At 69.3% G+C, this 57671-nt stretch carries 44 protein-coding genes and 2 pseudogenes (1 of these 46 running past the window's edge); 24 read left to right on the forward strand and 22 right to left on the reverse strand.

The window, feature by feature from the left end:
- On the forward strand, positions 1 to 762 hold a 762-nt coding region (locus tag ACWEPX_RS15415), incomplete at its 5' end, for an acetate/propionate family kinase (RefSeq protein WP_451897809.1).
- Positions 763 to 776: 14 nt separating this feature from the next.
- Here the strand turns inward: ACWEPX_RS15415 and ACWEPX_RS15420 are convergent.
- Entirely contained in the window at positions 777 to 1973 is a 1197-nt protein-coding gene (locus tag ACWEPX_RS15420) for a globin domain-containing protein (protein WP_451897810.1), read from the reverse strand.
- A 120-nt stretch (positions 1974 to 2093) separates the two neighbouring features.
- Complete coding sequence (locus ACWEPX_RS15425; RefSeq protein ID WP_451897811.1) at positions 2094 to 2585, reverse strand: Gmad2 immunoglobulin-like domain-containing protein; 492 nt, start codon at positions 2583 to 2585, stop codon at positions 2094 to 2096.
- Positions 2586 to 3508: 923 nt separating this feature from the next.
- Here ACWEPX_RS15425 and ACWEPX_RS15430 point away from each other — a divergent pair.
- Positions 3509 to 5575 (forward strand): M4 family metallopeptidase, encoded by a 2067-nt coding sequence (locus tag ACWEPX_RS15430; protein WP_451897812.1) that lies wholly within the window; start codon positions 3509 to 3511, stop codon positions 5573 to 5575.
- 201 nt (positions 5576 to 5776) lie between these two features.
- Here the strand turns inward: ACWEPX_RS15430 and ACWEPX_RS15435 are convergent, their stop codons facing one another.
- Together ACWEPX_RS15435 and ACWEPX_RS15440 are read right to left on the reverse strand one after the other, a co-directional pair.
- Positions 5777 to 6433 (reverse strand): response regulator, encoded by a 657-nt coding sequence (locus ACWEPX_RS15435; RefSeq protein WP_451897813.1) that lies wholly within the window; start codon positions 6431 to 6433, stop codon positions 5777 to 5779.
- Positions 6430 to 7557: a sensor histidine kinase gene (locus tag ACWEPX_RS15440; RefSeq protein ID WP_451897814.1), complete on the reverse strand. Its 1128-nt coding sequence runs from the start codon at positions 7555 to 7557 to the stop codon at positions 6430 to 6432. The genes ACWEPX_RS15435 and ACWEPX_RS15440 overlap by 4 nt, the downstream gene beginning before the upstream one ends.
- Before the next feature lie 116 nt (positions 7558 to 7673).
- Between ACWEPX_RS15440 and ACWEPX_RS15445 the strand changes: the two genes are divergently transcribed.
- The 6 genes from ACWEPX_RS15445 to ACWEPX_RS15470 all read left to right on the forward strand — a co-directional run bounded on the left by ACWEPX_RS15445 (position 7674) and on the right by ACWEPX_RS15470 (position 15369).
- Positions 7674 to 8420, forward strand: coding sequence for an ABC transporter ATP-binding protein (locus tag ACWEPX_RS15445; RefSeq protein WP_451897815.1), 747 nt, complete (start codon positions 7674 to 7676; stop codon positions 8418 to 8420).
- Between the two features lie 5 nt (positions 8421 to 8425).
- Complete coding sequence (locus ACWEPX_RS15450; RefSeq protein ID WP_451898049.1) at positions 8426 to 10756, forward strand: FtsX-like permease family protein; 2331 nt, start codon at positions 8426 to 8428, stop codon at positions 10754 to 10756.
- A gap of 90 nt (positions 10757 to 10846) precedes the next feature.
- Complete coding sequence (locus ACWEPX_RS15455; RefSeq protein ID WP_451898050.1) at positions 10847 to 11527, forward strand: response regulator; 681 nt, start codon at positions 10847 to 10849, stop codon at positions 11525 to 11527.
- Complete coding sequence (locus tag ACWEPX_RS15460; protein WP_451897816.1) at positions 11524 to 12936, forward strand: ATP-binding protein; 1413 nt, start codon at positions 11524 to 11526, stop codon at positions 12934 to 12936. The genes ACWEPX_RS15455 and ACWEPX_RS15460 overlap by 4 nt, the downstream gene beginning before the upstream one ends.
- A complete protein-coding gene (locus ACWEPX_RS15465) occupies positions 12933 to 13409 on the forward strand; it encodes a hypothetical protein (RefSeq protein WP_451897817.1) in 477 nt (158 codons plus the stop codon). The genes ACWEPX_RS15460 and ACWEPX_RS15465 overlap by 4 nt, the downstream gene beginning before the upstream one ends.
- A gap of 76 nt (positions 13410 to 13485) precedes the next feature.
- Positions 13486 to 15369 (forward strand): acyltransferase family protein, encoded by a 1884-nt coding sequence (locus ACWEPX_RS15470; protein ID WP_451897818.1) that lies wholly within the window; start codon positions 13486 to 13488, stop codon positions 15367 to 15369.
- A 1003-nt stretch (positions 15370 to 16372) separates the two neighbouring features.
- On the opposite strand, the gene ACWEPX_RS15475 is transcribed toward ACWEPX_RS15470, so the two are convergent.
- Complete coding sequence (locus ACWEPX_RS15475) at positions 16373 to 18019, reverse strand: hypothetical protein (RefSeq protein WP_451897819.1); 1647 nt, start codon at positions 18017 to 18019, stop codon at positions 16373 to 16375.
- Positions 18020 to 18642: 623 nt separating this feature from the next.
- Between ACWEPX_RS15475 and ACWEPX_RS15480 the strand changes: the two genes are divergently transcribed.
- The 6 genes from ACWEPX_RS15480 to ACWEPX_RS15505 all read left to right on the forward strand — a co-directional run bounded on the left by ACWEPX_RS15480 (position 18643) and on the right by ACWEPX_RS15505 (position 30142).
- Positions 18643 to 19629 (forward strand): hypothetical protein, encoded by a 987-nt coding sequence (locus tag ACWEPX_RS15480; RefSeq protein WP_451897820.1) that lies wholly within the window; start codon positions 18643 to 18645, stop codon positions 19627 to 19629.
- 818 nt (positions 19630 to 20447) lie between these two features.
- Positions 20448 to 20801, forward strand: a complete 354-nt coding sequence (locus tag ACWEPX_RS15485) for an MOSC domain-containing protein (RefSeq protein WP_451897821.1) — start codon at positions 20448 to 20450, stop codon at positions 20799 to 20801.
- A 25-nt stretch (positions 20802 to 20826) separates the two neighbouring features.
- Complete coding sequence (locus tag ACWEPX_RS15490) at positions 20827 to 21054, forward strand: hypothetical protein (protein WP_451897822.1); 228 nt, start codon at positions 20827 to 20829, stop codon at positions 21052 to 21054.
- Positions 21055 to 21613: 559 nt separating this feature from the next.
- Positions 21614 to 23863, forward strand: coding sequence for an ATP-binding protein (locus tag ACWEPX_RS15495; RefSeq protein WP_451897823.1), 2250 nt, complete (start codon positions 21614 to 21616; stop codon positions 23861 to 23863).
- 302 nt (positions 23864 to 24165) lie between these two features.
- On the forward strand, positions 24166 to 25068 hold the full coding sequence (locus ACWEPX_RS15500; protein ID WP_451897824.1) for a hypothetical protein: 903 nt from the start codon (positions 24166 to 24168) through the stop codon (positions 25066 to 25068).
- Positions 25061 to 30142: a hypothetical protein gene (locus ACWEPX_RS15505; protein ID WP_451897825.1), complete on the forward strand. Its 5082-nt coding sequence runs from the start codon at positions 25061 to 25063 to the stop codon at positions 30140 to 30142. Before ACWEPX_RS15500 ends, ACWEPX_RS15505 begins: the two co-directional genes overlap by 8 nt.
- Positions 30143 to 30358: 216 nt before the next feature.
- Here the strand turns inward: ACWEPX_RS15505 and ACWEPX_RS15510 are convergent, their stop codons facing one another.
- The 3 genes and pseudogenes from ACWEPX_RS15510 to ACWEPX_RS15520 form a co-directional block, all read right to left on the reverse strand.
- Positions 30359 to 30790 carry an urease accessory protein UreD gene (locus ACWEPX_RS15510; RefSeq protein ID WP_451897826.1) on the reverse strand — a complete coding sequence of 144 codons (432 nt, stop codon included), beginning with the start codon at positions 30788 to 30790 and terminating at the stop codon, positions 30359 to 30361.
- Positions 30787 to 31210, reverse strand: a pseudogene (locus ACWEPX_RS15515) (GTP-binding protein); the annotation flags it as partial. The pseudogene ACWEPX_RS15515 and the gene ACWEPX_RS15510, both read right to left, overlap by 4 nt.
- 39 nt (positions 31211 to 31249) lie before the next feature.
- Positions 31250 to 32152: a LysR family transcriptional regulator gene (locus ACWEPX_RS15520; RefSeq protein ID WP_451897827.1), complete on the reverse strand. Its 903-nt coding sequence runs from the start codon at positions 32150 to 32152 to the stop codon at positions 31250 to 31252.
- 81 nt (positions 32153 to 32233) lie between these two features.
- Between ACWEPX_RS15520 and ACWEPX_RS15525 the strand changes: the two genes are divergently transcribed.
- The 8 genes and pseudogenes from ACWEPX_RS15525 to ACWEPX_RS15560 form a co-directional block, all read left to right on the forward strand.
- Positions 32234 to 32950 (forward strand): SDR family oxidoreductase, encoded by a 717-nt coding sequence (locus ACWEPX_RS15525; RefSeq protein WP_451897828.1) that lies wholly within the window; start codon positions 32234 to 32236, stop codon positions 32948 to 32950.
- Between the two features lie 1238 nt (positions 32951 to 34188).
- Positions 34189 to 34578, forward strand: a complete 390-nt coding sequence (locus ACWEPX_RS15530; protein WP_451897829.1) for a hypothetical protein — start codon at positions 34189 to 34191, stop codon at positions 34576 to 34578.
- Between the two features lie 225 nt (positions 34579 to 34803).
- Positions 34804 to 35619: an SAM-dependent methyltransferase gene (locus ACWEPX_RS15535; protein ID WP_451897830.1), complete on the forward strand. Its 816-nt coding sequence runs from the start codon at positions 34804 to 34806 to the stop codon at positions 35617 to 35619.
- Between the two features lie 327 nt (positions 35620 to 35946).
- Positions 35947 to 37299 carry an MFS transporter gene (locus ACWEPX_RS15540; protein ID WP_451897831.1) on the forward strand — a complete coding sequence of 451 codons (1353 nt, stop codon included), beginning with the start codon at positions 35947 to 35949 and terminating at the stop codon, positions 37297 to 37299.
- A 292-nt stretch (positions 37300 to 37591) separates the two neighbouring features.
- Positions 37592 to 38599: a DUF6745 domain-containing protein gene (locus ACWEPX_RS15545; RefSeq protein ID WP_451897832.1), complete on the forward strand. Its 1008-nt coding sequence runs from the start codon at positions 37592 to 37594 to the stop codon at positions 38597 to 38599.
- A gap of 10 nt (positions 38600 to 38609) precedes the next feature.
- Positions 38610 to 39029, forward strand: a complete 420-nt coding sequence (locus ACWEPX_RS15550) for a hypothetical protein (RefSeq protein WP_451897833.1) — start codon at positions 38610 to 38612, stop codon at positions 39027 to 39029.
- A 479-nt stretch (positions 39030 to 39508) separates the two neighbouring features.
- Complete coding sequence (locus ACWEPX_RS15555) at positions 39509 to 40723, forward strand: MFS transporter (protein ID WP_451897834.1); 1215 nt, start codon at positions 39509 to 39511, stop codon at positions 40721 to 40723.
- 43 nt (positions 40724 to 40766) lie between these two features.
- Positions 40767 to 40949, forward strand: a pseudogene (locus ACWEPX_RS15560) (helix-turn-helix transcriptional regulator); the annotation flags it as partial.
- A 392-nt stretch (positions 40950 to 41341) separates the two neighbouring features.
- Here the strand turns inward: ACWEPX_RS15560 and ACWEPX_RS15565 are convergent.
- Together ACWEPX_RS15565 and ACWEPX_RS15570 are read right to left on the reverse strand one after the other, a co-directional pair.
- Complete coding sequence (locus ACWEPX_RS15565; RefSeq protein WP_451897835.1) at positions 41342 to 44599, reverse strand: NACHT domain-containing protein; 3258 nt, start codon at positions 44597 to 44599, stop codon at positions 41342 to 41344.
- Positions 44600 to 44921: 322 nt separating this feature from the next.
- Positions 44922 to 45467, reverse strand: coding sequence for a PH domain-containing protein (locus tag ACWEPX_RS15570; protein ID WP_451897836.1), 546 nt, complete (start codon positions 45465 to 45467; stop codon positions 44922 to 44924).
- A gap of 197 nt (positions 45468 to 45664) precedes the next feature.
- On the opposite strand from ACWEPX_RS15570, the gene ACWEPX_RS15575 reads away from it, so the two are divergent.
- A complete protein-coding gene (locus ACWEPX_RS15575; RefSeq protein WP_451897837.1) occupies positions 45665 to 45889 on the forward strand; it encodes an RNA-binding S4 domain-containing protein in 225 nt (74 codons plus the stop codon).
- Between the two features lie 316 nt (positions 45890 to 46205).
- Complete coding sequence (locus ACWEPX_RS15580) at positions 46206 to 46448, forward strand: DUF2283 domain-containing protein (protein WP_451897838.1); 243 nt, start codon at positions 46206 to 46208, stop codon at positions 46446 to 46448.
- 42 nt (positions 46449 to 46490) lie between these two features.
- On the opposite strand, the gene ACWEPX_RS15585 is transcribed toward ACWEPX_RS15580, so the two are convergent.
- The 12 genes from ACWEPX_RS15585 to ACWEPX_RS15640 form a co-directional block, all read right to left on the reverse strand.
- Positions 46491 to 46838 (reverse strand): hypothetical protein, encoded by a 348-nt coding sequence (locus ACWEPX_RS15585; RefSeq protein ID WP_451897839.1) that lies wholly within the window; start codon positions 46836 to 46838, stop codon positions 46491 to 46493.
- A gap of 122 nt (positions 46839 to 46960) precedes the next feature.
- Positions 46961 to 47425 (reverse strand): flavin reductase family protein, encoded by a 465-nt coding sequence (locus ACWEPX_RS15590; protein ID WP_451897840.1) that lies wholly within the window; start codon positions 47423 to 47425, stop codon positions 46961 to 46963.
- Positions 47426 to 47674: 249 nt separating this feature from the next.
- A complete protein-coding gene (locus ACWEPX_RS15595) occupies positions 47675 to 48670 on the reverse strand; it encodes a hypothetical protein (protein WP_451897841.1) in 996 nt (331 codons plus the stop codon).
- Positions 48671 to 48672: 2 nt separating this feature from the next.
- Entirely contained in the window at positions 48673 to 49635 is a 963-nt protein-coding gene (locus ACWEPX_RS15600; protein WP_451897842.1) for a 3-oxoacyl-ACP synthase III family protein, read from the reverse strand.
- Positions 49632 to 50678, reverse strand: a complete 1047-nt coding sequence (locus ACWEPX_RS15605; protein ID WP_451897843.1) for an LLM class flavin-dependent oxidoreductase — start codon at positions 50676 to 50678, stop codon at positions 49632 to 49634. Before ACWEPX_RS15605 ends, ACWEPX_RS15600 begins: the two co-directional genes overlap by 4 nt.
- Before the next feature lie 42 nt (positions 50679 to 50720).
- The gene (locus ACWEPX_RS15610; protein ID WP_451897844.1) at positions 50721 to 51941 is read right to left on the reverse strand and encodes an MFS transporter; all 1221 of its coding nucleotides are present in this window, start codon (positions 51939 to 51941) and stop codon (positions 50721 to 50723) included.
- 17 nt (positions 51942 to 51958) lie between these two features.
- Positions 51959 to 53497 carry an amino acid adenylation domain-containing protein gene (locus tag ACWEPX_RS15615; protein ID WP_451897845.1) on the reverse strand — a complete coding sequence of 513 codons (1539 nt, stop codon included), beginning with the start codon at positions 53495 to 53497 and terminating at the stop codon, positions 51959 to 51961.
- Positions 53494 to 54588, reverse strand: a complete 1095-nt coding sequence (locus ACWEPX_RS15620; protein WP_451897846.1) for an HAD-IIIC family phosphatase — start codon at positions 54586 to 54588, stop codon at positions 53494 to 53496. The genes ACWEPX_RS15615 and ACWEPX_RS15620 overlap by 4 nt, the downstream gene beginning before the upstream one ends.
- A gap of 15 nt (positions 54589 to 54603) precedes the next feature.
- The gene (locus tag ACWEPX_RS15625; RefSeq protein WP_451897847.1) at positions 54604 to 55566 is read right to left on the reverse strand and encodes a 3-oxoacyl-[acyl-carrier-protein] synthase III C-terminal domain-containing protein; all 963 of its coding nucleotides are present in this window, start codon (positions 55564 to 55566) and stop codon (positions 54604 to 54606) included.
- Positions 55563 to 56672, reverse strand: a complete 1110-nt coding sequence (locus tag ACWEPX_RS15630) for an acyl-CoA dehydrogenase family protein (protein ID WP_451897848.1) — start codon at positions 56670 to 56672, stop codon at positions 55563 to 55565. Before ACWEPX_RS15630 ends, ACWEPX_RS15625 begins: the two co-directional genes overlap by 4 nt.
- Complete coding sequence (locus tag ACWEPX_RS15635) at positions 56669 to 56929, reverse strand: acyl carrier protein (protein WP_451897849.1); 261 nt, start codon at positions 56927 to 56929, stop codon at positions 56669 to 56671. The genes ACWEPX_RS15630 and ACWEPX_RS15635 overlap by 4 nt, the downstream gene beginning before the upstream one ends.
- A protein-coding gene (locus ACWEPX_RS15640) for a 3-hydroxyacyl-CoA dehydrogenase family protein (protein ID WP_451897850.1) crosses the window boundary here: on the reverse strand, positions 56926 to 57671 show its 3' portion. It continues 115 nt past the right edge of the window; the window shows 746 of its 861 coding nt (coding positions 116-861); its start codon lies off the right edge, out of view; its stop codon occupies positions 56926 to 56928. The genes ACWEPX_RS15635 and ACWEPX_RS15640 overlap by 4 nt, the downstream gene beginning before the upstream one ends.

A 57671-nucleotide genomic window follows, 5' to 3' on the forward strand; every position in this document is an offset into this window, starting at 1 on the left:
TTCGACACGGCGTTCCACGCCACGATGCCGCCCTCGGCAGCGACCTACGCCCTGCCCGCCGCGTGGCGCCGTCGATGGGGCCTGCGCCGATACGGGTTCCACGGCCTCTCCCACGCCTACGCCTCGCGGCGGGCGACCGGGCTCGCGGGACTGGCCGTGGAGCGGGCCCGGGTGGTCGTCTGCCACCTGGGCGCCGGGGCCTCCGTCGCGGCGGTCGCAGGCGGGAGCTCGGTGGACACCACCATGGGGTTCACCCCCTTGGCGGGTCTGGTCATGGCCACCCGTAGCGGCGACGTCGATCCCGGCCTGCTGCTGTGGCTGCTGCACGGCGACCGGCTCACCCTCGACGACCTGGCCGACGGGCTGGAGCACGCCTCCGGGCTCGCGGGCCTCAGCGGCCACGGCGGCGACATGCGCGACGCGCGCCGCGCTGCCGACGCGGGCGACCCGAACGCCGCGCTGGCCCTGGCCGTGTACGTGCACCGCCTCCGCCAGGCCATCGCCGCCATGGCCGCGTCCCTCGGCGGCCTCGACCTCCTGGTGTTCACCGGCGGAGTGGGCGAACACGACGCCGCGCTGCGGGCGGAGACCGCCGCCGGGCTCGGCTTCCTGGGAATCACCCTCGACGACGAGCGCAATCGCGGCACCTCGGAGGACGCCCGCATCAGCGCACCGGACGCGACCGTGACGACCTGGGTCATCACGGCCCGCGAGGACATCGAGATCGCCGCCCAGACCCGAGCCGCGCTGCGAGCGCGCTGATCCCGCCGGGGCCGTCAGCCGGTGTGCTGGTCGAGCATCCCCGGCCCGAACACCTCGTAGCGGACGCGCTCGGCGGGGAGCCCGCGGCGCAGCAGGGACGATCGGACATCCCGCATGAACGGCACCGGCCCGCACAGGTAGGCGGTGGTGTCCGGGGTCAGCGGAAGGACGCCGGGGTCCATCCGGCCGGGGCGCGAGTCGTTGTGCTGGCCGGACTCGTACCAGGTCAGGCAGTCGGAGTGGGTCAGGCCCGCGAGGGCGTGCGCGCAGTCGGCGCGCAGGGCGTGGTGGGCGGGGGAGCGGTCGGCGTGGGCGGCGACGACCGGCCGCGTGGGCTGGGTGCGGGCGAGGTGATCGAGCATGGCCGCCATGGGGGTGATGCCGATTCCCGCGCTGATCAGGAGCACCGGGGACAGCCCGGGGACGAGCGTGGTCTCCCCGGCGGGCGGTCCGACCAGCAGGGAGTCGTCCTCGGCCAGGTGGTCGTGCAGATGGGTGGACACCATGCCGTCCGGTGTCGCGGCGGTGCCGCGCACCCGGCGCACCGTGATCCGCAGCGATCCGCGGCCGGGCCCCTGGGACAGCGAGTACTGGCGGGGCTGGCGGCGGCCGTCGGGCAGGTCCACCGCCACGGAGACATACTGCCCCGGGACGAATTCGGGGATCGCGTCGTCCCCGTCGGGGATCAGGGTGAACGACACGGTGTCGACCGCCTCGTCGAGGCGCTTGGCCACCCGCCAGCGCCGCCACAGGGCGGTCGGCTCCACTCCGGCCCGCTGGTAGAGGCGGGCCTCGGCGGCGATGAGCCTGCAGGCGAGCAGCCAGTAGACCTCGTCCCACGCCGCGGCGACGGCGGGGGTGACGGCGTCGCCGAGGACCGCGGCGACCGAGGCCAGCAGGTGGCGTCCCACGACCGGGTACTGGTCGGCCCGGATGCCCAGGGACACGTGCTTGTGCGCGATCCGCTCGGCGACCATGTCGAAGCCCCCGCCTGGCGCGTCGCCCAGCAGGTGCTCGGCGAAGGCGACCACCGCGGACGCCAGTGCAACCCGCTGCCTGCCGTCGGCCTGGTTTCCCTGGTTGAACAGGTGGAGAAGGTCAGGGTGGGCGGCGAACATCGACGGGTAGAAGTGGGCGGTGATGTCGACGGCGTGGGCGCGGACGACGGGCAACGTGGCGCGGACAACGGCCGCGGAGGCTGCGGACAGCACGGGATCTCCTTGAAGTGGGACGCTGTCCTCACTCTGCGGCCGCGCCTGAGCGGGAGATAGGGAAGCAACGACCGCAAGATCAAGGACCTTGGTCCCGGGCGATCCCGCGGGCGGTCGTAATCAGTCTCGCGGCACGCGGATGACGTCGCCGGGGTGGATGATGTTGGGGTTGGTGACGGTGCCGGGGTTCGCGGCGACGAGGCGGTGGTGGAGGGCGCCGTTCCCGTAGTGCTGGGCGGCGATGCCCCACAGCGTCTCGCCCTGCTGGACGACGTGCTCGGAGTACACCCGGTAGCCGGGGACGATCTTGGGTCCGTAGACGACGGGGGCGATGACCTTGTCGAGCTCGGCGCCGTCGTTGGGGGAGGTGTGGAAGACCTCCACGAACAGCCGGTCGAGGGTGAAGGCCGCGCCCGCGACGTCGACGGTGATCTGGAACTGGCCGTGGCCGCCGATGCCGTCGCCCGCCATGAAGTGCCCGGTCACCTCGTCGTGGCCTTCGTGGACGCGGTACTCGAAGTTCGCCTCGAAGGCGCCCCCCGCGACCCCGGCCACCATGATGGTGGTGCCCACCAGGTCGTACATCCTGGGCTGCTGCACATCGATACTCATGACCTGCCCCCTTTCGACACACCAGCCTGACCGTCGCCGCGCGCAACTCGCCAGGGCAGGAAGACCCGCGAAACGCGGGCAGGTCGTCAGTCCGCGATGGTCGCTGATCCGTAACCGCCGTCGTCCCGCCGGTAGCAGGCGTCCGTGTCCGTCGGTGTCCTCGACGTAGAACAGCGCGGGTCTAGACACATCCGCCTGCCAGCCGTTACCCGCGCGGCGGAGCAGACAGTCCTCGCCGGACCCGTGGGTGAGCAGATGGAACTCGTACTCCAGTGTCTCCATGTCGGCGACACCGCGCCGGGAGCGGGGTTGTAGAGCCAGCGCGTCGCCGGCTGGGTACGTGCCGCCTGGACGATCTCGATGACGCCACCCCGGTCAGTGGTGGTGACCCTCGAGACCAGAACCGTTGGTCGCACGTCAGGTCGACCAGCAACGCCGCACGGGCACCTGGTCCGATCGAACGCTCAGCACGTCGTCGCACAGCACCCGCTCGCCCCCGCCCGGAGCCAGGTCCCTGTCGCCGCGACAGAACTTCCGATCGCACGTGGCCAGAGTGTGCTTCCCATACCGGATGTGCCCACGCGGTGCGGAAGCACCTACATCGTGGGACGGTTGGATGCGGTCTGTCCAGGTTTGACGAGTCCTGTACGAGTGATCACTCATCGTGGATCGGCCTTCTGGACTACAACCACACTCAGTGATAGTCCCGGCTGATGTTTGCCGCTTTCTTGCGGTCCTCGTTTCGTCCGTTGTCTGTCGTTCGAGGTGCTGGGACCGTCGTCCAACGCACCGGGTTCCCTGTGCCCGGTCATGTCTGGAGCGAGGGCGGCCACATGCGAAGGCTGAGTTCGGTCTGCGCCGCTTTGGCGGTGATGGCGACGTCGGTGGTGGGGGTGAAGGCCGCGGGAGCCGCCGAGGAGGTCGTGGACGGCGCGGTGGCGTACGTGCGGCAGGTGGCGGTTGACCGAGGTGACGAGGAGTTCGTCGCGGTCGGTGTGTCCTCCGGGCCGCGCGGGTTGTCGTTCCACGCCTATGAGCGGAAGTATCGCGGCTTACGTGTCGTCGGTGGTGATTTCGTCGTTGTCGCGGATGCGTCCGGGGCTGTGCTGGGGTCGCCGCTGGCGGGTCAGGGCGCCATTTCTGTCGGCACTGTTCCGGTGGTGTCGGCGGAGCGGGCGGCTCGGGTCGCGAGGGCGGAGCTGGCCGGGGTTGACGCGGTCGGCGCGCCGGAACTGGTGGTGTTCTCGCCAGAGGGCGAGCAGACCCTGGCATACGAGGTCGTGGTGCGTGGGCGGTCGGCCAAGGGGACGCCGAGCACGCTGCACGTGATCGTCGACGCCCGCTTCGGTGCGGTGTTGGCGGAGTGGGATGAGGTGCTGGCGGGGATCGGCCACGGCCACTACTACGACGACGTCACGATCGACACGACGCGGACCTCGTCGGGCTATTCGATGTCCGACCGGACACGGTCCGGGATGTTCTGCGGTGTCCAGGGCAACGGCGCGGTGTCCGGCCCGGATGACGTCTGGGGCAACCGAAGCGGAACCGATCTGGAGACCGCGTGCTCGGACGCGTACTACGCGGCCCAACAGGAGTGGAACATGCTGCGGGACTGGCTGGGCCGCGACGGCTTCGACGGCAACGGCCGCGCGTTCCCGATCTTCGTCGGGCTCAACCAGGTCAACGCCTATTGGAACGGGCACACGGTCAACATCGGCCACTCGAAGGACAATCAGCGGCAACTGTCGGTGCTCGACATCGTCGCGCACGAGCACGGCCACGCGGTCTTCCAGTTCACTCCCGGCGGCTTTGACGGCTACGTCGAGACCTACGCGCTCAACGAAGCCAGCGGGGACATCTTCGGCGCCCTGACCGAGCACTACGCCAACCATCCCGACGACCCACCGGATTACGTCTACGCCGAGGAGGCCGACGCGCTGGGCCGTGGACCGGAGCGGGTCATGTACGACCCGTCGGCGGGGCCGAGGGACGAACCGAACTGCTGGTCGACGGCGATCCCCAGCACCGAGGTGCACGACGCGGCCGGGCCTGCCAACCACTGGTTCTACCTAATCGCCGAGGGCTCCCATCCCGGCGGCGGCAAGCCGGACAGCCCGATCTGCGCTGGCGGCCCCGCGTCGGTCACCGGAATGGGAATCCAGAACGCGGGCCGTGTCTGGATGACGGCGCTGATGCAGAAGACCTCGTTCTGGGAGTACGCCGACGCCCGCGTCGCCACGATGAACGCCGTCACCCAACTGTTTCCCGGCGACTGCGCCAAGTTCGACACGGTCAAGGGCGCCTGGGACGCGGTTTCGGTGCCGCGGCAGTCCAGCGAGCCCGGCCGTCCGGACTGCGGCGACCCGGCTGACGACTTCGCCGTCGCGGTGACCCCGACCGCTGGCGGAGTCGACGCCGGAGCCGCCGTGAGCGCGCGGATCTCCACCACCACCGTCACCGGTGATCCCCAGACGATCACCCTCGCGGCGTCCGGCCTGCCCACCGGTGCCACGGCGTCCTTCACCCCGACGTCGGTGACCTCCGGCGAGCCGTCCACGATGGACATCGCGACCACGGCGTCCACCCCGGCCGGAACCTATCGGATCACCATCACCGGAACCGGCACTGCGGGCAGTCGTACCGCCGTGTTCACCCTGACGGTGCGCGGCACGCCTGACGGCTGCACCGGTTTCGAGACGACCAGGACCGGCACCCTCGGCTCCGACGGCAGCGTCTACCAGCCCGACGGCCGCTACTTCCACACCACCGTGCCGGGCGCGCACCGGGCTTGCCTGGACGGCCCCGACAGTGCCAACTTCGACCTCTACCTCCAGAGATGGAGCGGCTCGAGCTGGGCGACCGTCGCGCGGGGCGTCACGTCCGCCGCGGACGAGGAACTGACCTACTCCGGCACCGCGGGCTACTACCGCTACCGGATCCACGCCTACAGCGGCTCCGGCGACTACACCCTCGGCTACGACAGCCCCTGACCCGTCTTGGGGCGCAGAGCGACTCACCCCGGTGGCCCCCACTCGATCAGGAAGGCACCATGACACGCGTGTCACCGTGACGAGCACCATCACGCTTGTGGTCTGGGCAGCGGTGACGGGCGCGATGCCCGCCGCATCAACGGCCACCCAACCGGTGTGGCGGGTGGCACCGCTGACCGTCAATGCGATCGGCGAAGGGAGTCAGGTGGTCACGGTGCCTGTCCGCCACGCCCACGCCGCGATCTCCACCCGGTTGCGGGCGCGGAGTTTGCGCTGGATGTTGGCCAGGTGGGTCTTGACCGTCGCCAGCGTGACGAACAGCTGACCCGCGATCTCCTCGTTGGTGTGGCCGCGGGCGACGAGGCGGGCGACGGCGAGTTCCCGGTCCGTGAGCGGGTCGACGGGGCCGGGGTCCTCGGGTTCGGGCCTGTGCAGGGGGGCGAGGTGGGCGAGGAGCCGGACTGTGATGGCGGGAGAGATGAGGGTCGTGCCGGACGCTGCGGCGCGGACCGCCTCGACCAGCAGGGCGGGGGAGGAGTCCTTCAGGAGGAAGCCGCACGCGCCGTTGCGGAGCGCCTGGTAGACGTACTCGTCGAGGTCGAAGGTCGTGGCGATGACGACGTTGAGCGGGTCGCGGACGTCGGGGCCTGCGAGCAGCCGGGTGGCGGCGAGCCCGTCGAGGCGCGGCATGCGGATGTCGAGGAGGCAGACCTCGGGACGCAGGCGGCGGGCCTGCTCGACCGCCGACTCGCCGTCGGCCGCGGTGGCGACGACGGCCATGTCCGGCTGCGCGCCGAGGATCATCCCGAACGCCGAGCGGACCATCGCCTGGTCGTCGGCGATCAGCACGCGGATCATGCGCCCGATGATGGCAGTGTCGCCACGACCCGCCAGCCGCCGGTCGGCACCGGGCCCGCGTCGAGCACGCCGCCCGCGGCCGCGACGCGCTCGGCGAGGCCGACGAGGCCGAAGCCGGGGCTTGTCCCGGGCTTGCCGGGACCGTCGTCGTGGACGGTGACCGCGACGCCAGCCGCGTCCTGCCGGGCGCTGATCTCCACGGCGGAGGCGTCCTCCGCGTGCCGGAGCACGTTGGTCAGCGACTCCTGGACGACGTGCCGCACGGTCTCCACCACAATGTCCGGCAGGACGCGGGTGGCGAGCCGGTCGTCGAGCGACGTGGTCACCACGGCGGGCCCGGGGAAGCGGTCGGCGGCGGCGCGCACCACCTCGCCGAGGGTGCTGGGCCGGGGCGGCTCCGCGTCGCCGCGCAGGACGGTGATCATGCCGCGCATCGAGGTCAGCGCCTCCGAGCCCGCCGTCTCGATGGCGGCGAGCATCCCGTCGAGATCCTCGGGGGACGGCGGGCTCCCGGCCGCCGTGGTGTATCGGACGGCCTTGGTCTGCGCGACGATCGCCGTCACGTGGTGGGCGACGAAGTCGTGCAGGTCGCGGGCGTACTCCAGGCGTTGCTCCTGGCGGGCCATCGCGAACCCGTCGGCCCTGCGGCGCTCGTGCAGCCGCAGGTACAGGCCGAGCAGCACCAGGAACGGCACCCCCAGCGCGAGAGCGCCCGCGATCAGCGCGACAGGCTCGGTCGGCGCCAGCCGCAGCGGCAGCAGCAGGATCGCCGCGCCCAGCGCCAGCGCCGACCCGACGGCCCGCCGCGGGGTCCGCGCCATCACGACGTGCACCATCAGCCACGACAGCGCGCTCAGCTCCACCAGCCCGAACGTGTTGTCCAGCCGCACCGGCAGCGCGAGGGACGCCAGCGAGAACCCGGCCGACAGGAGGGCTGACGGCAGTACCAGCCGGGGGATGAATAGCGCGGTGACGGCGAGGACCCCGCAGACGGCGACCCCGGCCGCGGTGACCACCGATTCGGCGGAGAACACTTCGACGACCAGCACCGCCGCCGCTGTCGCGCAGAGGACGGCGATAGTCACCCGCTGTGCCCATGACAGCGACACGAACGCGGAAGGCATGACCGGGACACTATAGCAGCCCATGAGCCCTCGCCTCATCCTTTCGGCTGATCAGGCTGGTGCGGCTCGGCCGAGCGGATGATCCGGACGCCGCCGTGCGTGTTCACGATGGTCACGTGGAGCGACAAGTGGTGGCCGAGGCGGTCGCGCTCGGCAAGGTGTACGGGGACGGGGAGAACGCGGTCGTCGCGCTCTCCGGTGTGTCGGCGGTCTTCCGCCGCGGCGAGTTCACCGCGGTGATGGGACCGTCCGGCTCGGGCAAGTCGACGCTCATGCACTGCCTCGCCGGGCTGGACGCGCCCACGTCGGGCACCGCCCGCCTCGGCGGCACGGATCTGGGCGCGCTGTCGGACGACGCGCTGACCGCGCTGCGGCGTGAGCGGATCGGCTTCGTCTTCCAGTCCTTCAACCTGCTGCCGACGTTGACCGCGTGGGAGAACATCACCCTCCCGCTGGCACTGGCGGGCAGGCAGCCGGACAGCGCGTGGACCGAGCAGGTCATCGCCGCCGTCGGGCTGGGCGACCGGCTCGACCACCGGCCCGCCCAGCTGTCCGGCGGCCAGCAGCAGCGGGTCGCCTGCGCCCGCGCCCTCGTCACCCGGCCGGAGATCGTCGTGGCCGACGAGCCCACCGGCAACCTGGACTCCCGCTCCGGCGCCCGCATCCTCGAGTTGCTGCGCCGCTGCGCACGGGAGTGGGAGCAGACCGTGCTGATGGTCACCCACGACCCGATCGCCGCGGGCTACGCCGACCGCGTGCTGTTCCTGGCCGACGGCGCGCTCGTCGACGAGATGCCCGAGCCGACGCCGGAGCGGGTGCTCGACCGCATGCGCCGCTTCGACTCCCCGGCGGTGGGCCGGTGATCCGCATGGCGGTGCGCGCCGTCGTCGCCCAGTGGTCGCGCTTCGTGCTGCCGCTGATCGGGGTGGTGCTCGGCGTGGCGTTCGTGTCCGGCGCGCTGCTCTATGGGGCCTCGGTGCGCGCAGCGCTCGACCGTGCGCAGCCCAGCGGCATCGTCATCGAGGGCGAGGCCATGACCTCCGCCCTCGTGGCCCGGATCGCCGAGGCGCCGGGGGTGCAGTCCGCCCGCCTGCGCTCGACCGGCCGCGCGTTCCTGGTCGGCCCGGACGGCGGCGTGGTGGGACCACCGGAGTGGGCGGTCGGCGCGGACCACGTGGGCGACACCGTGCGCGGTCACGCGCCCGGTGGTCCCGGTGAGGTCGTGATCGACGACCAGACCGCCCGGCGCACCGGCTATGACGTCGGCGACGTCGTCCGCGTCATCGTCGGCGGCGTCGCCCGGGAGGCACGGGTGTCAGGCGTCGTCGCCGCCGCTGACCCCATGGGCGGCACGTTCGTGGCCTTCGACCCGGCGACCGCCCACAGGCTGTTCGGCCACACCGCGATCGAGGTGTCGGGTGCGCCCGACACCGCCGCGCTGGTCCCGCTGCTGCCCGAGGACGCCTACATCGCCTCGAACGCGGCGGCGGGCGACGGCGAGAAGCTGACCGCCATCCTGCTGGGCTTCGCGGCGGTCGCGGTGTTCGTCGCGGTCTTCACCGTCGCCAACACCTTCACCATGCTCGCCGCGGCCCGCGCCCGCGAGCACGCCCTGCTCCGCGCGGTCGGCGCGGCCCGCCGCCAGGTCATGCGCGGCGTGCTGGCCGAGGCCGCCCTGCTCGGCGCGGTCGCCACCGTCCTCGGGCACCCGCTGGGCATCGCCGCGGCATGGGCGCTCGACGGGCTGTTCGGCGTGGGTGACGGGCCGCCGGTGCCGCTGCGGCCGTTCACCCCTGTGCCCGTGGTCGCCGCCGTCGCCGTCGGGCTCGGCGTCACCGTGGCCGCCGCCTACCTGCCCGCGCGCCGGGCCGCGGCCGTCCCGCCGATCGCCGCGCTGCGCACCGGCCTGCCCCCGACCACCGCGTCATCGCGGACACGGACCGCCGCAGGGGCGGCCGCCACTGTCCTCGGGTCGGCGCTGCTGTTCTCCGGTTCCCAGGACCTCGTCTACCTGGGAGCGCCGCTGCTGTTCCTCGGTCTCGTCGCCATGGTCCCGCTGCTGGCCACCGCGCTGACCGCGCTCGTGCGCGGTCCGCTGACCAGGATCGCGGGCGTGCGGGGGACGCTGGCGGCGGAGAACACCCGCCGGAATCCCCGCCGCACGGCGGCCACCGCGAGCGCGCTGATGACCGGCCTGGCCATTTGCGCCGCCGTCACCGTCCCCATCGCCTCGGTGGCGGCCAAGGCGCAGCGGGACGCCGAGACCGGAGACGCCGCCGACGTGCGGATCACGCCTATGGACTTCGCCACCGCGGCCGCCGACCTGCCCGCCCGGGTCGCCGGACTGCCCGGCGCACGCGCCGTCACCCCCATCGTCCCGGCCGTGCTCGACCTCGGCGACGACCGCGTCGGCGTCACGGGCGTCGACCCGACGACCATCGCGCGGCTGGTCCCGATTCGGGTCACCGACGGCACGCTCGACCTCCGGCGCGGCATGGCCGTCTCGACCGAGACGGCGGCCGACACGGGGTGGCGGGTCGGGTCGGTGGCCTCCGGTGATGTGGCAGGGGCCGTCGTGTCCCTGCCGGTGGTGGCCGTCTACGACGCTCCCGACGGCTTCCACCACGACGCCCTCGTCGACGCCGCCGTCCTGCCCGAGGACCGGACGCCGACCACCGTGCTCGTCCAGGCCGAACCGGGCCAGGCCGACGCGCTGAAGCGGGAGATCACCGCCGCGCTCGACAACCCCACGATGCTGGTGCGCACCCGCGCCGAGCACCGGGACGCCGAGGGCGCGCGCTTCGACCCCTTCCTGAACATCCTCTACGCCCTGCTCAGCATCTCCGTGCTGATCGGCGCGCTCGGCGTCGTGAACACCATGACCATGTCCACGATCGAGCGCACCCGGGAGATCGGGCTTCTCCGCGCCATCGGCCTCGGCCGTCGCGATGTGGTCACCGTGCTGCGCCTGGAATCGGTCCTCATCGCCCTGCTCGGCGCCCTCACCGGTCTCGTCGCGGGCGGCGTGGTCGGCGTCGCGGTGGTCCTGACCCAGGGCGGCCTGCCGGTGGTGATCCCATGGGGCAGGCTCGCCGGGTTCGTCGCCGTGACCACGGTGATCGGCTTGCTCGCCGCGCAATGGCCCGCCCGCCGCGCAGCCCGAACCCCCGTCCTCACCGCGGTAGGCGCCAGTGAATGACTTGCGGCGGCAGGTCTCGCGATGTCCAAATTACGTCGCAACCAGACGGTGAATGACCTCGACGTGGAACGCGGTGGACATAATCGGCTTGTGGCGGAGGTTTTGCTGATCGAGGACGACCCGTCGATCTGCCGTGGTCTGGAGTTGGCGCTGGGCAGGCACGGCCACCGGGTGCGGATCGCGCGCACCGGCGAGGAGGGGCTGTGCCGCTCCCGGAGCGTTCCTCCGGACGTCGTGGTGCTGGACCTGATGCTGCCGGGGGTGGACGGGTTCGAGGTGTGTCGGCGGCTGCGGGCCGAAGGCGACGTCCCGGTCATCATGCTCACCGCCCGCGGGGACGATTTCGACATCGTGGGCGGGCTGGAGGCAGGCGCGGACGACTACGTGGTCAAACCGGTGATGCCGAGGGTGCTCGACGCCCGCATCCGGGCGGTCCTGCGCCGCGGCCGGACTGGAGCGGGCGCGGCGAGGGTCGACCGACACGGCACGCTCACCATTGACCGGGCTGCCCTGACGGTGTCGCGCAACGGGGTGCAGGTGTCGTTGACGCCGACCGAGCTCCGCCTGTTGCTCGTGCTGTCCGGTTCGCCAGGACAGGTGTTCAGCCGTGTCCAGCTGCTGGAGGCCGTCTGGGAGCACGACTACCTCGGCGATTCCCGGCTGGTCGATAACTGCGTGCAGCGGCTGCGGGCCAAGATCGAGGACGATTCGGCGCGTCCGGTGTTCGTGCAGACGGTGCGCGGCTTCGGTTATCGCTTCGGGCCGACGTGAGAACGCGGTCTTGGCTGCGGTTCACGGGGCTGCGCCCGCGCATGGTCGCAGGCTTCGTCTTTGTCGCCGTGGTCGGGGCGGCGGCGGCGGCGGGAGCCGGGTTCACCTCCTCCCGCGCCGCTTTGGTGGCCGAGGTGCAGGACGGGGCGGCCGAGGATCTGCGGCGCCGAGTCGCGGAGGTCGCCGTGACCGTGGACTATCCGCCCGACCAGCAGGCTCTCGACCGGATGCGGGTGGCTCTGGGGACCTCGACGATGGTCGTCTACGGCGAGCTGGTGTCAGCCGCGGGCCCGAACCTGGAGACCGTCACCCGGGAGTTGCGCGACGCGGTGGGCGCAGGGCAGGAGATGGTGCTGCAGCGCGTATCCGCCGTCGACGGGCCCCGCCTGGTGCTCGGCACACCTGTGCTCGAAACCCTGATGGACGGCGCCCGACGGGACTCGGGCATCGAGGTCTACGCCGTCCGCGACCTGTCGGCCACCGAGACGCGGATCGCGGACTCCGCGCGTGCCGCGGTGCTGACCACCGTCCTCGCCCTGCCGCTGGCGCTGTTGATCGCGCTAGTGGTGGCCGGGCGGGTGCTGCGCCCGGTCCGCGAACTGCGCGCCGCTGCCGACCGCATGGCGGGCGGCGACCTCGCCGTCCGGCCGCCGGTGCGGGGGTCGGACGAACTGGGGGACCTGGCCCGCGCGTTCGTCCGGATGGCGGAGCGGCTGCAGGGCACCGTCGCCGAGCTGCGCGGCATGGAGGCCGACGCCCGCCGCTTCGTCGCGGACGTCTCCCACGAACTGCGCACGCCGCTGACGACACTGGTCGCGGTCGCAGAGGTCTTGGAGGCCGACGCCGACCTGCTGCCCGCCGACGCCCGCACGTCGGTCCTGCTGGCGGCCGAGGAGATCCGCGGACTGGCCGGGCTGGTGGAGGACTTGGTGGAGATCTCCCGGTTCGACGCTGGCCGCGCGTCGCTGCTCCTGGACGATGTGGACGTGCCGCGCACCGTGCACGCGTGCTTGTCGTCGCGGGGCTGGAGCGGCGAGGTGCAGCTGGTGGCGCCGGAGAGCCTGCGGGCCCGTCTCGACCCGCGCCGCCTGGACGTGATCGTGGCCAACCTCGTGGGCAACGCGCTGCGGCACGGCCGCCCGCCCGTGCGGGTGTCACTCCGTGCTGACGGGGGCGAGGTGGAGCTGGAGGTCGTCGACCACGGCCCGGGCTTGTCCGAGGAGGTGCGGACCCGCGTGTTCGAGCGGTTCTACAAGGCGGACGCGGCGCGCACCCGTTCCGAGGGCAGCGGTCTGGGGCTGTCGATCGCCCTGGCGAACGCCCGCCTGCACGGCGGTGTGATCGAGGCGGGCGACGCGCCGGGCGCGGGCGCGCGGTTCGTGCTGCGGCTGCCGGGAGCGGCGCGGTGATCCGCAGGGCGGTCGCCGCCTCGGTCCTGGTGCTCCTGGCCGGATGCGGCGTGGCGCCGTCGGAGGTGATGGGTGGCGGCCGTGCGCCGACCGGCGTCGCGCCGGGCGTCGTCCTCTACTACCTCGACGCCCGCGGGGACCTCGTGCCCCATCTCGTCCCGACCGGCAGGCTCGGCGACGTCACCGCGGCGCTGGAACTGCTGTTGCGCGGCGGCGGAGCGCCGCAGGACGGCCTGCGGTCGGACCTGCGACCGGTCGAGTCGCTGGGGCCCCAGGTGACGGTCTCGGGAACGGTCACGAGCGTGGCGGTTCCCTTGGCGCGCCACGAGGTGGGGGAGCGCGGGATCGAGCAGATCGTGTGCACCGCCCTCGGCGTGAACCGGCAGAGCGGCGGGCCCGCGGACATGACGGTCGCGCTGACCTTCACCGACGGCAGCGGGACCGGACCCCTCGGCTGCCCGTTGCCTGCCTGACGTGCCAAGTCGGCTGCGACAGAACCGCGACACGGCTCGGACCCGTCCTGTGCATCGTCTGTCGATCGTGGACGGTATGACACAACTGCACCAGGTGCCTCGGACACCTGACACCCTCAGCCCCGGTGCGCGCATCCCGGCTCTGGACGGTCTGCGCGGCCTGGCCGTCGCCGCGGTCCTGCTGTTCCACGCGGGCGGAATCAGCGGCGGTTTCCTCGGCGTCGACCTGTTCTTCGCTCTCTCCGGCTACCTCATCACCGACCTCCTGCTGCGGGAGGCCGCCGCCACCGGATCGGTGTCGCTCACCGCGTTCTGGCAGCGTCGGATCAGGCGCCTGGCCCCGGCGCTCGTCGTCGTGCTCGTCATCGCGACCGTGGTCGTCTGGGCGGCGGGAATGACCGACCTGTGGTCCTCAGCGCTGTCGGACGGACCGTGGGTGCAGCTGAACCTGGTCAACTGGCACCTGATCGGCGAGTCGGCGGGCTACTGGGACCGCTTCGGGGCGGACCGGCTGTTCGGCCATCTCTGGAGCATTGCCGTGGAGGAGCAGTTCTACCTGCTCTGGCCGGTCGCCGTGCTGTTTCTCGCCAGGCGGGCGGTCCGGGTATCGCGCGCGGTCGCCCTTCTCGCCGTTGTCGTCTCCCTTGCCTCTCTGGCTCTGATGATCGTGCTGGTCGGGGACGGGGACACCACCCGCGTCTACACCGGAACCGACACCCGGGCCTTCTCCCTCATGCTCGGCGCGCTCGCGGCCACCGAACCCGCCAGGAACCTGCTGCGCCGGATCACCGGCAGGCTGGCCGGAGCGGTCTGCGCTGTCCTGCTGGCCGGGATCGCGATGTCCTGGCTGCTGGTCGACGGCGAGACGTCCCGAGGGCTGTTCCATGGCGGACTGTTCGCTCATTCGCTGGCCGCCGCGGCACTGGTGGCGCTGTGCGCGCAGGCTCCGGAGAACACCGTCGCGCGCGCGTTGGGCACGCCGTCGCTGCGCTGGTTGGGACTGATCTCCTACAGCCTCTACCTGTGGCACTGGCCGGTGTTTCTCGTCCTCAGCGCCGAGCGGCTCGGCGTGAGCGGCTGGCTGTGGGCCACACTGGTGTGCGCCGTGTCGATCTGTCTGGCCGCGCTGTCCCGCCGGTTCGTCGAAGACCCGATCCGGTTCCGGGCGGGGTGGGCACGAAAGCGGACCGGGGGCGTCGTCTTCGCCGCGGTGATGGCGGCCCTGGCCCTGTTCTGGGTCGTCGTGCCGCGCCCCGCGGCCCAGACCGTCGACCCGGGCGCGCTCGGCTCCCCCGGCACGGTCTCGACCAGCGGTCCACGCATGTCGAAGGTCCTGTTCATGGGTGACTCCATCGCGGCGGGCCAAGCCCTGCCGCTGGCGGCGGCCATGAAGGCCGCGGGAGTGGGCTTCACGTCCATCGCCGCCGACGGTGGCGGAGGGGTGGTCGGACCGCTGGCCGAGACCACCTGGCAGACGCTGCCCGCAACCCTGGAGACCGTCCGCCCGGACGTGGTGATCTACCAGGTCACCACCTACGACTGGGGAACAGAGGCCGAGCAGCGCATCGGCTACCAGCGCCTCGCGGACGCCGCCACGGGCATCGGAGCCACTGTCGTGTTCGTGACCATGCCGCCCATCGTCCCCGACGAGTTCTACTCCCCGCACATGCCCGACCTGGGGCGAACCGCCTCGGTGGCGCAGAAGATCGCCGAAGAGTCCGCCGGTCGGGTCATCGTGCTCGACAGCGCCGAGGTGTGGGGCCCCGGCTTCCAACGCGAGAGGGACGGCAAGGCGGACCGCAGCTCAGACGGCATCCACACCTGCCCACACGGTGCCGCCCGATTCACCACCTGGCTGATGACCCAACTCACCGCCCGCTTCTCCGGAGTCGCCCAAGCCGACCCCGCGACCTGGGCCAACACCGGCTGGGCGGCTGACGATAGGTTCAAGGGCTGCTGACGGGGCCGCGCACGGCCCGGCACCGGCGTCGACCGGGCTGCCGTCGAGGCCCCGAGTGGCTGTCGTCAACGCCCCTTGCGAACCGTATCTCTCGCCTCGGCGGCAGCCCGCTCAACGGATCAGGAAATTGGTGACTCACAGGTGCCACGCGGTCCACGCGCACACCCTCATTGGCGCTCATGCAGCCTGATAGCAACCTGGTACGCGGCCAGGTAGGGCCGTGCGAGATGGCGGGGCACGACAGTCATGCACGGCACCGCGGCGAGGATGTCGATGACTAGGCTTCTACAGCCAGGCGCTCCCGAACGGACGTCATACGCGGGGAGATCGTTGGTGGGCGGCGGCAGTTACCTGCAGCGGCGTCGATTCGACCTGCTGGGCGCGGCCAGCCACTTCACTGCGCGGAGCGGCGAGGTCGCGTACACCCCACCAACGGCGGCCAGGGCGAGGAGGTTGAGCCTGCAGGCGGCCTTGGTTGCCAAGGTGCCCCTCCGGCACGACAGGGAGGGGCGTAGGTGGCGCGGGCAGCAGGATCGTCGTCAGCCGATCAGGGAGCATGCGGCTGCAGAGCATTTACTTACGTCAGCTGTCAGGCAAGCAACGGGTGTCATTGTTGGAGCACACGCCGATGCTACTTCAGTAGCAGACCCGGTGCTTCATCGATCGTACTCACCGATCTCATTGACTGCCTCATAGAAGTCGTCTAGGCCTAACTCGGGTGCGCCAGGAGTAGGAGCCCAAGTATGGGTGACCACTTGGTACCCCGATAGCTCATGCACGGACGGTTGAGCAGGGGCAAAAGCTCTCGGAACCTCACTGCTTAACGACATGTCAACCTTCCCTTTGAAACGCAACTGGCCTCGACCGGTCTTCAACAGGCTGTACATCAAAGTTCCGCGCTCTCGATCACCCCCTTCCATCTTTGCGAACTACGCAAGAACAATGCGCCTAACGATATCAACGATCAGTTCGATTGTACCAGAATGCCTTCAGTCTGTATACCTTATTCATCGCTCTTCACCAGAAGGTGGGAGTACTGCCACGTTCGGATGATGCAGAGGTAGGCAATGTAAAACGCGTTCAAGAATGCGACAGCAACTGTGACGGCCCAGGTCGCATCGGAAATGCCGAGAAATGAGATACCTTCGGGCAATTTCGGCCATATGCGTTGCGGGCCCGCCTTGTGTAACATGAATAGTCCAGTTCCCACGATCGACAGCAGCGCGGTCATTGTCATGCTCAGTCGGGCGGATAGGGTTCCCTCAAGGAGTTTCCTAGACGGCGAGTCGAAGCCCAGCCAGGTTGCCGCCAACGCGGGAAAGGCCAGAAGAAATGCGGGCGCATCAGTGCCTGGGTCTGAATGTCTAGAATTGACGTAGCCGACCAACCAAAGAATTGCCAAGCCAGCAAGTGCTGTCAACGTAGCTCGAAAAACGGAGCCTGGCGGAACCTCATAGAAGTGGAGTCTGATCGACGCGCGTTCGCCCGGTCGGAAAGCTGGCATAAACCTCGCGTAGAAATGCGCATGCGGTTGTCCAAGGCGACGGCGGAAGCGACAGTGTGGCGGCGTTGGCGCTTGTTCGGCTGTCCGCTTGAGCACGTTTTCAAGGCCGACCGCTTCTTGTCGAGCGAGGTACAGGTCATTGGGTGCATGGACATGTAGGTGAAAGCTCTCACAAGTTCCAGCATTTGCGATGTCGAGGTTGAGGGCAACTGGCCTTGCGCCAAAGATCAGCCGGAAGAATCCGCTCAACGACCACGTCCGCGAACTTTCTGTTCGGGTGAACTTCACCCGCGGGGTCATGGTGAGCTGGTACCGAAACTTCTGATGCCTTCCTTGCGTGTTGGAAACGCGAGCTACCACTGCATAGTTGCTGGTCAGCTGTCTGACGAAGAGCACCGCAAGTGTCCGAAGTCCAGGAAGCGTCACGCTCAGTTTCGCAATTTGGTCGGCTGCGCTGTAGTCCATACCGGCGTTGCTTCGTGTGTCAACTCGCCGCACGATCGCCTGTAACGCCATCAGCTCGGCCTGCGCTGCCGCCTTGGGCAGATCTTCGCCTGCGGACAGCTGGTACGCCGTCAACAGAAGTCTTCGCAGAACCCGCGCCACAAGGGATAGGTATTGGCGGTACGAAAGCCAAAGAACGCCGTCCCCGTTCATCTCGTGCACGTGAAAGTCATCAAGGAGGTCACCCTTCTTGTTGACGACCACGGGCAGGAAAACCTCAGCATTATCGTTGGTGATCTTCAGACGCCTCGGTACTTCTATGTCGACGGCAACCGACTTCCTTAGCGTCCGACGGTCGGGCGTGTACTCTTCTACGACTCTTCGACGAAACTGCTCGGGCCGAGCTATCGCGGCTGCAAAGATTCTAGCCTGATCTGCATGGATCTCCCTGGAGTTCTTCGCCTCTTCCTGAAGCTCCAGGATCCGCTTGTCGGGAACCTGGTGAAACGAGAAAGGCGTGATAGGCTTCGCAGCGAACGGTTTCCGATAGAAGAAGTGCGTATGCAAACCCGCGAGGGTGATCCAGAATATACACAATAGTCCCACGCGCTCCCAACCGCTCCAAGCGCGAGACCCCGAACTTGCCATCAGCACGATCGCAAGTGAAAGGCTGAGCAGTGCGGCTAGCGATAGGATTTTCATGAGTCGAGTAATCACTGCTGAGACCCCTCGTTGGCACTTACGCATTCACCAAGGAATCACAAGAACTTACCGACTGTTACCTAAGCTCGCCGAGATTCACTCGGATGGCCCACCGCAACCAGCAAACCATCCTGAGCTCGTCCGCATGAAAGTACCGGCACAATGGCACCTCCTGAGCACCACTCATGGATTGCCGTCGTTGACACGTTCGGGAGGTAAGCAAGTCCGCGTCCTGTGGAGGCGTGCGCATCGAGCGCGCCCGCGCCCCTCAGCGCCATCCGCCGGTCTTGCAAGCGGATCTGGCTGCCAGGGCGGGCCGCGCATCTGGCTCGGCTCAGGTACCTACGGTCGTTCCTGAGTCCGAACAGCTGGGCCATTGGGAGCGGCACGGCCAGGGCAAGGTGGTTCGACCGGAAGACCCTTCGCCGTAGTTCGCTACGCGGGTTGCTCACCGCGTTCCTCGGGAAGCTGGTGGAGAACGCGCAGCCTGTTCAACGAGGCGCCGGTGATCTCGGTAGACAGGCTCTGGTCAGCATGCCCGATGGTGCCACAGCGAGTTCTCCACGGCATAGTCGTCGGGTCGTCTGTGTCGCACGGGAAATCTGGTCCGGCATACTGTCGTCATGGACGCGAGCGGGCGCGAGTCGGCGCTCCGAGAAGACCGGGCGTGGCTGCAGGCGTTGAGCGCCGCGTTGCACGACAAGGAATACGCCGCTCTTCTGCATCACGTCGCGCGGTTTCCGGCGCCTCCTCGACTTCAAGAACAGGGGGTCTCTCCGGAACTGCAGGCGGCTATGTTCGGTTTCGGCAAGGACAACATGCTGGCGTGTATCGTCATGATGGCGATCAACGGGGTCGACGCCCGCGAGTTCGACCATCCCGTGACGGACCTGATGTTCATGCCGACGGCGATCCCCGCCGTGAACGGTTTCTGCGTGAGGACGCCGTCCGGGGTTCCGGCGATCGTGCTCAACCACGGCTTGGTCCTGTACGTCTCCGCGGCCGTGCACATCGCGCTGGGCCTGACCACGTGGACTGACGGCGAGTACTGCGCCCACCACACCCGCCAGGAGAAGGTCAAGGGCATGTTCCGGCTGGCGGAGGGCGTTCTCGCGAAGCAGCTGGTCCCAGTGATCGCCACCAAGGCCTTGCACTGCCTGGAAGACCACGACAACTCGATGTTGCGCAGGCTTGCCGAGCGGCATGGGACTGAGCGGGACCTGGAGACGGATGCACGCGCACTCGTCGCCGAAGGCGTCGACATCTTCGGAGGTGTCTACCAGATCTCATGCCTCATCGCGGAGATGTTCATCGTGCTGCACGAGATCGGGCACATCGCGCTCGGGCACCTCAACCGCAACAACATCGCCTACGCCTTCGAAGAACGGAACGTCCCGGTCTACCGGAGGTCCCCGGAGACGGAGTTCGAGGCGGATCGGTTCGCCTACCGCCAGTTACTGACCCATTCGATTCGGGATTGCTCTATGACGACCGTGGTGGCTTTGGTGCTCCCCGTGGGAGCGCCAAAGGATTGGAACAGTGCCGACCAGCGCTTTCACACCGGCAGCCTGGTGGAGGAGACATCGTTTAAGCTATCCGCACCCGACTAGACAGCTGGATTCCGCATTCATCTCAAGGGCTGCGAATTCAAGGGGTTCAAGGTCGGTTCCGAACTCCAGCATTGCTCGTTGGGTCGACGACCTCCCGGCCTATGGCGCAGGGCGGGCTACGAAGGCACGACCACCAGCAGTAGAGAATGATCGCGAGCAGTTGCACAGTGATCAAGGTGCCACCCCGAGCACGGCAAAGACAGTTGCAGTATTGCCACTCTTGGCTAGCCAGCGTCCAGCGATGCTCGCCTTCCGGACAAGATCGCTGAGCGTCATTGGTCTTCAGCGCATCTTCTCGCCATTCGCCACCCTCTGGCACGTATGACGTGTACACTCCCAAGGCTGGAACGTCGGTGACAGATATTCTCGGTCGCACAGCGAAGAAGCACTCGCAGGTGAACGGAGGAGGCGTGGGTAATCGATTTGACTGGGACCGGGTTGAAGGCTGCCGACTTCGGCAACGCTCTCGGGCGGGTCAATGGAATGATTAACAGTGGGGGAGGCACTCCGATGTCAAATGTCATATTCTACGGCGGTTGATGTGGCTAGTATTCGTTGCGCGTGCGGTGTAGTAATTCGGACTGACGACCTCCGAAATAGTTACTACTACCTCAGGTGTGCAGAATTTGATATCGAACTTACGGCGGAGGAATTGCTAGGCCGTTTTGGCGAGGCGTACAAATGTTTAGAATGTGGAAGACTTTGGGCATTCGATCGACTGGGTGATAAACCTACTGAGTTTGTCCGTGGAAATTGATGTCGCGTGCGGGCGAGGATCTGATCGCCTTTCTTTAAGACCTTGATCCGCGTGTCGAGAGTTGAGCGCCCGTTATGCGAATGGGGCGATCGGATACTTCGGTCACAACGTCACCACCGGACACGCCCCCGCCGGGGTTCCCCTGTCCGGCGCTGACCTCGTACTCCACCAACTCTGGCCGCTCGGCGGTGCCAGCTGCGCGCCCAGCGGTCCGCGGGCACGGTGTCGAGTCGTCTGTCTCGTGCAGGAGGGCCAGTGCGAGGAGGTTGGCGTCGCCCAAGCCGCGCGTCGCGGTGGTGGTGTTCGGCGCGCAGGTGGGATCCTGCTATCAGTAGCTGTGAGCGTAGATGGTCTAAGCGCGGCAGCATCGAGTTCGACGGGAACTCGGTCACGGCACGACCCCCGAAGGGGCTGAAGGGAGTCTTGTCTGGAAAGACGCCATGTCGGTTTCGCTTCGCGCCATTCGGTACATCGAGTTGACCGCGCCAGCAGGCATGCGCGCTGGGCACTTTCGCATCAACACCGGGCAGCCGCCGCTCGTGGGTGCCCCATTGCGTCCTCCGTTCATGGAGGCCCAGAACGATCCGCACTCGATCATCTTTACCAAGCGTGAGGCTGTGGAGGTTGTCGCGATCGAGAACGCCATCGACGCCGCACTGAATGCCTGATCTGGTGAACCGGGCGACACTAGTCGGGACGCTATGACCAACGGGACGGGCGGAACATCTGCACCCATTCTCGTCGAAGAGCCGCACTGGATTTCAGGCGCGAAACGATGTGGTCGCCTAGAGGTTACTTCTTAGTAGTTCAGCGAGCCGCTCCGTTCACATTGGGGATGGGGCTCGGGAGTTGGTCGAGATTGACCAGGTGCTGGCGAACGGGGAGGTGGAGAGCAGGCGGGGAGCGAAATTCCAGCCGGGTGACACTGTCGAGCAAACCGCCCTACGTAACGCCGCCGCACAATGCCCAATGTTCCCATTACCACTACACCTGCGGCACTATCCGAAACCATCGACTGGCCTTTGTCGCCACCGCAGCTCGAGACCATTTTCGTTCAGGCGTCACAACTGGCACTGGCATCTGCCCGACGTACTGCCGCAGACTGATCGGGACGGCGTCGCGCGAAGCGGGCCGGTGCGTCCGGGTGGGCTGGTCGATTGTCACGTGTTCCACGACGTGCGGACGTCGGGATTCCGTCCGCTGGTCGGAGTGGGAGGTGCTTCCAGGGTGGCGGAACTCGAGCCGGACCAACCGGTTCCCGTCAGGCCGAGCGGCGAGGGCGGTCTCTATGTGCACAACACGGTCTGTGGGGCTGTGCAGGGGATGGTGCAGGTCGGTGTCGTGCACGGTGGCGTGCACCTGCACGAGGCACCCGCGTCCGCTGAGCCGGTAGTGCCGCGCCAACTGCCTGCCGCACCAGCGCAGTTCGCCGGGCGGGCGGCGGAACTGACGGAGTTGGACCGGGCCTTGGCTAGCGCCCCCACGGGCAGCCGCGACGCAGTCGCACGAGGGCGCGCCGCCATCGACGTGGCGTCCTCGATCGACGCGGGGGTGGTGGCGGCAGGAGTGGTGGTCTCGGCGATCGGCGGCGCTGGGGGGATCGGCAAGACCTGGCTGGTCCTGGCATGGGCGCACCGGAACTTGGAGCGCTTCCCCGACGGACAGTTGTTCGTGGATCTCCACGGGTTCAGTCCCATGCGGGAGCCCTTGGAGCCCGGGGTGGCGGTGCGGGGGTTCCTCGACGCGCTGGGTGTCGACGCCGGCGCGATCCCTGCCGACCTGGAGGCCCAGGCGGCTCTCTACCGGAGCCTGGTGGCGGACAGGCGGATGCTGGTCGTGTTGGACAACGCGGCCACCGCTGATCAGGTCATTCCCCTATTGCCCGGCGGTTCAACCTGCACGGTGCTGATCACCAGTCGGCGCACGCTCGCATCCTTGATCGATCGGCACGGCGCGCAGCACCTGCCGTTGGGCGTCTTGACCCACGACGAGGCCCGCGCCCTGCTGGCCGCACGCCTGGGCGCCGACCGGGTCACCGCCGAACCCGGCGCCGTCGACGAGCTGTTCGACCTCTGCGGCGGCTACCCGTTGGCCCTGGCGATCACGGCCCGCAACGCCGCGAGCCATCCGGGCACCTCCCTGACGGAGGCGGCCGCCGAGTTGCGCGAGCTAGGACTGGAGATGCTCGACCACGACAGCGACTCGGCTGCCAGCCTGTCGGCGGTGCTGTCCTGGTCCCTACGGCACCTCACCGATGAGCAGCGCACCTTGTTCGGACTGCTGGGTATCGCTCCCGGCTCCGACACCACCCTGCCTGCCGTGGTCGCCCTCACCGCCCTGCCCCCTAGCCGCGCGCGACGGGCACTATCCGCACTGGTGGAAGCGTCCCTCGTCGAACGGCGACCACGCGGTCGATACGCGATGCACGACTTGGTCCGCCACTACGCCGCCACCCGCGCTGCTGCGCCCGATGATGTGCGCGAGGCCGCCGTGGCGCGTGTGGTGGACTTCCACCTGCACACCGCCCACACCGCCGACAGACTGGTGAATCCCCATCGCGAGTGCCTGCACCCCGGCCCGCTTGCGCCTGATGTCCACCCACACCCGCTGCTCGACGTCTCGGCGGCGATGGACTGGCTGGAGGCCGAACACGGCACCCTCCTCGCCACCCAACGCGCCGCCGTCGACCTCGGGCGCCACGACGTCGTGTGGCACCTCGCCTGGGTGCTGGACGTCTTCCACGTCCGGCGGGGGCATCGACATGACGCCCTCGCCTCGTGGCGGGCGGCGCTGGACGCCGCCGCACACCTGCCCGACCCCGCCGCCCGCAGCCGTGCCCATAGGAACCTCGGACGGTCGTATTCCCGGCTGGGCTTGTACGACGATGCCACGGACCACCTCGACCAGGCGCTCGCCCTGGCCGGGCACCACGGCGACCTCATCCAACAGGCGCACACCCATCGTGCGCTCGCCCTCACCTGGGAACGGCGGGGGGACGACCAGCGAGCGCTGGAGCACGCCCAACACGCCCTCGACCTGCACCGCATGCTCAACCAGCCGGCGTGGGAGGCCGAAGCGCTCAACGCCGTGGGCTGGTACGCCGGGCGCTTGGGCGTGCTCGACACCGCCCGTGAGCACTGCCTGGCCGCACTCGCCCTCCACCAGCACCACCGCTACCCCGAAGGGGAGGCGGCCACCCTGGACAGCCTCGGGTTCATCGCCCACCGCGCCGGGGACCACCGGCAGGCCGTCGAGCACTACCGCCAGGCCCTCGCCCTGTACCGCACCCTCGGGCACCGCTATCAGTCCGCGGGGACACTCGACAGCATCGGCCGCTCCCATGCCGCGCTCGGCCAACTGCAGCAGGCCCGTGCGGCCTGGCAGGAAGCTCTGGCGCTGTACCGGGAACAAGGCCGCGAATCGGACACCTCGCGTGTCCAACAGCAACTGCATGCCGTCGCTGGTGTAGCTGGTTGACAGCCCGGCCCGGCGCATTCTCGGTTCGAGCTCATCTCGGCGGGTGTTCGGTGAGTTCGACCCTTTGATTCGGCGCCTTTGCGTGCGATGTGCGGCACGATCCGCCGCATGCGCAGCCGCTGGGAGCGGGACCGCCGTAGGTACTGCTCGCGTGCGGACGCGCCGGGCGGAGACGGCGCGGACCTCGGCGGGGAGTGGATGGCGGGCTGCCCAGCACCAGCGGTTGAGCGGGATTGCGCCTGGTCAGGGCACCTCCCTTTCGCGCTGCGCCTGCAGGATGTTCTGGCCCAGCCGGGTAACAGGTGATCATGACGGCCGATCATGGTGATGTGGCTCGGATCGCGGTGGTGCATGGGATCGGGAAGCAGTACTCGGCGCCGGAGCAGATGGTGGCGGTGTGGTTGCCCGCACTGGCAGGCGGTCTGACGCTGGCAGGGGCCACGGGCTCGCCGCTGCTGCCCGACGACCTTTCGGCTGTGTTCTACGGCGACCTGTTCCGCCCGCCTGCCCGCACGCTCGGGATCGGCGAGACGCCGATGTACGGGTCCGAGGATGTCACCGAAGAGGACGCCGAAATCTTGGCGGCTTGGTGGACGGGCGCCGCCGCGACCGATGCGGGAGTGACCGCGCCGGGAGCACGCACGTTGGCGCGGACGCCCGATTCGGTGCAGGTGGCCCTGCGCGCGCTGTCCGGCTCGCGGTTCTTCGCGGGCTTGTCCACGCGGATGATGGTGGCGGACCTCAAACAGGTCTCCCGGTACTTCTCCGACGCTGAACTGCGCATGCGGATTCGCGACCGGGCCGTGGAGGTGATCGGCGCGGGCACCGAGGTCGTGGTGGCGCACTCCCTCGGGACGGTGGTCGCCTATGAGGCGTTGTGCGCGATGCCCGATCACCGGGTCCGGGCCCTCGTGACGCTCGGCTCCCCGTTGGGCATCCGTAACCTGATCTTCGACCGGCTCCTGCCCGCACCGCTGGACGGTCGCGGTGCGTGGCCCGGGACCGAGCGGTTGACCTGGACGAACATCGCCGACGCTGGCGATGCGGTCGCCCTGGTCAAGGACCTGCGCCCGGCGTTCGGGCCCGGAGTCCGCGGATTCGTCGTGCAGAATGGATCACGTGCGCACGCCGTGGAGCCGTACCTGACCGCGCGGGAGACCGGCATGGCCGTCGCAGCGGGCCTGCGGGAGGGAGCGGGTGACTGACCTCGGCAGCGGTGCGCGCCGCTATCTGATCGCGACTGCGGTGACTCGATATCCGAAAGCACCGGAGCTTGACCGGCCGGAGCTGCTCGAGGCCCGGCGGCGCATCGTCGATCTGTTCACCACCGTGCTCGGCTACCAGCATGTCACCGACATCGGGATGGACCCGTCGCGCGACCAGTTGATCGGCTTGGTCAACTCGTTCTGCCGGTCGGGCGAGCGGCATCCGGACGACCTCGTCGTGGTGTATCTGGCCGCTCACGGGGACGTGCTGGACGACGCCGGATTCGAGCACCAGTTGCTGATGGCCGACAGCGAACCGGACAATCCGGTGTTCGCGCTGCCGTCGGCGGATCTGGCTCGCGCCATGCTGCTGAGGACGCGGGTGCGGCGGGTGATGCTGCTGCTGGACACCTGCTATTCCGGGCGAGGCGGGCAGGACATGATCGCGGCGGCGGTGTCGAAGTTCGCCCAGCGGTGGGGCGCGGTCGACGGCGCCGGGTTCGTGGTGGTGGCTTCGGCCCAGCCGCACGAACAAGCCTACGCCGAGGCGTTCCCCGAACTGCTGCACGAGGCTGTGCAGGCGTTGTCGGTCGCCGGGTATGGGCCGGACGTGCTGGACATCGGCGCGGTCGTGGAGCGGATGAACCGGAACCCGCGACGGCCGCCGGATCAGCGGATCGGCTGGAACAGCGTCGGGCTGTCCGGGTTCGTCCCCGCGTTCCTGCCCAATCCGCGCCACGACGCCCGGCTCAACGGCGCCGACCTGCGCGTCCAGCAACTGGCCGAGTGGGAGGCACGGGCCGAGCAGCGGGAGGTCGAGTACCGGCAGCGGTTCCTGACGAAGGCCATGGCCCACCACGGGGTCGACGGGGAGTGGTGGTTCGCGGGGCGGCACAAGGCGCTCGCCGCGATGACGACCTGGTTGTCGACACCAGGAGCCAACCGCCGCGTGCTGGTCGTGTCCGGTGGTCCGGGCTCCGGCAAGACCGCGGTGCTCGGCCTGGTCGCGACCCTGGCTCATCCGGACCGGCGGCAGATGGTGCCGACCACGACACTTCGGCTCGACCACAGCACGATCCCACCGGTGGGGTCGGTGGACCTGGAGATCCATGCCACCGGGTTGACCGCGGACGAGGTGCGGTCGCGGATCGCGGCCGTGGTCGGGACCACCGCGACGTCGACAGACGAGTTCATCACCGCGCTGGCCGAACGCGGCAGGCCGTGGACGATCCTGGTCGACGCGCTCGACGAAGCCGCCGACCCGAGGCAGCTCATCGCCTTCCTGACGCGACTCGTCCGGGTCGACGACAGCGGTGGTGCGATTCGCCTGCTCCTGGGCATGCGGACGCACCTGGCCACTCTGATCCCCGCCGAGCTGAGCACCGCCATCGACTTGGACGGCGCGTTCGCCGACCCGTCAGCCGTGCGCGCCTACGTCATCAGGGGGCTCCTCGGAGCGAGCCAGGACAGCCCCTATCGCGCAGCGGATCAGGCCCAGGTCGCGGCCATCGCCGACGAGGTCGCCGCGGCGGCGGGGACGTCGTTCCTGATCGCGCACCTCAGCAGCCACACGCTCGCCAACATGGCGGGCGTCCCGAACCCGGACGACGCCCGGTGGCGGTCCAGGCTGCCGCGGATGGTCGGCGACGCCATGAACCAGGACTTGGACCGGCTCGGCGAGCACAGCCAACGGGCGCGCGACCTGTTGCTGCCCCTGGCCTACGCCCAGGGTCAGGGCCTGCCGTGGGAGGACATCTGGGCCGCTGCCGCGTCGGCGATCAGCGGGCGGCGCTACACCGACGAGGATCTGTTCTGGCTGCGCGACGCGGCAGGCTCACACGTCGTCGAAGTCGTCGAGGGTGGTCGGTCCGTCTACCGGCTGTACCACCGGGCTATGGCCGAGCACCTCGCCGACCGACGGGACGACGCGCAGGCGCACCAGGCGTTGGTCCAGGTGCTCACCGCTCGTGCGCCCCGAACCGACACCGGGGCGATCGACTGGGCGCACGCGCATCCGTACTCCCTGCGCAACCTCGCCACGCACGCCGCGGGGGCGGACCAACTCGACCGGCTCGTCGCGGACGGCGACTTCCTGGTGCACGCGGCGCCGGACACCCTGCTCCTCGCGCTGCGCGCGGTGCGGAGCACGGACGCGCAGCTCACCGCCGCCGTCTACCGCGCCTCCGCACACCTGCACCGCGGAGCCGACCCGGGCAGCCGCAGGCAGCTCCTCGCGCTCGACGCCGCCCGGCTCAACGCCCGCCCGCAACTCGCCGCGGTGCGGTCCGGGCTGGTCTGGCAACCGAGGTGGTCGACCAGCAGCCAGATCACGACCGCGCTGCTCGGCAACGTGGCGGGCCGCGCCAGGGTGGATGCGGTGGCCTGCGGCACGCTCGACGGCCAACCGATCGCCATCACCGGTGGGCACGCCCTGGACGTGTGGGACCTGCCGACCGGGCAGAAGATCACGCGGTTGGACAACTCGTCCGGCACGACGTCGATTGCCTGCACGGAGGTCTTGGGGCGCCCTGTCGCCGTCACCACGAGCGCTCGCGGCACGGTCGACGTGTGGGACTTGCGGTCCGGGCGGCACGTGCGCGGTCTCGACGGCCACACCGCCCGCGTGTGGTCGGTCGCGTGCACGCAGATCGCGGGTCGCCCGATCGCGATCACCGGCAGCACCGACCGCACCGTGCGGGTGTGGGACCTGACCAGCGGGCGCTGCCTCGCCGTCCTGAACGGACATAACCGGACGGTGCGATCGGTGGCCTGCGTGTCGACCGGCTACCGGACCCTCCTGGTCAGCGTCGGCTGGGAAGGCCGCGGGCTGCTCTGGGACCTGTCGCTCGCCCATGACAGCCGGGCTGTCGGCGTGCTGACCGGGCACCTGAGCCGGGTCACGGCGGTCGCCTGCACGCTCGTCGACGGCAAACCGGTCGCGGTGACCGGCAGTTGCGATCGCACCGTGCGGGTGTGGGACCTGAGCGAGGACGCGGACAGACGCCGACCCATGTTCACCCTTCGCGGGCATTCCCACCGGGTCTGGGCCGTGGCCTGCACGTCGGTCGGGGAGATCCCGGTGGCGGTGACCGGCGGCACGGATCGCAGCGTGCGGTTGTGGGATGTGCGGACCGGGAGAAGCCTCGGCCTGCTCTCGGGGCACGCCAACCGCGTCACCTCTGTGGCGTGCGCCGAGATCGAGGGCAATCCGGTCGCGGTCACCGCCAACTCCGACTGCACGACCCGTATCTGGGATATCGGGACCGCGGGCCGCAAGCTGGACACGGCGGAGATCTGGGCGGTCGCGCGGGCCGTGGTCGCCGGCAGGCCGGTCGCGGTGACCGGAGGCGTCGACAACGCGGTGCGGTTGTGGGACGTCGCCGATTTGCGGTGCACCGCCGTGCTGTCCGGACACACCGACAAGGTGACCGCAGTGGCGACCGCCGAGGTGTCGGGCAGGCCGATCGCGATCAGCGGCAGCGGAGACCGGACCCTGCGCGTGTGGGACCTGATCAGCCGCGAGTGCACGACCCGGATCGAGAACTCCGCGCGAATCTGGGCGATCGCCACGATCACCTGCGCAGGCAGGGCGGTCGCGGTCAGCGGCGATGACGACGGCGTCGTCAAGGTTCTGGACCTGGTCAGCGGCCGGTCCACGATCCTCGGCAGGCGACCTTCTCCGGTGTGGGCGGTCGCCACCACCGACCTCGATGGCAGGCCCGTGGCCATCACAGCAGGCGACGAGCACCTGATCGTCGTGTGGGACTTGGAGACCGGGGCCGTGGTCCGGGAATTCCCCTGCGGCCAGGGCCGGGTCTGGGCGATGGCGTGCGCGGAGGACGGGCCTCCGGTTGTCCTCAGCGCCCACGACAGCGGTTGGGTGCAGGTGTGGAACCTCCGGACCGGCGCGTGCGAGGCGGAGTTGCGCGGCGACGGGGCGGTCCACGCGGTTGACTGCCTGGTGGTGGACGGACGGCCCGTCGTGGTCGCGGCGGGCGCGGATCGCGTCGTGCGGGTCTGGGATCTGCGCACCACCAGGTGCACCGCGCTGCTGGAAGGGCACAAGGACGTGGTGTGGGCGTTGGGCTGGGCGGAGGTCGACGACCGGCCGGTCGTCATCAGCGCGGGGGATGACCGCGGCCTGCGGGTGTGGGACCTCGGCAGGGGACCGACCGGCGCGCACGCCGACCAGGTGACTGCTCTCGCCTGCATGGTCGTCGACGGCGTCCGGGTCGCGGTCAGCGGCAGTGCCGACCACACCGTCCGGCTCTGGGACCTGGCGACCGGGCACACGCTCGGCGTGCACCGCTCCCGCGACAGTGCGATCACCTCGGTCACGACCAGCGCCATCAACGGTAGACCGGTGCTGGTGGTCGGCACCGCGAACCGGACGGTGACGCTGGTGGAGCCCACTCCTCGGATGACCCCGCTGCGCACCGTCGGCGACGCCATCCACACCGGCGAGCTCACCGCCCTCGCCTGCACGACCCTGGGGGGCAGGCCCGTTGCCGTCCTCGCGGGCCTCGGTATGGCACCCCGGCTGTGGCGGCTGCCGGATGGGCCCTTGCGGGCCTTGTCCCCGGAGAAGCTGTCGGTGACAGCGGCCGCCTGCGCTACCGTCGGCGGCCGGACCGTCTGCGTGCTCGGCACCACCGATGGCGGGCTCCGCCTGTGGGACCTCGCCGCACGCGCACCTGCGGCCAGCGTCGCCTGGCCGGGCCCGGACACGTCGCCGGTGGTCGCCCTCGATTGCCTTGACGCGGACCGCCGACCCATCGCTGTCACCGGTCACGCTTCCGGCGCCGTGCGGGTGTGGGACCTCGGGACTGGTGTGGTGCTTGCGACCCTGACCGGGCACACCAGTCGAGTGAACACCGCTGCCTGCCTGATGCGCGACGGCAGCCCGATCGCCGTGACCGGCGGCGACCACACCGTCCGCTTCTGGAACCTCGCCACGATGAGCGCCGAAGCCGTTTACTCCTTCCACGACTACGTGCGCGCGGTCGCCGCCACGCCTGCTGGGTCCGTCATCGTCGGCTCCGGCCACGAGGTCTCCGTGCTGGAGCCCAGCTGAGCACCCCATCAGGGCACCGATCGGCGTCGGCGGCATGGCCAAGCCGCGCGGCGGGCTTGTCGACGGTGAGGAAGGCCGGGCGCGCGTAATCGAATGGCGTGTTCGATGCGCGGTCACGGTCGTGAGCAGGGCTTTGGCGCAGCAGTGGTGTGCCCGCTAGGACGACGTGGGTGGTGGCGGTTAGTTTGCCGGGGGCCTCGTCGTGTCTGCCCAGGATCAGGGTTTCCCGCCAGGAAGGCGAGCGCCCGCGGCGATGTCGGCGCGTAGTTCGGTGTGATGGTCGGCGCCTGCACAGATGATTGTCGCGTCCGCGAGGTATTCGAGTAGTCCGTCCGGTTCGACGGTGATGTGCACGGTTGAGTGGCTGTGGTGGGCGTTGGGGCCGGGCAGGGCCAGGGTGGCGCGCCGGTGCCGATGAGTCGGAGGTGGGCGCCCGCGCCGACCCGGACGTGGAGGTCGAGTCGATCGCCGCCGAGCGGGCCCGCGGCGGAGGCGACGATGCGCACGGTGGCGCTGCCGTCCCGGCTCCGCACCGCGGTGCGGCGGGGGATGAGCCGGGTGGGTGCTTCCGAGCGCAGGTCCTGGACGGTGGTGCGGCCGTCGGTGCCCCGCTCGGCGGTCACGATCGCGACGGACCGCACCGCTCACAAGCCCAGCGGGACGGCGAGCTGGGCTCGCACCCAGGCGGCGACGTCCAGGGCGTTGGGGGTGCGGGTGAGCGATTGGGTGATCACGGGTCGGTCGCCGCGCATGTGGTGGGCGTCGGAGACCACCACGGTCATGTCGGCGCCGACGTGGTCGGCGAGGTCGACCTTGTTGATCACCAGGAGGTCGGCGGTGGGTGACGCCGGGTCCGCCTTTGCGCGGCACCTTGTCGCCGCCCGCGACGTCGACGACGAAGATCTGCCGGTCGGCCAGCCCGCGGCTGAACACGGCGGTCAGGTTGTCGCCCCCGCTTTCGGCGATCACCAGTTCCAGGTCGGGATGGCGCTCGTCGAGGCGGTCCACGGCGTCGAGGTTGGCGGTGATGTCGTCGCGGATGGCGGTGTGCGGGCAGGCGCCGGTCTGGCAGTCACCCGAGATCGGGTGTCGGTCCGCAGCATGGCGTCATGGTGAGCCGGACTGCCGTCTGACGCGGTCGCGTGGCGGTGAAGGGGCCTGCGGCTCGTCAGGGTGGCGCAGCCCGGTCGCCGCGAGGACGAGTGACGCGAGCGAAGGCGACCGCCTCCCCGGCGGCCACGCGATCACCGTGGTGACGTCCGGGGCGTCGACCACCGGCACCGCGACGTGTTCGGGCCATTGCCAGGCGCGGCTGGACGCGGGGATGACGAGCAGCGTCCGGCCGAGAGCCACGAGCTGCGCGAGCTGCGACTGGGTGCGCACCTCCGGCCCGGGGCCGTCCGGATAGGTCCCGTCGAGACGGGGCCAGCGGGCGATCGGCAGGTCCGGCACGTCGCTGACCTCGGCCAGCGTGACCCGGTCGCGGGCCGCGAGCGGGTGCGTCGCGGGCACGATCGCGACCTGGCCTTCGGTGTGGAGGTCCTCCGTGTCGAAGCCCGCGAGGTCGTCGTAGGGGCGGTGCATGAGGGCCACGTCGGCGCGCCCGTCCCGCAGCAGTCCCGCCTGTTCGCCGACCTCGCACAGGAGGACGTCGACCGGTTGGGCGACCGAGTCGAGCAGCCGTTGCAGCAACTCGTGCGACGCACCGGCCTTCGTCGCGAGCACCAGCGGGCGCTTCGGGTCCGCGGCCCGGCGCGTTCTGCGCGTGACTGCGTCGACCGCGGCCAGGGCGGCTCTGGCTTCGCGGAGCATCACCGCGCCTGCGTCGGTGAGCGCGGCGCTGCGGCGGTCGCGGTCCAGGAGTTGGACCCCGAGCCGCTGTTCCAGCCGGCTGATCGCGCGGGAGAGCGGCGGCTGTGCGATCCCGAGCCGGTCGGCGGCGCGCCCGAAGTGCAGTTCCTCGGCCACGGCAACGAAATAGCGGAGCTCGCGAGTCTCCAGGTCGGCCACACGCGCATGATACCCGGCGGGTATCACAGCCTACTGAATCGATCTTGGACAGTGACGGCGCGGCTCGCCGAGCATGGTCGTATGAACGAGATGAGGACCGCGCTGGTCACCGGCGCGAACAAGGGGATCGGCTTCGCCATCGCCCAGGGGCTCGGCGCGCTCGGCTTCACGGTCGCGGTGGGCGCCCGCGACGAGGCCCGCCGCGAGGAGGCAGTAGGACACCTGCGGAAGGACGGTGTCGACGCATTCGGGGTCGCGCTCGACGTCACCGACGACGACAGCGTCACCGCGGCCGCGGCGGCCGTCGAGCAGACCGCGGGCAGGCTCGACGTGCTCGTCAACAACGCGGGCATCGGTGGCCGGACCGACGACGGCGCGCAGGACCCGACCACGCTCGACCTCGACGTCGTCCGCACGGTCCTCGACACCAACGTGTTCGGGGTCGTCCGGGTGACGAACGCGGTGCTCCCGCTGCTGCGCCGCGCCGACGCGCCACGCATCGTCAACGTGTCTAGCAACATGGGCTCGTTGACCCTGCGGACCGGCCCGGTCATGGCCGCCTACGCTCCGTCCAAGTCGATGCTCAACAGCCTCACGACCCAGTACGCCCGCGTGCTCGCCGACACGAACGTCATCGTGAACGCCTGCTGCCCCGGTTACGTCGCGACCGACTTCACCGGCGGCCACGCCCCCCGCACCCCAGCACAGGGCGCCGCGATCGCGATCCGGCTCGCCACCCTGCCGGACGACGGCCCGCGCGGCGGCTTCTTCGACGACGAAGGCGTCGTGCCCTGGTGACCCGCTGGCTCCGCGCCAAGGCTGGACTCGGCCCTGGGCGGCGCGGTAGTGGGAAGTGTTGGCGGGGCAGCGTCGTGGGTGCCGTGGGCGCGGTTGCGGGGCAGTGGCGCGAGGGGTCGACCAGCGGTCGAGCGTCAGCACGGCTTCCTCGGCGCAGTTGAACACCCAGTCCTGGTCATGGGTTAGGCGGTCTCGTGCAGCCGGGTCAGGGTGGTCAACCACGCCAGCGTGCGGGCTCGGCCCGCCGGTCGCCGCTGGCTGGTGCGGGCCAGTAGGGCGCTTGCCGTGCCGTCGTTTCATGTCACCCCGCCAGGTCAAGCTCGGTGAAGCGGCGGCCTCCGCAGGCACCACGCCACGTGCGATCCGCTCCCCGAGTCAGAGCGGGGCGGCGACGACCGGCGCCGCTACGGGTATGAGGACGTGATCCGCCTGCTGTGGTCCGCAGATAGGCCGACGCGGGTCGTGCTGGACGACATCCGTTCCGCCTTCGGCACCGGTATGGGCTTCTGCCGGTGGGAGACGGTGTCGCGGCATCCTGGCGCGCTCGGAGGACCCTCGCCGCGCGGGAGGCGGGACTGCGGCGGCAATGGATCGCCGTGCAGCGGATGGAGCGAACCTGGAGACGTGAGCGAGCCCAAGCCGACGCTAGATGCGTCAAAGCGACTCCAACAGAGGCAGATTGATGGCGACGATCCGTGTTTCCGCAGGTCAGACCTTGATAACGGCACGTCTGGGGGTCAAGGGGTCGCAGGTTCAAATCCTGTCAGCCCGACGGTCTGAAGAACGCCCGCTGGCTCGGTGGAAACACCAGGTCGGCGGGCGTTTGATCTTCCCGGGGCGATCTCTAGTCGATCGTCTTTTGTGGACGGGAAGACTGTTGTACTGGCAGGTAAGGAGCGAAACAGGAGAAGTGCGCTCCAGAACCCCTGTTGATCTCGTTGCGGGGTCGCCGTTGATCTTCTCGATCGGGTGAACTTCGTCACCTGCTTTCAATTAGCCGCAGCTGCCCAGGTCAGGCCCATAGTGAATCTGATTTGGGCCGGTTGATGCGCGGTGAGGATGGTTTGTCGCGGGCGGCGATGGGTGGTGCCGGATGCCCTGCACTTCCTCCGGTTACGGTTGGTTCGCGTCATCGACACGCACCCCGGTGCCAAGCGTCGGTCTTTGCCGAGAAGGAAGAAGCGTAGGATTATATTGGTGCCGTGCACTTTCGGTGGGGTAAGAAGGGGCGATTCTAGATGTCTCGCGCAGGAACGCCTCGCTACGAAGACGCTGGCGAGCGCTTGATAGGACCTGACGGGGTCAGTTGGTACAACATCGCGGAATGGTTGGAGCCCGATGAAGTATCGATCATTCTGGGCAACGGGGCAACGCTCGCAATTGACTGGTGCGAAGAATGGGAGTGGCCCGCCGAACTCCGCCCGGAACTGGAGGAACTCATCGTATCTAGTCTCGAATCGCACCGTCGGGCGGCAGGTCGATCGGGCAGCGTGATTCTTGCTCCAGAACTCTGGGCGCAGTATGAAGGCGGTCCTCTATTGGTGGTGCTCAGTGAAGAAACTGCAAAACGGAGAAACGTCATCTCTAGGTTCAAGAAGCCTGACCCGTCAGTCTTCCGCAAGCGGTAGCAATGGTCTGGCGTCGCCGACCTCATGACTAGAGTCCGACCAGCTTCGGCGATGTCATGTTCTCGCAATCCGGATGACTCCCGGCGAAGGCACACGTGGGCGCCGGAAGCCGAGTCTCTGGCCCACAGGGGCACGTTGCGGCGGTGCTGGCGTGGCGCGGCGGCGGTTGGTGTTGGTTCCGATACGCTGCGTCAATACGGTTGGTCCCCGCTGCTGTGAGGTGTCATGGATTCCGCTCGTCTGCCCGCGATCGACACGACTCGGCCGAGTGTGGCTCGTGCCTATGACGCGGCGTTGGGGGGCAAGGACAACTACGAGGTCGACCGGCAGTTGCTGGCCCAGTTGGACGCGGCGGTGCCGGAGGTGCGGATCATCGCGGTCAGCAATCGGCAGTTCCTGGTTCGGGCGGTGCGGTTCCTGGCCAGGGACGCCGGGATCGACCAGTTCCTCGACTGCGGGTCCGGGTTGCCGACCGCGGAGAACACCCATCAGGTCGCGCAGCGGGAGTCCCCGCACGCGCGGGTGCTCTACGTCGACAACGATCCGGTGGTCCTGGCGCACGGGCGGGCGCTGCTGGAGGAGAACGACGCCACCCGCTTCCTCGACGCCGACATCTTCCGTCCCGAGCAGGTCCTGGACAACGAGCTGACCCGCACCCACCTGGACCTGACCCGCCCGCTGGCGTTGATGATGGTCGCCACCCTGCACCACCACAGCGAGGCCGAGGGCTTGACCCCGGCCGAGGTCATGCGCCGCTACATCGAGGCCCTGCCCTCGGGCTCCTACGTGGTGTTCAGCCACTTCATCGACCCGGAGAACGAGCACAGCGCCACCGCCCAGCGCGTGCAGTCCATCCTGAACGGCAGCATCAACCGCGGTTTCTTCCGCACCCGCGCCCAGATCGAGGAGATGCTCGCGGGCCTGGACCTCATCGAGCCCGGCCTGATCGCCGCCGACGACTGGTGGCCAGCGGGTCCTCGCACCGCTCCCTTCCCCGCCGCAGGCCACTGCATCGTCGCCGCGGTGGGGCGCAAACCCTGATAGACCCGCCCGACAGGAACGGGCCTACGGGTGAAGTGACGTCGGGCAGGGCACTGAGCCGGGTGCCCTGCCCTGGTAGCGTTCGCGGCATGTCTGCTGCTTCGTGCGCGGCCGCTTGCGCCGCAGTGACCAGGTCGTCCCGCTAGCGGCGGGGCGTTCGGCTCACTCTCCTCCTGGACGTCCAGCCGCTTCGTGATCAGACCGGAGCGGCACGTTCGTGCTGCTCAGAACCTCTTCTGAGCAACGGAGCACCTGATGCTTCCAGGCATCCCTTCTTCACGCGGGCACAGCCCGTCCCCCGCACGCGCGCGGCTGGTGCTGTGCGCGATGTCCATGCTGCAGTTCTTCATCGCGGTCGACGTGACCGTGGTCACCATCGCCCTGCCCTCGATCGGCGCCGACTTCGCCGTCGACGGGCCCGTTCTGACCTGGGTCGTGGTCGGGTACACCGTCGCCGGTGGCGGGCTGCTGATGCTCGGCGGCAGGCTCGGCGACCTGCTCGGGCGGCGGCGCGTGCTGCTGCTCGGCACCGGCCTGTTCGGGGCCGCGTCCCTGCTGGCGGGCCTGGCCCCCACGTTCGCCCTGCTGGTGATCGCGCGCCTGCTGCAGGGCGCCGGTGAGGCCATCGCGCTGCCCGCCGCCATGGCCACCATCGTCCTGATGTTCCCCGAAGGTCCGCGCCGGTCGCGGGCCCTGAGCGTGTGGGCGGCGGTGGCCAGCTGCGGCCTCGTGGTCGGATTCGTCCTGGCCGGGATCATCACCGCCCACCTGGGCTGGCGGTGGATCTTCCTGGTCTCGGTCCCGTTCATCCTGATCGTGCTGCTGGTGGCCGTCTTCCTGGTCGAGGGGCCACGGCCTGCGGCCAAGGACCTCCCGCGGCTGGACCTTCCCGGCGCACTGCTGCTGACCGCCTGCCCGCTGCTGTTCATCTTCGGCGTGGTCGAAGCTGGCGAACCCGGAACGCCCGCATGGGTGATCGTGGGGTCAGTGGCTGGCGCGGTGGCCGCTGGGGTCGCGTTCGTGCGGGTCGAGGCACGCTCGCGCAACCCGCTGCTGCCGCTGCGCTTCTTCGCCAACCGCACGCGGGTGGCGGCCAACGTGGCCACGATGCTGCTGAGCGGGGCGCTGTCGACCTCGTTCCTGCTGTTCACCTTCTACCTGCAGGACCGGCTGGGCATCGGCCCGCTCGGCGCGGGCCTGACGATGCTGCCTCTGGCCCTCTCGCTGATCGGGATCTCCATGCTCGTGCCCCGCCTGCTGGGCCGCTGGGGAGCTGGAGCGTGCGTGCTCGTCGGCATCGGGTTCACCGCGGCCGCGATGGTGTCGATCGCAGTCATCGCGGCCCTGCGGGCAGACGGCGTGGCGATGATCCCCGCCATGCTCCTGATCGCGGCCGGGATGGGATTCGGCCTCGTGGGACTCCAGTATCTGGCGGTCAGCGGCGTCACCGAGGACGACGCCGGGACCGCCTCGGGCGTCCAGCGCGCGGCTGACCAACTGGGCGGTGCGACCGGCGTGGCAGTATTCGTCGGGATCGGATTCGCCCCGTCCCTGCACTCCCTCGATCCGTTCCTGGTCGCCACCGCGTTGGCCACCATCGGGCTCATGACCGCCGCGGTCGTGGCGTGGCGCATGCCCACACCCGTTCCCGCGACGGACCTGGAGGAACAGGCCGGGTGACTTCCGCCCGCAGGGGTGCGCCGCCCCGGCAGTCGGGACGGCGCACCCCTGCCGGGCCTCGCTGGTCGACGTTTCGGGCGTCTGGCGAGAGTGGACGCCGACAGCGTGCGGTGGATGAAGACTGGTACGGGTTCTGCCACCGACTCGGGTTCGTGCACAATGGCGGGCGGTATGTGGGACTGGCCGGTGATACCAAGCCGCCGAGTCTGGCGCGGAGGTGCTTGCGCGGCGCAGCTGGTTGCTGCGATCATCGTGGCATGTCTACCGGAAAGGGCGTGTTCGCCCTCGCGCTATGAGCGCCCCGCGGCCGGAATCGGGCCGCGAGAATGATGTCAGGACCGAGTGGCTTCGCTACGCGCTGAGCACTGAGCCTGCTGATCGCGCCAGCGCGGAGGCTGCTGTCTCCTCCCTGTACGCGCAGTTGGGCCACCCACCTCCCGAGTTCGTCTGGGCCGGTTCGCCATCGGCCGCCGTTTCCCTTGTGCAGCAGGGGGAACTGCGGTTCGACCGGGACGCGCCGTTCGAGGTTCGGCTCGCGTCGCTAGCGGCTGAACAGCGATGGCGGCCCAACATCGGGGATCGGGAGTGGTGGGTACCCGACGAGTTCGGCGGCCTGCGTCGCCTGGTGCGCGAATCGATCGCAGGCGCCATCCGCGCGGGCGTGGGTCGACGGCTCGGGTTGATGTGGTTCGGGCAGCACGATGTCGACTGGCTGGCCGCTTGCGACGCTCGCCGGCCCGGGATCCCGCGTGCCGTCCGTCCATGGTCGGACATCGCGCGGTCGTGTGGCTGGTGGTGGCCGCGGGAGGACCGATGTGTCCTCACGGAACGGCCCGTGGCCCTGCGCCTCAAAGATGAGCGGCTGCATTGCGCGGATGGGCCTGCCGTCGCCTATCCCGACGGCTGGGAGTTGTACTTCTGGGACGGCACAAGAGTTCCGGCGTGGGTCATTCGAGAGCCCACAGTGGACAGGATCGCGGCGGAACCGAACATCGAGGTTCGGCGGTGCGCCATCGAACGCCTCGGATGGGCCGACTTCATCAGCCAGGCGAACCTGACCGTCGTGGGCCGCGCCCCGGATCCCGGCAACCCGGGGCACGAACTCGTCCTGTACGACCTGCCCAGCTGGGACGAGCCCAGCAGGCTGCTGCTGGCCGTGAACGGCTCAGTCGAACGCGACGGCACCCGCCGCCGCTACGGCCTGCGCGTGCCCGACTGGTTCGACGACCCCATCGACGCCGCGGGCTGGACCTACGGCCTCAGCGGCGCCCACTACGCACAACTCCAGCGACGAACCTGACGGTGATCCCATGAACCTCACGGAGCTACTCGACCGCACGCGGCTGCACGCCCTCGACCACCTCGAACGCGACCTCACCATTCCCGTCATCGACGGCCTGCAGGCCCAAGGTGATCTGATAGTCATCCCCACCCGCCTGGTTCCGAACCTCCGCTGGCACTACTCCCGGATGGTCCCCGCCGAAGGCGTGGAACTCGTCCGCGGCGTGGCGGGGAACAACCCGCACACCCTCGTCGCCGACGAGGGCGTCTGCTGGATCTACTCCGCGCACGACAGCCTCCGGCTGGCGATCGCGGTGATCGAGAACTCCGCGCCTGCCTACCTCGTCCATCCGGAGCACGGCGGCACGGGGATCGCGCCGGGCACCTGGGTGATCCGGAGGCAGCAGGAACGGGGGAGAGGCCATCGCAAGCTGCTCGTCTGCGACTGATTCCAGGGCCGGGCGTCGGCACGGCCCGCGCCCGGCTCTGAAGTGTCGCGTTCTCGCGGGCGTGGCAGTTCCGACACAGGTGTCCGCGGACAGGTGGCCTGCCGCTCGGGGAGTGCCTTTCGCGGGATCGGCAGGCCAGCAGAGGTCTGTTGCTGGTCAGCGGGAGCATCCGGGAAGGCGCCCCTGGTCAAGGGCCTCATTCTGGGAGCCCGGGCGTGCGGCTTGGGGCGCGCCGCGCTGATCGCGGTAGACGAAGACCCTGACGATGGGCTTGTCCGATTGGTGGAGAGCTTGCAACGGCTCTGTTCGTTGACCGAGGAAGACCTGTGGTGGCCACTACTGGTTGGATCAACCCAACGCGGGATTGATGCCGACAGGGGGAGATGCAGTAGTGAGCGGTGCGGTTCGTTCGTCGTTGTTGCGCAATACCGACTTCCGGCGGCTGTGGATCGGCCAGTCGGTCTCGGTCTTGGGCGATCATGTTCGACACGACGATCATGCTGTGGGTCGGCGCGGTGCTGGCTCGGGGGGAGGCGTGGGGGCCCGCAGCGGTGAGTGGCGTGCTTATCGCCCAGGGAGCGCCGGTGCTCCTCGTCGGGCCGTTCGCAGGCGTGTTCACCGACCGGTGGGACAAGCGGCGCACGATGCTGGCGATGAACGCCTTGTCGGGCGCGGCGGTCGCCGCTCTGCTGTGCCTGATGCTGGTGGGAGACGATTTGTCGGCCGCTGTCCAGCTGACCGCTTGCTACGCGGTCGTGGCGGCCGTTTCGGTGTGTGCGCAGTTCTTCACCCCCGCTCGCGTAACCCTGATCGGCGACGTAGTCGCCCCAGAAGACCGCGGGCGTGCGAGCAGCCTCGGGCAAGCCAGCTTCAGCACCGCGATGATCGTGGGACCCCCCTTGGCCGCTCCGCTGCTGTTCACCATCGGGGTCGAGTGGTCGCTCGTGGTGAATGCCCTGTCGTTCGGCGTCTCCTTTGCGATGATCGCCCTGGTGCGTACCCGCACGCCTGCGACCAAGGAGGACCGGCCTTCCTGGCGTTCCCAGTTCAGCGCGGGACTCCGGTTCTTCACCGGGTCTCGCCCGCTCATGGTCTCCGCCATGGCGTTGGCGCTGGCGATGGGCGCGGGCGAAGCGGTCAGCAGCTTGGCGGTCTTCTTCATCACCGACAACTTGCACACCACAGCGGACATGCTCGGAACCCTGGTGATGACGCAGGGGATCGGCGCAGTCGCGGGCGCACTGCTGTCGGCGGCGGTCATCCCCCGTCTGGGGACGGCCCGTGCTCTGTGCCTATCCCTGCTGCTCAACGGGATCGCGCTGACAGCGCTGTCGCGGACGGAGAGCTTCGCCTGGGCCATGGTCGAGGTCGGGCTCATCGGGGCGGCGCTGTCCGCGCAGAACTCGGCGCTCAGCCCGCTCGTGCTCACCTTGACGCCGCGCGAGATGGTCGGACGTGTGATGTCGGTCTTCGTCCCCTTGCTCCAAGTGGCCAGCATCGCGTCCGCGGCCCTAGCGGGCACCCTCGTCAGCACCGCCCTGCGCGACCTGGATGTCGTCGTCCTCGGACTGCGGCTCGGTCCCGTCGACACGGTGTTCCTGGCAGCGGGCGCCCTCGTTGCCCTAGCCAGCGTCCTCGCGGCGGTCGGGCTGCGCGGTTGGTCGGAGAAGAATCGGGACAGCTCCGGCCCCTGAGGTCGGACAAGGGTTGGACCCGAGGGCAACCCGGCCGGCTCTGGTGGGTTTCACCGCCGCGCTGGCTGCCGAGATCCGGGGGTTGCGCAAGGCCGCGGGCCTGAGCCAGAAGCAGCTCGCCGCCCAGGTGGGCTACACCCGCCAGTACGTGTCCCTAACTGAGCGCGCTGGTGCCAACCTGTCGTCGCTGGAGCTGGTCCGCGCGCTCGACGCCCGCCTCGGGGCGGGCGGAGGACTGCTCGTCCTGCGTGAGCAGGCGCGAGCCATGCAGCGGGCGTTGCGGCAGGCCGTGCCCGCCGCCGCTCCAGCCCGGCTGTCGGGATATTGCCTCCTCCGACACCTTCCCCCGGCGGTGGGTTGGGAAGAGGGCTACCTGTTCGGCATCGCCGCCCCTGCGGGTCGGTTCTTCGCGGGGTCGACCATCACCGCCGCCAGCTACCCGGCGATCGACGACGGACGCATCGTCGTGTGCGTACCCACCAGGCGCACCGACACCAAGGTGCTAAGCCGACCAGGTCGAAGCATAAGAACGCGCGGGCCAGCCCGCCGTGTTTCGCTGTACGTGATTCAGAAGGGACCGCTGCGCACCTCCATTCGACGGTCACGACGGATGATTGATCATGATTCTCGACTGGAAGTGCCTTTAGAATTGAGCCGGTCTAGTTCCGAAGCTATCGCACCGTACACCTCAGGCGCGAACACGACGATTCGGTCTACGAGCTCTTTCCAGTCCATCATTGTCAATGCTTTGGCGTACTGCTTGGCTTTGGAAGAATCCGAGCGGCCGAGGAGTACGGGCGGAATTCCGCTCCTCTCGATAGGGCCTGGGCCACCGGGGCCATCCGTAGGGGTGAATCGCTCCAAGTACTCTGCAATCTCGGCCATAGTGCTTACCCGGTCTGGTAGGTGGGGAATCGAGTGGTGTCGGCCTTTGTCTTGCGTCCGGAGTTCTCGGCTGATCTGCTGGACCCTGGAGCGGATGGTCTCGGTCGTACTTCGGTCAGCCATGTTGGCGGCAGCCCGAAGTGCGGGAAGAAGGGTCTTCGCCTGATCTTCGAGATCGGAGATTCCGTTCGCCAAACCGACTGATTCGTCCAGGAGGTCTTTTCGTTGGGTTCTTTCTGCTATGAGGCTGATCGCGGCGGCGCGGTGCCAGATCGTCGGCGACGATCTGGCGACCTCAAGTGCTAGATCGACTTCGTTTCGCGCCAGCAGAACTCGAATCATCTCCAATCGTGGTATTCGTTGCTGGCTCTCTCGGGTCACTCTGCTGATAGCCGACCTGAACCTGGGGTAATCGCCAGCGGAGGCGAGGCGCTCGGCAATGCGAGACCAGGCTGCGGTCCACCGCTCTGGATCGCGGAGTGAAAGAGCTAGTTTCTCGGCTCGATCGAAGTCCTCGAAGTCGGCGGCGACATCGATCCAATTGAGGAGGCCGCTCTCGCTGGGCGTCGAGGAGGCGGACCGCGCAGAGCTTTCGATCTTCTCCAGTAATGTGGCTGAACGGTTGCGGTCGACGTTCGCCATGACGAGTGCCACCCAGGTGGCGCTGTGGATCGCGGTGGGGAGTAGCGCAGAGTGGACCAAGTCCTCGGCTTTGCCAAGTTCCCCCGAGCGGGCGAATGCGACAGCGGTCGCCCCTGTGGCGTAACGGCGGAGAGGGCCCTCAGGTATCCGATCGAGAAAGGGTTCGAGCTCCGAGGCGAGGCGAGCAAGCCGAATCGGGTCGGATGGTACTGTCGCCACTGCTGAGAGTCTCGCCAGCATGGAGTTCTCGTTCTTCGTCGACCGAGCAAGAGTTTCTGCGTCGTCCAGCCGACCGTTGAGGGCTAGGTTCTCGATGAGGCGTATGTAGCAGAAATCGCGTTGCTCCGCATCTTCGCGGGCCTCGGCGAGCGAGATCGCGGCTTCGACGAAACCGCCCGCCGTCAAATTCGTCACGCAATCATATATATCGCCCACAGATGAAGAGCTATAGGTCCGGTCGGGGTCGGCAAATAGCCCTACCACTGCTGCTGCTCGTGTCTCGTTTCCTAGTTTCGAGGCTGCCGCGGCCATCGCCCCTATTGCTCTCATCGAGCGGCGATCCTGGGACTCAAACTCTTGCTCCGCCTCGGCGTACCATTTGTGAGCCTGTTCCTGATTTCCTAGCTCTAGTGAGATCAGGGCGATTTTCGCGTAGGTCGCCGCTTTCTCAAGACCGGGTCGTAGAGTGTCGATCACGCGCTGCGCCCGTTCGTAGTCTCCGGTGCGTGTCATCTCAGTGGCGACTTCGAGATGCAACCCGATGTCGAAGGTTTGATTGACGGAGCGGGACACGGACTCGGCGAAGTCGAACATATGACGAGCTCTGTCGGTTTGTCCTGCAGTGTGCAGTTCTGAACCTATGTGCAGATGTTCCCGGGCGCGCCAGATGGTGTTCGGCATCGCTGTCGTCAGCGCTTCCGCATGGTCGAAGCGGCCGACCCGAGCCCAAGCCCAGGGCAGCCACGGTGTTATCCAACTTCCCCTTTCCCCTAGAGCGACGCGGTGCACGGCCAACCTGGCGAGGGCGCTGAGATCGGGTTCGTCGTCGCCCAGGAGCATCTCAGTCACGATCTCGATCTCATGGATGGAGAGGTGATGGCTGGCGAACGCGGCGTATGACGCATCGTGCCTGCGCGGGTCGGTGACATGATCGATCACCCGATCTCGGTATCCGGCAGCCACCAGCATCGGCGTGAAGCCCTGCAGTAGATGATGTGGAGTATTCGGTGGCCAGCCGCGGTCCCGGTACCCGTCCGCCCAGGTGATTATCCGCTCCAGGTAGCGAGGCAACTCGTGCCCCAGCATCTCCACGGCCAACTCGCGGAGCTGATCGTGCGCCAGCACGTACGACGGCGGATCGCCTGGCCTCTGTGAAAAGCTGCGCCCGCTCCCGTTGGTCAGCTCCTCCTCCACATCCCACTCGGATGCCTTGGTCAACTCCGCGAGATCTCGGACGGACAGCCCGCCGCCCGAGGCTGTGATGAAGCCGAGAAGCGCGCGCTGGAGGTCGGTGCCCTTCAACAGCCGCTTCAGATCCTTGATCATCACATCGCGCACGGCTACCGCCTTAGGTGATGGTTCCAAGTTCTTGACCAGCGCGGAGGTGCGCAGGGGATGCTCCCGCGCCACGTCGACCGGGAGACCGGGATCCGGCCTGCAGGCGACGATGACCCGAATCCCCCTCCGCGGAAGCAGCGCCGCGATGCTGTGCGCGTCCGGCGACAGGTCGAAGCCGCGATCCTCATCCAACCCGTCGACCACCAGTACGAGACGCTCGCCTTGGGCTAGGTGCGCCTCCGCAGCGTCCGCCAGAAGCTGCAGCAGCCAAGTCTCCCGGGTCGATTCGTACAGTTCTGCCCGGGGATGGCCGCTTGAAGTCTCCCAGAGCTGCTCCAGCAGGTTGTCCACGCAGCCGCGTCGCGTGCTGTGCCCCGGCATCCGGGAGGTGACGAAGAACGAGACGATCCGCACGCCGGGCGGGGGGTTGAGCACGAACCAGGACAGCAGGGCCGTCTTGCCGGACCAGGCCGGTCCCCGCACCCACAGATACTCCGCCGCGGGGGAAGCGGAGGTGCAGAAGTCCGCCAACTCCGCCAGCTCCTCGTCCCTGCCCTCCAGTGCGTCCGGGGCCAGGGCACGGACCTGCGCCAGGTACGAGGACCGAAGCTGGCTGGGTTCCCCGGACAGGTGAACAGCGCCAACCAGCGTCCCCACCTGCATGATCGACCCGGCCATGTCGCCCGACACCTCGACGTGGTTCACCCCATGATCTTCCCGCGCGTCCGCGTGGATGCCCAGACCAACATCTTCCTGTCCGCCACCGAAGACGTGCTCAACGCCGAGCAGCAAGGCGCCACGAGAACTGGAGTCACATGCACATGGAAGGAGTGAAACCGGGGTGCGCACTTGAGTGGACGTCAAGTGCAGTCAAGTGACTGCAACGAAATCGGCCGAGAATCGGTCCATGCTGCGGTGGGCTTGGAAGATCCGTTCCCGCGGTTAGCTCAGGCGGTCGTGAACGCGCCGCGGCAGAAGGTGCCGGTCGGTGGCCGCCAGCCGCCCGCGTGCCACCGCTCGACGTCCTTCCACGCGGCGTGCTCATCCGCTCGACGCCTACTACCACCCCTTCATGACGAGTCCCCCGGTTTCCGCCGGCGATGGTGGCTGGACTTCAAAGGCGGGCGAGGAGTTCCTGTTTCTTCTGGTTGAACTCATCGGGGGTCAGCACGCCGAGGTCGCGTAGCTCGCCCAGCTTGCGTAGCTGTTCGTAGACGTCAGGGGTGTCCGCGGTCGGAGACGGGCTGGGGGAGGTGGGCGGCGGAGGCGGTGCAGCCGCGCCTGCCAGGTCCGCGCGCACGGTGTCGCTGATCTGTTTGCCGTCCTTCTTGTCCATCTGGTCGATCTCGGCTTTGTTGCCGGAGGCGAAGACGGTCAGGGTGCCAAAGACCATGCCGGAGGCCCACTGGACGGAGGAGATCTTGTCGAGGGGGAAGTCCTCGATGGTCTGGCGGGTGAAGCCGTCCATGATGAAGAGCAGCCTGCGGTCGGTCAGCGCCACGAGGCCGGTACCGCCGCCGTAGCGGCCCGCGGCCATCAGCCGCACAGACTCGCCCTCCCAGAGGTGGTTCGTCAGCCGCTTGATCTCCCGGCCCGCGCCGACCCGGGTCTGCATTCGATCTTTCGCGGCCTGGATGTCCGGCCGCAGGCTCTCCGCCATCTCACTCCCATGCTCGATCGCTTACCAGCTCATCGGGACAGCAACCGTGGTGTTACGCGCTGTCCACGAAGGTTCGGGTCTTCAGAAGCCCGCCGCTACGTTGCGTGCGTCCACGCTGCGACAGGGTGGTCGTGCAGCGCGGTGCACTTGGGCTCTCCGGAAGAGCGGTGCTGGGTCCTGTCGGGGAAGATGGTCGGATGTCGTCGACGATTGAGGATGTGGCTGTTGTCGGGTTTCCGATCCGGTTGGGGCAGTTCTTGAAGTTGGCTGGGCTGGCTGAGCACGGGGCCGGGGCCCGGGAGTTGGTCGAGACCGACCAGGTGCTGGTGAACGGGAAGGTGGAGGGCAGGCGGGGAGCGCAACTCCAGCCGGGTGATGTGGTCACCGTCGCGGGGCGGCGCGTGCGGGCGGTGAAGGCGTAGGCGAGCTGGCTGCCGAGGCTCGTAGGAGCCCTTGCCATGTCTACGTCTTTTATGTGACCGCCGCCAGGTCGAGATCGGTGGCGCGGCGGCGTCGCACGGGCCACGCCACGGGCGATCCGACCACTACCACTAGTTGGCCTGCTTCCCGAGCCTGAACGGCGTGGCGACGACTGCCGCCGCTACGGGTACGGGGGATGATCCGACTGCGAGCTGATTCTTCCTGCGCGGGAGTTGTATAGTTTCGGGGGCCGCGGATGATAGTGGCATCACGGTTAATACCGAACGACGGGCGACGATTGTGCGGTATCCATCCGTTGTGTATGACGAGGGCTCGGACTGCCTGTACCTGCACCTGTGTGAGTCTGCGGATCGTGGACCGCTGCGTCAGGTGATCCACGAGGAGGTCGGACGCGGAGACGTGGTGTTGGACTTCGATTCCACCGGAAAGGTGGTGGGAATCGAATTCATCGGCGCGCGTGAACTCGTTCCGGCGCGGCTGCTCTCTGCCGGTGAGGACAGGCAGAAGCAGGGCGATCGGTCGTGCCTCCCTCATGATTAAGTACATGGACAGCTGGATATGGGGGGTCGCGATGATGCGAGATCAGGTGTGCGCGATGAACTGGAGCGCATCCTGGCCGCTGCCGCCGTTAACGCAGAGTGGAGCGAGGTCGGTGGGGATGACTTCGTTCGGGTGAGCGCTGCGGCGACGGGGTCGCATGCTTTGAACATCCGGGTCATGGTCGACGTGGTACTTCTGGATGTCGACGGTTCGGACGCGCTGGAGGTGGTTCCGGATCGTGGTCGGGAGATGGCTGAGTTGGCGGTTGTCGTTGGTGCCTTCTCCCGTGGTGAGTTGGAGGTTTCTTGTGGGGCAGCGGGACGGGCGGGTGTTCTCGGTGCGGGCGGAGGGTGTTGTGCTGGACGTCTCCAGTCCGATCGGTGCGTCCATCCGTTCGGGGCGCAAGGTGTGGCGGAGGTTGAGCAGATAGCTGACGAGGTACGGCGTGGGGCCAAGGGGTGGATCAGGGCTGACCAGCGGGTGGTGCAGAAGCCCTGGTGGAGCGCAGCGGGTCAGGGGGATTCGGTGGCTAGGCGGTGGAAGCGGCCTGCGTGGAAGAGGAGGGCGTCGGGGGTGGGGGTCCAGGAGGCGCCTAGGACTTCGCCGAGGAAGATGGTGTGGTCGCCGCCTGCGTGGGCTACTGCCAGGGAGCATTCCAGCCAGGCTGCGGCTCCGGTCAGCAGGGGGGCGCCGGTTCGCTGGCCCGGGGACCAGTCGACGCGGTCGAATTGTGCTGCTCCGCGGGGTCTTCCCCGGTCGGCGAAGTAGCGGGCGACGTGCTCCTGGCCGGCCGACAGGATGGAGACCGCGAAGCCGCCCGCATCGGCGATGGCGTCGTGCATGTGGGCGTCGCGGTGCACGCAGCAGGAGACCAGTGGCGGGTCCAGCGACACCGACGTGAACGAGTTGGCCGTCATCCCGTGCACCGCGCGGCCACCAGTGGTGATCACGGTGACGCCGGTGGCGAAGCGGCTCATGACCTGTCTCAGTTCGCCCGCTGCCAGTGCTCTGGCTCCGCTGACGGTCATCGCAGACCTCCGACCAGTCGGGGCTCCAGCGGGCAGGCGGCGCGCGACTGCCTCCGGTCCGCAGACGCCTCTCGCGGGCAGACGGCGGTCCCCTCGAACCCAGCGATGCGGTGGCTCTCGTAGCACTCGGCTGAACCTGACATGTCCGTCCTCTTCGGTCTGTCGCGGCGCTGGTCAGCGGTCACTACGGGACGCGGTTCACATCACGACCACGCCGCAGGCGCGCTCGGTGGGGCGGGCGCCGCGGATCTTCTTCGGGATGCCCGCCCCCAGCCCCGCGCGGACCTTGCGACATCCGTTGGCCTGCGCGAACTTCCGCGGCTCGTCGAAGGTGAGGCAGGAGTACAGCGTGCGCCGGGATGGGCCGTCGCCGTCGGGGAGGCCCACCTCGTACACCTCGATCTCATCCCGGTACCGCAGGAGGCTGACCACACCGATCTCGTCCCCCATGGTCGCTTGGACGATGTGGACCGAGACCTCGTCGCAGGAGTCCCAGCTGTCCAGGCGGTAGCGGGCCAACGCGCTGTGGTCGGTCATCCCCTTGCGCTTGTTCTGCTCGGCGATCAGGTCGCAGCCGGGACCTGTGTACTCAGACCACGGGATGATCGTCGCCTGGACGCCGAACTCAGCGATCTTGCGTTCGCCGTGGCGGATGGCCTGGCGCACCTCCCGGGGCAGGTCGGACAGGTCGCCGAGGACGACCGGCTCCGGGTAGTCGAAGTCCTCGTAGCGGACGATCCACTCGACCGGGCCGAAGATCGCCTCCGCCAGCCGCTGCTGCCGCGGATCCAGGTACCCCAGGAACACGTCCCGCCCCGCGACCTGCGTCCGGCACACCTCGGCAACGGCTTCGACGACCTCGGGCGAGTCCACGCACCGCAGGCTGCCCCGGATCTCCAGGCGGCCCCCGACCAGCGCGCTCTTCTCCTGCACCGCGGTTCCGGTCCACCCCCAGTCGGCGGGGGAGTGGATCTGGTCGGACCACTGGTCCCCGTGGCCGAGGAAGATCGGCACGGCGGCGACCACCACGTCCCCGTCGAGGGCGACGACGTACCGCGACTCCCAGCGCGGGTCCCCGGTGTGCTGCACCAGCCTGCCCCGGCTGCCGAGCGCGCCCACCGTCGTGTCGAGCTCGTAGAACTCCTGCGCGCCGAGGTCTTCGAGGGAATCCACCACCACAACCGTGATCGACACGCCTACACCGCCCGGTGCCGCAGTGCGGTGACCGACCAGCTGAACCCGGCGCCGCTGGTCGCCAGCAGCACGAGGTCGCCGTCGGACAGGGCGGAGGCGTCGACGAGCTGGCGGAGCGCGATGAACGTGTCCGAGCACCCCATGTGCCCGTACTGGAGCTGGTTGAAGACGCTGCGCTCCGGTGGCAGGCCGAGCCGGTCCAGCAGGCGGTCCTGGATGTCCTTGTCGTTCTGGTTGATCAGCAGGTACCGCACGTCCGCCACATCGCGCCCGATCGACTTGAGCGTCTGCCCGGCCAGATCGGTGAAGTTGTCGACGTAGGCGTCCTTGAGCCCCTTCCGCCTGCCCCTGCGCCGGGTGTGCACGCCTTCGTCGTGCCAGTCGCCGACGAAGTAGTCGCACCACTGCGGGTCGGTGCGGGCGGTGGTGCCCTGGAACTCGAACGACACGTCCGATGCCCCCACCACCAGCGCGGTGGCGGCGTCGCCGAAGTTGAACATCGGCTTGGAGTCCGGGTCGCGCCGGTCGGCCGCCGCGCCGAACCGCTCGCCGGACACCACCAGCACCCGGTCATCGGAGCCCGGTTCGAGCCCGTCCACGGCCAGCCGCAGGCCCAGGGTCAGCGCGTTGCAGAAGTTGGTCACCTCGAAGCAGTGCGCCCGCTCGATGCCCAGCTCGTCGGCCACCTTCGACGCGGGTGACCAGGCGGGGGAGTCCCAGTAGCCCGCGCCCGCGTAGATCACCCGGCTGATGTCGTCCAGGTCGGTGCCCGTCCGCTCCAGCGCCGCGCCTGCCGCCGCGACGGCCAGCTCCCAGCCCCGCTCATCGGGCCCGAGCACGGGGAACTCCGAGCAGTGCGTGACCTCCAGGATCTCCGGGACCGACACCCCGGACAGCGCCGACATCTCCGCGACGGTGATGCGGCCCTCGGGGAACGCGACCGCGAAATCGACGACGCCGCTCATGCCTGACCTGCCGACCGCCGCAGTTCGTCGAGCTTGACCAGCCCGGACAGCACCGAGTCGGTGGGCAGCCCGAAGTCGATCAGGCACGCGACCTCGTCCACCCCGATGGCCCGGAACCGCTCGACGGCCGCAGCCGCCTTCGAGACCGTGCCCAGCAGGCCGAAGTCGAAGTACCGGTCGAAGGCCATGTCGACCATGAACTTGACGTCCTCATCGGACAGCTTGGACACGTCGACCTTGCGCCGCCCGTCGAGCCGGGCGTTGAGCAGCAGGTGCAGGGAGCTGCGCAGGTAGTCGCCCAGGGGCTCGCGCACCAGCTCGCGCGCCGCGTCCTCGTCGTCGTCCAGGTAGGTGTGGATCATCAGGGCGACGTGGCCGGGCCAGCCGTCGGCGTCGGGCCGTTCGGCCAGCGCCTTGCGGTACTCGACGAGCTTCTCGGCGAGGCCGTCGATGTCCTGGTCGAGCAGGTGGGTGAGCACGCCCGCGCCGAGGCGCCCCGCCGCGCGGAAGGTCTCCACGCCACCCGCGCTGGTCACCCACACCGGCAGGTCCTTCTGCACCGGCGGCGGGAAGATCTTGACCTCGTTGGTCTCGCCGACGCCGTTGACGAACGGCACCGCCTCGCCGCGCCACAGCTTGCGCACGGTCTCCACGTGCTCGCCGAGCAGGGTGCGGCGGTCGGCGTAGTTCTCCGGCCGCAGGACGTAGTCGTTGGCGTGCCACCCCGACGCGAAGGACACCCCGACGCGGCCGCCGGAGATGTTGTCCACCACGGACCACTCCTCGGCGATGCGCAGCGGGTGGTGCAGCGGGGCCACGACGCTGCCCGCGCGGATCTTCACCTTCGAGGTGACGGCGGCGATCGCCGCGCTGGTCACCGACGGGTTCGGGTAGAGCCCCCCGAACGGGTGGAAGTGCCGTTCCGGCGTCCACACCGCCGCGAAGTCGTGCTGGTCGGCGAACTTCGCGCCCTCCAGCAGCAGCCGGTAGCGGTCGCCGTCGGCGGCGCTGTCGTTGGCGAAGTAGAACAAGCTGAAATCCATGTGATCCCTCCCGGATCAGGCTTGTGCTCGGTGCTGGACGAGTCAGGCGGCGGCAGGGGTGGCGCGGGAGCGCTCGGCCCAGCGGGTGAGCGGCACCGACACCGCGCCCGCGACGAGGAACACCACGGCCCAGACCGCCCAGCCCAGGGCGCCGAAGGCGACCAGGACCCAGGTGATCGCCAGCGGCGCGACGGTGGTGCCGAGCTTGGTGAACATCTCGAACATCCCCTGGTACTGCCCGTGGGCGTGCTCGGGGGCCAGCCCGTAGCTCAGCGACCAGGCGCCCGCGCTGTGCAGCATCTCGCCGAGCACGTGCACGACGGTGCCCGCCAGCAGCAGCACCGCGGCCAGCCAGAGCGGCTGGCCCGCGGACAGCGCGAAGAACCCGCAGCACACCGCCAGCACGACGCCGGAGCGCCACCACGCCCGCACGCCGCCTGCGACGTCCTCGGTCCCCTTGCTCACCCTGACCTGCAGCAGGATGACGGCGGCGGTGTTCACCAGCAGCAGCACGGTGAAGAACGCGGGCGGCACCGTCGTCATCTCGCTGATCCACACCGGCAGGGCGACCACGAGCAGCGCGTCGCTCATGACCAGCACCGTGTTGACCAGCGCCACGGCCGCGTACGCATGGTCGCGCAGCACGGGCAGCTTCGGGCCCTCCTCGGCCTTGGGCACCGCGGGCACCGACGGCACCCGCAGGAACGCCACCGCGGAGACCGCGAACAGCACCCCGGCGGCGATGATCAGCCCGATGTACCCCGCCCGCGAGTCGAACAGCAGGCCGAGGCCGCCTGCGACCGCGCCGAGCGAGACGCCCACGTTCGCGGTCGAGCGCATGTAGGCCAACGCCTTCCCGCGCTCCGCAGGCGGGAGCAGGCCCCCGAGCAGCGCGCCGCGCGCGGCGTACACGGCGGACTCGAAGCCCAGGACCACCGCGGTGGCCACGACCAGGCCGACGAACCCGGTGACGAGCGCGTAGCCGCACGCGGCGACGCCCAACGCCATCATCAGGCCGACGGTCACCGGGCGCGGCCCCCGCGCCTCGGCCAGCCTGCCCGCCGGGATGCCCGTCAGGACGCCGATCGCGGCCCCCAGGGTCAGCGCCAGGCCCACGCGCTCGGCGGGGATGCCGATGACCCGGGTGAAGTACAGGACGCTGATCGACATGAGCACGCCGTGCGCCGCGGTCTTGGCCAGGTTGCTGACCGCGAGCAGCCGGACGATGCCCGCGGGCGGGATGATGTCTTTGAGGAACGACATGGCCGGTGGCACTCCAGTCAGTTGGCCGCGGTGAGCACGGAATCCCGCAGCGCGCCGCGGTCGACCTTGCCGTTGGCGTTGAGCGGCAGCTCGTCGAGGTGGTGCAGGCGCCGGGGCACCATGTGGATCGGCAGGTACTCGCGCAACCACCGCACGAGCTGGCGGCCGGGCACCGCGGCGCCGGTGTAGAAGGCGACCAGCTCGGGCGCGTCGCCGCCGGGGACGGCGATCACGACGGCCTGGGTCACCTGGTCGTGGCGGGCGATGGCGGCCTCGATCTCGCCCAGCTCCACCCGGTAGCCTCGGATCTTGAGCTGGAAGTCGGCGCGCGAGAGGTGCACGAGCTCGCCGCCCTCCCACCGCACCCGGTCACCGGTGCGGTAGTAGAGGTCCGGTGACGGCGTGGTGCCGTCGTAGGGCACGTGCCGGTCGCCGTCGCGGATCATGAACCGGTTCGGGTTGTCGACCGGGTTGAGGTACCCGGCGAAGCGCTGCGCGCCGCGCACGCACAGCTCGCCGTCGTCGGCGGGCATGCCGTCGTCGTCGAGGATCAGGTAGTCGAGGAAGTCGTACACCGGCCCGATCGGGACGGTGTCGTTCGAGGTCGACGGCCAGCGCTGCGGGTCGGCGGGCAGGCGGTGCTCGGTGCACGCCACGGTCAGCTCGGTCGGCCCGTACACGTTGGTGATGCGCGCCTGCGGCGCGACCGCGTGCCACAGGCGGGCCTGCCCGTAGGTCAACTGCTCGCCGATGAACACGCTGTGCCGCAGCACCGTCGGCCGCCCAGTCGGCAGGTTGCCCAGGTTGGCGCTGACCGACACCACCGACGGCACGGAGAACCAGTGCGTGATCGCCTTGTCCACCAGGTAGTCGACCGGGGCCAGCAGCTCCGTCCGGTCCGGGCACACCAGGGTGGCCCCACCGCCCCAGGTGACGAACAGGTCGAACACCGACGGGTCGAAGGTGAGGTCGAAGGTGTGCGAGACGCGCGCCCCGGGCCCGACCTCGAACCGCTCGATGTTGTGCCCGATGTAGGCGGCGAGGTTGCCGTGGCTGATCGGCACGCCCTTGGGTTTGCCGGTCGACCCCGAGGTGAACAGGATGTAGGCCACGTCGTCCGGCCCGACGGCAGGCCGGGGCAGCTCGCCCGGCTCCAGCCCGGCCACCGCGGCGTCCGACAGCCGCACCACGCTCGCGGCCGCGCCGCTGAGCACGGGGACCTGGGCCTCGCCGCTGTCGTCGACGACGAGCACGTCCAGCTCGACGGAACCGCAGATCGCCTCGTTGCGGCGCACCGGATGGCCGGGGTTGAGCGGCACCACGACCGCGCCGAGCCGCAGCGCGGCGAGGTAGCCGGTGAACGCGACCAGGCTGCGGGAGGCCAGCAGCGCCACCCGGCGCGGCACACCGCCGTGGGCGGCGAGGATGCGGGTGGCGACCCCCTCGACCCGCGTGCGCAGCTCGCCGTAGGTCAGCACCTCGCCGCCGACCTCCAGGGCCGGATCGCCCGGCGCCCGCTCGGCGGAGTGCGCGAACCAGTCGTACAGGGTCTTCACCGGCCACCCCACACCGCGAGGTCGGACGACGACCCGGCCAGGTCGACCGCGTGCACGGTCATCGTGGTCGGCGGGTCCTTGGGTTCGGGGCGCAGCCCCAGCCGCTCGACGCCCTCGGCGCCCGCGGGCGGCAGGGCGGCGACGCCGTCGACGTCCTCCTGCCCGAAGCCCGCGAACCGGTAGGCGACCTCCATCATCCGGTTGCGGTCGGTGCGGCGGAAGTCGGCGGCGAGGGTGACGCCCGCGGCCGCGGCCTGGTCGGACAGCCAGTTCAGCAGCACGGTGCCCGCGCCGAAGGCCACCACGCGGCAGGAGGTCGCCAACAGCTTCAGGTGCCACACCGCCGGGTGCTTCTCCAGCAGGATGATGCCGACCGCGCCGTGCGGGCCGAACTTGTCGGTCATGGCGACGACGAGCACCTCGTGGTCGGGATCGGACACCAGGGCGCGCAGGGTCTCGTCCGAGTAGTGCACCCCGGTGGCGTTCATCTGGCTGGTGCGCAGGGTCAGCTCCTCGACCCGGGCGATGTCGGCCTCGGCGGCGCGCCGGATGGTCATCTCCAGGCCCGCGCTGCGCAGGAACTCCTCGTCGGCGCCCGCGAACTCGGTGCGGGCGGCCTCGCGGGCGAAGCTCGCCTGGTACATGGCGCGCCGCTGCCGCGCGTCCTCGGTGACCACCGCGGGGCTGAACTCGGGCAGCTCCAGCAACCGTTCGGCCATGTCGTGCGGGTAGATCCGCACGTCGGGAAGGTGGTGGGCCACCTCGGCCCGCTCCATCTCGGTGTCGTCGATGAAGGCGATGGTGCTGTAGGCGAACTGCAGCTTGTCGGCGATCGCCCGGACCGACTGCGACTTGGCGCCCCAGCCGATCTGCGGCAGCACGATGTACTCGGCCACGCCCAGCTTCTCGACCCACTCCCAGGCGTGGTCGTGGTCGTTGCGGCTGGCGATGGACTGGATGATGCCGCGGTTGTCCAGCTCGACGATCACCCGGCGGATCTCCTCGCGCAGGGTCACTTCGCCGTCCTCCAGCAGCACCCCTTGCCACAGGGTGTTGTCCAGGTCCCAGACGACGCACTTGACCGTTGTCATCGGTGTGGCTTCCCCTCAGATCTCGAAGAGCGTGACGGCCCAGGCGGCGACCGGGCTGTTGTTCAGCACCAGCACGTGATCGCCCTCGGCGACCTCGCCGCCGTCGACCAGCCGCTGGAGGTTCAGCACGACGTCCATCGCGCCCAGGTGCCCGTGGGCGGCGAGGTGCGCGCCGCACACGGGGTGGATGTCGAGGCCGAGCAGGGTCGAGTAGAACTCGTACGCCGAGGCGGTCACGTTCTGCATGAGCGTCGCGGCGACCTGGCCCTTGTCGAGCCCGGCCTCGGCGAGCACCTCGTCGACCATCCGGCCCAGCCGGAGCCTGCTGTTCATGGCCAGCTCGAACAGGTACCGGTCGGGTGAGGCGCATTCCTCGCGCCACTCGTACCACGGCGCCTGCTTGTACTCGACCTTGAACAGGTCGTGGAAGGCGCCGTCGGTCTCCATCCGGTGCCCCTTGAGCACCGGGCGGCCCCCGCGCACCACGGTCATCGCGTACGCGCCGTCGCCGATCACCGTGACCGGGTACCGGATGCGGTCGGCCCCGGTGGGCAGGCTGGAGTGCGTGATGAGCACCGACCGCTTGGCCGGGTCGGCGACCAGCAGGTCGCGGGCCAGCGCCCAGGCGGCGCTGGACCCGGTGCAGCCCAGGCCGTCGACGGTGAACGCGAAGGCCGACGGCCGCTTGATCTCCGCCTGCACCCGGCACACGTCCGACCCCAGCAGCACGTCCGGCGACCGCGGCCCGACCATCATCAGCACGTCGGGGTCGTCGCCGCCGCGGTCGAGCAGCTCGCGGCAGGCCCGGGCGGCCAGGCCGCCGTTGTCGGCGTCGGCGAAGACGCCGACGGTGCGTATCCCGCTGCCTGCCAAGAACTTCGCCTCGTCGTGCCCGAGGAGTTCGACCTCCGGGAGCGAACCGACCTCGACGAGCTCGTCCGGCAGGACGGTGTGGATCGCGCCGATCCCGATGCTCATGCCCACCGCTCCCGCGCGTGCCTGGCGAGGAGCAGCTGGCTGATCTCGCTGCTGCCCTCGATGATCTCCATCAACTTCGCGTCGCGGTACGCCCGCGCCACGGCGCGCCCGTCGAGCGCGCCCGCCGACCCGAGCACCTGCACCGCGGACGCCGCGCCCGCTGCCGCCTGGGTGGCGGCGAAGTGCTTGGCGGCGACGGCGGCCACGACCTGCTCGGGCCGCCGGTCGTCCCAGCACCTGCTCGCGTGCTCGCACATGCGGGTCGCGGCCTGCTCGGCCACGTGCAGCTCGGCCAGGCGCCTGCCGACGAGCTGGTGCTCGGCCAGCGGCTTGCCGAACTGCTCGCGCGTCGCCGCGTGCTTCGCCGCGGCCTCGACGCAGGCGCGCAGAATGCCGACGCAGCCCCACGCCACCGATACCCGCCCGTGGGTGAGCGCCGAGGTCACCAGCCATTCCATCGGCATCCCGGCCCCGCCGAGCAGGTGGTCGGCGGGCAGGCTGACCCCGTCCATGCGGACCTCGGCGTGCCCGGCCGCGCGGCAGCCCAGCGGGTCGGGCACCCTGGTGATGGTGACGCCCGGGGTGTCCGTGGGAAGGACGACCGCCGCGCCGCCGTCGCCATAGCGGCCGAACACGACCACCAGGTCGGCGTAGAGCGCCGCGGTGATCCACACCTTGGTGCCGGTGATCTTCAGGCGGTCGCCTTCGGGGGTGATGGTCGTGGCCATCGCCGACAGGTCGCTGCCTGCGCCTGCCTCGCTGAACGCGACCGCCGCGGTCCCGCCGGTCGCCAGCCTCCGCACGAACCGCTCCTGCTGCGCGGGGTCGCCCAGCTTGCGGATCGTCCACGCCGCCATGCCCTGCGAGGTCAGCAGGCTGCGCAGCGAGGAGCACACCGAGCCCGTGTGGGCGGTGAACTCGCCCAGCTCGGTCATGCTCATGCCCAGCCCGCCGAGTTCGGCGGGCACGTCCGGGCACAGCAGCCCCTGCGCCGCCAGCTCGCGCACGACCTCGTCGGGGATGCGCCCGGCGCGGTCCCAGTCCTCGGCCGACGCCGCCGCGGTGATGACCGCGGCGGCGCCGGACCGGTCGGCCAGCGCGGTCACCCGCGTAACCTCAGAACCAGCTCGGTGATGGTGTCGATGGTGCGGAAGTTGTCGAGCTTGAGGTCCGGGCCGCCCACGGCGACCCCGAACGCGGACTCGACGTGCACCACCAGCTGCAGCGCGAACAGCGACGACACCATGCCGGACGCGAACAGGTCCACGTCGGTGGTGACCGCCTGCCTGGTCTGCTTCTCGACGAACTCCGCGAGGTTCGCGCGGATCTGCTCTGGAGTCGCCACCTGCTCGGTCGTGCTCACATCGCCCCCTGGTGCTCGAAGAAACCCCGGCCGGTCTTCCGGCCGAATTCGCCCGCCTTGACCTTGGCGACCAGCAGGTCGCACGGCCGGTAGCCCTCGTCGCCGGTGCGCTCCAGCAGCACGTGCAGCGAGTCGACCACGTTGTCGAGGCCGATCAGGTCGGCCGTGGCCAGCGGGCCGGTCCGGTGGCCGAGGCAGCCGGTGAACGCCGCGTCGACGGCCTCCGGCGTGGCGACGCCGTCCTGCACGATGCGCGCCGCCTCGTTGATCGACCGCTGGAGCACCCGGTTGATGACGAACCCGGGTCCGTCGCCCACGTGCACCGGCGTCTGGCCCAGCGCCGCCAGCAGCCGCTCGGCTGAGGCGATCGCGGCGTCGCCGGAGCGTGGCCCCCGGATCAGCTCGACCGTGCGGATCAGGTACGGCGGGTTCATGAAGTGGATGCCCACGACGTCCTCGGGCCGCGCGGTGTACCCGGCCAGCTCGTCGATGGGGATGGCCGAGGTGTTGGACACCACGACCGTGCCCGGCTCGACCACGGCGGTGGCCGCGGTGAGGGCCTGGGCCTTGAGGTCGAGCTTCTCGGTGACCGACTCGACCAGCGCGGCGGACCCGGCGACCTGGCCGACGTCGGTGGTCACCGCCAACTCGCCGTCGACGGCGTTCGCGCCGAACGCGCCCATGAGCCTGCCCAGCCTGGTCTGCATCGCGATGCTCGCCTCGGCCTTCGCCAGCCGTTCGG

The sequence above is a fragment of the Actinokineospora sp. NPDC004072 genome, assembly GCF_053604195.1.

Coding starts and splice junctions, on each gene's coding strand:
- ACWEPX_RS15625 (WP_451897847.1), bottom strand. CDS start 55,566: ATGAGCATCGGGATCGGCGCGATCCACACCGTCCTGCCGGACGAGCTC.
- ACWEPX_RS15590 (WP_451897840.1), bottom strand. CDS start 47,425: ATGAGCCGCTTCGCCACCGGCGTCACCGTGATCACCACTGGTGGCCGC.
- ACWEPX_RS15605 (WP_451897843.1), bottom strand. CDS start 50,678: ATGGATTTCAGCTTGTTCTACTTCGCCAACGACAGCGCCGCCGACGGC.
- ACWEPX_RS15470 (WP_451897818.1), top strand. CDS start 13,486: ATGACACAACTGCACCAGGTGCCTCGGACACCTGACACCCTCAGCCCC.
- ACWEPX_RS15585 (WP_451897839.1), bottom strand. CDS start 46,838: ATGGACGCACCGATCGGACTGGAGACGTCCAGCACAACACCCTCCGCC.
- ACWEPX_RS15440 (WP_451897814.1), bottom strand. CDS start 7,557: ATGCCTTCCGCGTTCGTGTCGCTGTCATGGGCACAGCGGGTGACTATC.
- ACWEPX_RS15535 (WP_451897830.1), top strand. CDS start 34,804: ATGGATTCCGCTCGTCTGCCCGCGATCGACACGACTCGGCCGAGTGTG.
- ACWEPX_RS15525 (WP_451897828.1), top strand. CDS start 32,234: ATGAACGAGATGAGGACCGCGCTGGTCACCGGCGCGAACAAGGGGATC.
- ACWEPX_RS15600 (WP_451897842.1), bottom strand. CDS start 49,635: ATGAGCGGCGTCGTCGATTTCGCGGTCGCGTTCCCCGAGGGCCGCATC.
- ACWEPX_RS15480 (WP_451897820.1), top strand. CDS start 18,643: ATGGACGCGAGCGGGCGCGAGTCGGCGCTCCGAGAAGACCGGGCGTGG.
- ACWEPX_RS15540 (WP_451897831.1), top strand. CDS start 35,947: ATGTCCATGCTGCAGTTCTTCATCGCGGTCGACGTGACCGTGGTCACC.
- ACWEPX_RS15450 (WP_451898049.1), top strand. CDS start 8,426: ATGGCGGTGCGCGCCGTCGTCGCCCAGTGGTCGCGCTTCGTGCTGCCG.
- ACWEPX_RS15475 (WP_451897819.1), bottom strand. CDS start 18,019: ATGAAAATCCTATCGCTAGCCGCACTGCTCAGCCTTTCACTTGCGATC.
- ACWEPX_RS15620 (WP_451897846.1), bottom strand. CDS start 54,588: ATGACAACGGTCAAGTGCGTCGTCTGGGACCTGGACAACACCCTGTGG.
- ACWEPX_RS15555 (WP_451897834.1), top strand. CDS start 39,509: ATGTTCGACACGACGATCATGCTGTGGGTCGGCGCGGTGCTGGCTCGG.
- ACWEPX_RS15545 (WP_451897832.1), top strand. CDS start 37,592: ATGAGCGCCCCGCGGCCGGAATCGGGCCGCGAGAATGATGTCAGGACC.
- ACWEPX_RS15575 (WP_451897837.1), top strand. CDS start 45,665: ATGTCGTCGACGATTGAGGATGTGGCTGTTGTCGGGTTTCCGATCCGG.
- ACWEPX_RS15435 (WP_451897813.1), bottom strand. CDS start 6,433: ATGATCCGCGTGCTGATCGCCGACGACCAGGCGATGGTCCGCTCGGCG.
- ACWEPX_RS15490 (WP_451897822.1), top strand. CDS start 20,827: ATGTCGGTTTCGCTTCGCGCCATTCGGTACATCGAGTTGACCGCGCCA.
- ACWEPX_RS15610 (WP_451897844.1), bottom strand. CDS start 51,941: ATGTCGTTCCTCAAAGACATCATCCCGCCCGCGGGCATCGTCCGGCTG.
- ACWEPX_RS15425 (WP_451897811.1), bottom strand. CDS start 2,585: ATGAGTATCGATGTGCAGCAGCCCAGGATGTACGACCTGGTGGGCACC.
- ACWEPX_RS15550 (WP_451897833.1), top strand. CDS start 38,610: ATGAACCTCACGGAGCTACTCGACCGCACGCGGCTGCACGCCCTCGAC.
- ACWEPX_RS15530 (WP_451897829.1), top strand. CDS start 34,189: ATGTCTCGCGCAGGAACGCCTCGCTACGAAGACGCTGGCGAGCGCTTG.
- ACWEPX_RS15570 (WP_451897836.1), bottom strand. CDS start 45,467: ATGGCGGAGAGCCTGCGGCCGGACATCCAGGCCGCGAAAGATCGAATG.